Source organism: Streptomyces sp. NBC_01142, from assembly GCF_026341125.1.
Classification (GTDB): Bacteria; Actinomycetota; Actinomycetes; order Streptomycetales; family Streptomycetaceae; genus Streptomyces.
In genome coordinates this window covers 109,718-164,711 of sequence record NZ_JAPEOR010000003.1, presented here as the reverse complement: position 1 = coordinate 164,711, position 54,994 = coordinate 109,718, and the positions used below count along the sequence as shown (strand labels likewise).

The window sequence follows — 54,994 nt, the reverse complement described above, 5'->3', positions numbered from 1 at the left end:
GTGCGGGACGCAATGCTCTCGCAGGTCACGCCCCGGCTCCTCGGTGCGACCACGCGCGGCGCCCGGCCCGACGTCCTGGCGCGGGTGCTCGAAGATGCCAGGGCTGCGGACCCGGCCGCCCTGGCCTGGGCGCAGCGGGCCATCGCCGCGCGACCGGACGACACCGACACCCTGCGCGCCACCCGGGTGCCCGCCGTGGTCATCGCCGGGGACGAGGACGAACTCGTCTCTGCCGAGGAATCCCGGCACAGCGTGAACGCGCTGCCCCAGGGGGAGTTGGTCACCGTCGAAGGCGCCGGTCATCTGCAGCCGCTGGAAGCCCCCGGCGCTGTCACCGCGGCGCTGTGCGCGCTCCTGGACAGGATCGAGGTCCCCGCTTGCTGACCGACGACCACGAGGCCTGGGGTTACACCTCGTCGACCGGGCTGGGTTTCACTCACCACACCATCGTCGACTCGCACTTCAGGGCATGCGAGAAGCCCTATCTGCACCTCCTCGAACAGGCCGGTGTCGAGCGCGGGCAGCATGTTCTGGACGCCGGCTGCGGCGCCGGCGACTTCATTCCCCGTCTGGCCGCACTCGTCGGCCCGACGGGCCGCGTCACAGCTGTCGATCTCGCCGAGGAGAACGCGGCGCTCGCCGCTCGGCGCGTCCAGGAGCAGCAGCCCGTCTGCCCGGTGGACGTCCAGCAGGGGACCGTGCTCGCTCTCCCCCACCCGGACGACTCCTTTGACACCGTCTGGTGTTCCAACACCGTGCAGTATCTCGACGACTGCGAACTCGATGCCGCACTCGCGGAGATGATGCGGGTCACCCGGCCCGGCGGTACGGTCGCCGTCAAGGACCTCGACGCCCATCTCATCACCGCCCGGCCCGGGGACCCGTACCTGTTCACGGATTTCTTCCGCGCCGCGGGATCCGCGCCGGGCTACGCCCGCCAGCTGCTGCGCTCCCGTGAGCTGTACCGCCGGATGAAGCGGGCGGGGTTCACCGGCGTACGGCAGCAGACACTCCTGATCGAGCACCACGCCCCGCTGTCCCCGGCCGCGCAGGAGTTCTACAAGTCCGCGTGCGCCCAGCTGGCCGGGCAGGCGCTGCAGTTGGGCCTGAGCGCGCAGTGGCAGCGCTATCTGGACCCCGGCAGCTCCGCGCATCCTCTCGACGACCCCGACGGATACATCAGCGAGGGCAATGTCCTGGCGGTCGGGTCGGTGCCGCACACGGGCGTACGGCAATGAGCCGTGCCCGGAAGCCGGCCGGACCGCACCTCTTCGCCTGAGCACCGTCCCTCCGGCAACCACCGTGCTCTTTCGGCCACCGTTCGCCGCCGTGTGCCGGTGGGCGCGGGCTGCATCCGCGCCCGCCTGCCCGGGGCGGCGGCGCGGCGTGCGGGGGTGGTGGGCCGACGACCATGTCTGCGTCGATCATGGTGGCTGGTGCACCTCGTGTGGCGACCGCTCCCCCGGCGACGGTGAACAGGCAGCCGACTTGGGCTGCCTGATCGTGAGCGAGGGTAGCGGTGAAGGGACCTGATCTGTCATCTGTGCCGGTGGACCCCGACATGGGGCTTCCGGGAATCCGGCGCCGTCCGGAACGCTCCGTCCCGCATCCGCCGGTGGGCGACGACATCGTCGGCGAGCTGTGCTCGCTGATGTTCGCCTCGTTGCCCAGGAAGGACCAGCGGCTCCGGGGCGAGCAGTACGTCCGCGGGCTGCTGACCGCCCAGGGCCGTAAGTCGGTCCGCAATATCGCCGCGCAGTCCGGCGGCGGGTCGGTGGTGCAGAGCCTGCATCACTTCGTCTCCAGCTCCACGTGGGACTGGCTGCCGATGCGGGCGGCGCTCGCCTCCCACGTGGAGCAGACCGCCCCGCCGATGGTGTGGGTGGTGCAGGCACTGGCGATACCCAAGTCGGGTGAGCATTCGGTGGGTGTGGGGCGGCGGTTCGTGCCGCAGCTGGGCCAGGTGATGCGCGGACAGCACGCGCTCGGTGTGTGGTTCGCCGCGCCGCAGATGAGTTTTCCGGTCAACTGGCGGCTGCTGCTGCCCGAGCAGTGGACACGCGACGCGGAGCTGCGGCGCCGTGCCGAGGTGCCGGAGAGCGCGTCGGCCGAGTCGGTGGAGGACGGCGCCGTGGCCGCGGTGCTGGAGACCCTGCGGTACGGGGGAGTCAAGCGGCGGCCCGTGGTGCTGGACATCCCCGGAACCTGGGCGAACTCGGTGGTGCTGCGCCACTTCGCGAGATGCGGGCTTCCGGTCGTGGCACGCACCGGGCCGGGCACCCGGCTGCTGGTGGCCGATCCGGCGATGCCCGGGTACGGCGCCGGGCCGCTGTCCGCCGAGAAGATCCTGATGTCGGTGCGGGGACTGCGCCGGGCCGTGGAGTGGGAGGACCCGGCGAGCGGTGCGAGCCGGACCTCGTCGGCCGCCATGATCCGGGTCACGCCGGCCGACGGCACGGCGACGGCCACGCAGCGGCCGCTGTATCTGCTCGGCGACTGGGAGGACCAGTGGCGGCCCCCGGCCAAGCTGTGGCTGACCGATGTCGCCGCGCCCGTCGGTGGCCTGCTGCGGCTGACCAGGGTGACGCACCGGGTCTCGCGGGACCTCGCCGTGGTGGGTGACCGGGTGGGGCTGAGGGACTTCGAGGGGCGCTCGTTCCGCGGCTGGCATCGTCACACCACGCTGGCATCGGTGGCGCATACGGCGTCCCTGCTGGCGGGCATCGCGGACGAGTCCGCCTCGTACACCGGCCGGCAGGGCCGGCTGTCCGCCTGACGGCCGGGGTGAGCCGGCCACCGGCGGACACGCGGACGGTGTCCGCGGAGCACCTGCCCCGGGCCGGGCGCGCCGGGGCGTCACCGGCCCCGCGAAGCTCTGCCCCGGTTCCCCGGGCGACTTGACGCACTGCGGTCGGGGCAGTGGCCGTTTCCCCGGGAAATCTGCATTCTTTCATTCATCCTGCGAGCCTCGGCGGATGCATTCGCGTTCATTTTCCGATTCGCCCGATCCATCTCGTCGGCCCATGCGTTCGCGATGCACAGCATTCCGATCGACGGCATCGATCCCGCGCTCTTCGGCCTCCTCCACAGCACCCTTGAGCTGCGACGAAGCCGAAGCGCGACGATGCGATATCCCCGCACATCCTCCCGAGGCCCATGCCCTGTCCCGCCACTTCTTCCCCACTTGACGAATTAGAACCCACGCCATTGCACCGGGACTTCCTCCGCGTCGATAGTCGCATTCGCACGATCGCGAATCCCAAGCGAATCACCACGAAGAGGAGCGCTCGTCATGCGCGGCCCGGTCCAGCCGGGCGCGTCACGAACGTGACCGGCGCATCGAGGTGCACTGCGACAGCCGTGACCCGGCCCCATCACTCCGACGGGGGCACCGACACTCCATCCCCCGTATGCCGGTCGTCCCCGTCGGACACCCCGCTCCCCCACGTGTCTTCCGAGAACCAGCCGTCCGCCAGCCTTGTTCCGTACGCCCTGCCTAGGGGTTTTTCATGATCGACACAGTTTCCCGTCTCCGTACGCTTCCTGCCTCGCAACAGCCCGGATGGGGCGACGACCCGAGCCTCGACGACGTCCGGCTCGACCTGAGCCGGATGCCGACTCTGGTCGACGTCGACGCCGTACGCCGGCTGCGCGCCCTGCTCATGGAGGCCGCGGCGGGCCATCTGCAGGTCCTCCAGACCGGCGACTGCGCGGAGGATCCCGCCGAGTCCACCCCGGACGATGTCACCCGCAAGGTCGCCCTTCTCGATGTGCTCGCCGGGACCATGAAGCTCGCGTCGGCCAAGCCCGTGCTGCGGGTGGGCCGGATCGCCGGACAGTACGGCAAGCCCCGCTCCTCCCCCACCGAGACCGTGGGCGGCACCGAACTGCCCGTCTACCGCGGTCATATGGTCAACCGGCCGGAGCCGGACCCGGAGCTGCGCCGCCCCGACCCGCGCCACCTGCTCACGGGCTACCGGGCCGCCAGCGACACCATGCACTTCCTCGGCTGGCGCGGCGCGTCCCTGCGCCCCGAGCTCGAGGTCCCCGTCTGGACCAGCCACGAGGCGCTCCTGCTGGACTACGAACTCCCCCTGCTGCGCCGCGAACCGGACGGCTCGCTGCTGCTGACCTCGACCCACTGGCCCTGGGTCGGCGAGCGCACCCGTCAGCTGGACGGCGCACACATCGCGCTGCTCGCCGCGATCTCCAACCCCGTCGCCGTCAAGGTCGGTCCGACCATGACGCCCGACGAACTGCTGGCCCTGTGCGAGCGTCTGGACCCCCAGCGCAGCCCCGGCCGCCTCACTCTGATCGCCCGCATGGGCGTGCAGAACGCGGCCGCCAAACTGCCCGCGCTGGTCAAGGCTGCCGCGGCCGGCGGGCACCCGGTCCTGTGGCTGTCCGACCCGATGCACGGCAATACGGTCACCGGCCCGGACGGTCTGAAGACCCGTTACGTCGAGACCGTCGTCCGCGAGGTCGAGGACTTCCAGTGCGCGGTCGCCGGGAACGGCGGCAACGCCGCCGGGCTCCATCTGGAGACCACCCCCGAGGCCGTCACCGAGTGCGTCCGCGACGCGGCGGGCCTGGACCGCCTCGGTGACAAGTACCTCAGCTTCTGCGATCCCCGTCTGAACCCGCAGCAGGCCATCGACGTCGTCTCGGCGTGGCGCGGCTGACGGACGCCCCTTCCCCCTCTCGCCGATACGGCAGTTATGGAGACAGCACACATGGAAGGCACATTCGCCCTGGTGACCGGGGCGGCCGGCGGTATCGGCGAGGCAGTCGCCCGGCTGCTCGCCGAGCGGGAGGTCACTGTCGCCGCCGTGGATCTGGATCCCGTACGGCTGGCCACGACCGTCGAGAAGCTCGTGGCCGACGGACTGCCGGTACGGGCCTATCCCGCCGATGTCACATCGAGCACCGAGGTCGAGGCGCTGATGGACAGGGTCGAACGGGAACTGGGCCCGATCGACTGTCTGGTGAACGCGGCGGGTGTGCTGCGGCTGGCAGAGGCCCGCGACCTGACCGACGAGGACTGGATCGCCACTCTCGCCGTCAACACCAACGGCGTCTTCTTCACCTCCCGCGCCGCCGTCAACCGGATGATCCCGCGCAATCGGGGGGCCATCGTCACCGTGGCGTCCAACGCCGCCGGTACCGCTCGTACGGCGATGGCCGCCTACGCCGCGTCCAAGGCGGCGGCGACGGCCTTCACCAAGTGCCTGGGCCTCGAGGTCGCCAAGCACAACATCCGCTGCAACCTGGTTGCCCCCGGCTCCACGGACACCCCGATGCTGCGCGGCATGCACACGGCACAGACCGCCGCCACCGCGTCCGTCGCCGGCGACCCCGCCGCGTACCGCGTCGGGATCCCGCTGGGCAAGGTCGCCCGTCCCGAGGACGTCGCGCACGCCGTTGCGTTCCTGCTGTCGGACCAGGCCGGCCACATCACCATGCACGACCTCACCGTCGACGGCGGAGCAGCCCTCGGGGTCTAGGGCGTGTGGGAGAACCCCGCCCGCACCGCCCCCTGGCACGCACTCCCCCGGCTACGGCTGGGAGGTGCCCCCACGCGATGTCGCCGGCGGCGCCCACGTACGTCCCGTACGAGGGCGATCCTCCGCCTTGTGCTCGCACGCCCCGGACCCGCTCCCGGATCCGGCCCGACCGACCGGACAGGACCTGGCCCAGAAAGGACCGCCCGCAGCATGGCCGGCATACCTCCCATCGAGCCCTACGACCTGCCCGAGCCGGGCGAACTGCCGCCGACCGCCGTCGACTGGCAGGCCGATCCACAACGCGCCGTCCTGCTCGTCCACGACATGCAGGAGTACTTCCTCAAGCCCTTCCCGCAGGACGCCTCGCCGGGCGAGGCCCTGGTCCGCAACGCGGCGCTCCTGCGCCGGCGGTGTGCCGGACTGGGTGTTCCGGTGGCCTACACCGCTCAGCCGGGCGGGATGACGCCCGAGCAACGCGGCCTGCTGGCCGACTTCTGGGGCCCGGGCATGCGCACCTCCCCCGAACACCGCCGGGTCGTCGAGCCCCTGGAGCCGGCCGAAGGCGACTGGGTGTTCACCAAGTGGCGCTACAGCGCCTTCTTCCAGTCCGACCTCCTGGAGCGGATGCGGGCGCACGGTCGTGACCAGCTGATCATCTGCGGTGTCTACGCCCATGTCGGCGTGCTGATGACCGCGGTGGACGCCTTCACCCACGACATCCAGCCCTTCGTGGTCGCCGATGCCGTAGCGGACTTCTCGGCCGCCTACCACCGGCTCGCCCTTCAGTACGCGGCCCAGCGCTGTGCCCGCGTCGCCGCCACCAAGTCGGTGCTCGACGAACTCGGTACGGCCGAGGCACTCCGTTGACCGCGAAAGGAACCCCCATGGCAAGGCAGACCGGCACGCCCGACCTCCTGACGCGGATCCTGGACGGCTCCGCGCCCACGTTCGCGCTGCTCCACCGCCCCGAGGCCACGGGCTGGGAAACCCTTGAAGTACTGCTGACCGACGCCGCGCCCTGCGCGTCGCTCGCCGAGCTGCCGCTGCCGGCCAGCACCGGGACCGGCGCCGGTCACGAGGTGCTCGCCCTCATTCCGTACCGGCAGATCGCGGAGCGGGGCTTCGCCTCGCACGACGACGGCGAGCCGCTGATCGCGATGAGCGTGCGCGCACAGCAGACACTGCCGGTCTCCGAGACTCTGCTGCGGCTGCCGAACGAGCCGGTGAAACTGACCGACGGCCATTTCGATGTGGCCGACGAGGAGTACGCCGACATCGTCCGCCGGGTCATCACGGACGAGATAGGCACCGGTGAGGGCGCCAACTTCGTGATCAAACGGTCCTTCACCGCGCAGCTGCCCGGTTTCTCGCCGAGCGCCGCGCTGTCCTTCTTCCGCCGGCTGATGGAACGCGAGTCAGGCGCGTACTGGACCTTCCTGGTCCACACCGGTGAGCGCACCTTCGTGGGCGCCACCCCCGAGCGACACATCAGCGTCCACGACGGCATGGCCGTGATGAACCCGATCAGCGGCACCTACCGCTATCCGTCGGGCGGCCCGACCCTCGATGGAGTGATGTCCTTCCTCGCCGACAACAAGGAGGCCGACGAGCTGTACATGGTCGTCGACGAGGAGCTGAAGATGATGGCCCGGATCTGCCCCTCGGGCGGCCGGGTGATCGGTCCGTACCTCAAGGAGATGGCGCGTCTCGCGCACACCGAGTACTTCATCGAGGGGCACACCCGACGCGATGTCCGCGACATCCTGCGCGAGACACTGTTCGCGCCGACGGTGACCGGTTCGCCGCTGGAGAACGCCGCAAAGGTGATCAGCCGCTACGAGCCCGCCGGGCGCGGCTACTACAGCGGCGTCGCCGCCCTGATCGGCAAGGACGCCTCGGGCAACCGGACCCTGGACTCCTCGATTCTGATCCGTACCGCCGACATCGCGGCGGACGGCCGGCTGCGGATCGGCGTCGGCGCGACGCTGGTGCGCCACTCCGACCCGGACTCCGAGGTGCACGAGACACGCGCCAAGGCCTCCGGGCTGCTGGCCGCGCTCGGCGAGCAGGAGCCCACCCGGTTCTCCGCACACCCCGACGTACGCGCGGCGCTGTCGGCACGCAACGACGGCATCGCCGGCTTCTGGCTCGAGGAGCCGGGCGGCCAGGACCGGGCCGTCGAGGAGCTCACCGGGCGCAAGGTGCTGGTGATCGACGCCGAGGACACCTTCACCGCGATGATCGCCCACCAGCTTCGGGCCCTGGGCCCGCAGGTGACGGTGCGCAGGTTCGACGAGAGGTACGACTTCGACGCCCACGACCTGGTCGTCATGGGGCCCGGCCCCGGCGATCCCCGTGACGCGCGGCACCCGAAGATCGCCCATCTGCGCGCTGCGGTGTCCCAACTGCTCGAGGAGCGGCGCCCGTTCATGGCGGAGTGCCTGAGCCATCAGGTGCTCAGCACGCTGCTCGGTCTGGATCTGGTCCGCCGTACCGTGCCGAACCAGGGCACGCAGCGCACCATCGATCTGTTCGGCCGGAGCGAGCGGGTGGGCTTCTACAACACCTTCGCCGCGCGCAGCGACACGGACACCTTCGAGCACCCCGTGATCGGTGCGGTCGAGGTCAGCCGCGACCCGGCGACGGGCGAGGTGCACGGCCTGCGAGGCCGGGGCTTCGCCTCGATGCAGTTCCACGCCGAGTCCGTACTGACCCAGGACGGCCCGCGGATCCTCGGTTCCCTTCTCAACGAGGTGGTTTCATGCACGCGGTAGTCGTCTGGTGGGACCTGGCAGGATCCGGGCAGACCATCGAGTCGCTGCGCGGCTTTCTGCGGGACGAGGCCGTGGACCGCTTCTCCCGGATCGAAGGGCTGCGGCTGAAGTTCTGGATCTCGGACGCCGCGACCGACCGCTGGGGCGCGGTGCTCCTGTGGGAGTCCGCCGAAGCCGCCGCGGCGCCGCTGCCCTCCCGGGCCGCCGAACTGATCGGGCGTCCGCCGGTCGTACGGTTCTCCTTCGATGTGGAGGCCACGGTCGAGGGTGTCCACGACATCACCGCGCTGGCCGGGCGCGGCGCGGCACTCGAAGCACCGGCGGGCTGACCGGCCGGCCGGGGTCCACCGGGGACCACGCTGCCCGGCGCGGCGAGGCGGGGCCCGCGCCGCCACCTCATCCGCCCTGGCCGCCCCCGTGGCGGTGTGCCCCGTCGGGGCGGCGCACTTCGAGAGCCCGGCGTGTGCGCTGAAGCTTCAGCGCGAGCTGCACCTCCAGGGCCTGCTGGGGCTTCTGCCAGTCGGGCCCCAGAAGTTCGGTGATCCGCTCCAGACGACGCGAGACGGTGTTGGGGTGGACGTGCAGTGCCTCGGCCGCGTACGTGGGGCTGCGGTCCGAGTCGAAGTACGCCTGCAGGGTCTTGGTGAGTTCGGTGAGGCGCTGGGCGTCGTAGTCCAGCACCGGGCCGATGGCCGAGGCGACGAAACCGTCGATGTCATGGTCGTCCGAGAGCAGCAGTCCGAGGAAGCCCAGATCACTGGTGGCCGCGGTGGCCCCGATGCCGCGCAGCAGGGTCAGCGCGTCCAGGGTGCGCATCGCCTCCCGGTACACGCGGGCCATGGCGGCGGGCCCGTACCCGGGCCCGGATGCGGCGACCGAGACGGGGTGGCCGAGCAGCGGCGATAACTCGGCCGATACGCGCCAGGCGCCGTCGGAGGCGTCCGAACCCGGCAGCATCAGCATCACACAGCCCGCACGCACCCCTTTGAGGCCGCCCATGCGGTGGGCGTACGAGGAGGCCCAGACGCCGGCCCGGCCCTGCTCCCCTCCCTCGGGGCGCGCCACCACCACGACATGCGGTTCGTCCAGGTCGATGCCGAGGCGGCGAGCGCGGTCGGCGAGCTGATGCTGCGGGCGCGGCGGGTCGGCCAGCAGGTCGTCGAGGAGTTCGTCCCGCACCGGGCCTTCGGCGATGACCGTGCTGCGCTGCAGCAGCATCACCATCGTGACCGCCTGCGCGGCGAGCTGGAGCATCTGTTCGTCCTCCGGCGTCAACTCCGCGGCCGGGCGCAGGAACAGCGCGCCGAGGTTCTCGCCGCTCGCGTCCAGGGGGACTATCCAGATGCCGTTGCTGAGCCCTACGGGTCTGCGCCGGGCGTGGGCGTCCAGGACGGCCTCGGCGACGGTCGGCTCGTCCACGCCGGGCAGCTCCCCGGTGGCCGTCAGGGTCCGGCCGCCGGGATCGCGCACCACGAGGGTGCCGTCCAGCGCATGGCCGGCCGCGACGGTGATCGCGGTCAGATCGCTGCCGCCCAGTGCCAGGCCGATCAGTTTGCTGTGGGTGTCGACCAGGCCCCGCACCCGCGTCAGCGACAACTGGGCCCGGTAGGAGTCGTGTTCGAGATCGTTGACGTCGGCGTGTGCCTGGTCGAGGACGCTGGACTTGTCGATGGCGACGGCGGCGAGGTCGGCGAGGGTGCGCATCAGCCCGACCTCGTCGGGCGTGAAATGACGCACCGTACGGTCGGAGCCGTACAGCGCGCCGAACGGGGCGCCGCCACGGTGCAGCGGTACGGCGAGGATCGCGCGCTGGCCCTCGGCGCGCACCACGTCGTCGATGCGCTCGCTGTGCTGTATGCGCTCGTCCTTGAGATAGTCGGCGGTCCAGAACGCGGCGTTCTTGGTGGTGACCGCGTCACCGAAGCCGTAGCCGGGCTCCACCCGCAGCCCCACGTTGAGCGCGGTGGTCTCCCCCTCGGAGGTGCGGATGGACCAGCCGCCGTCGTCGTCGAGCAGGCTGATGTAGGCCATGTCGAAGCCGAGCAGCCGACGTGCCTGACGGATGATCACCCGCAGCAGACTGTCGAGTCCGTGGGGGAACGTCAGATCGCGAGCCGTGTCGACGAGCGCCGCGAGATCCGCCTCGCGTTTTTGCCGGTGACCGAACAGCGCCAGTACGCACAGCCCCAGTTGGGTGGCCTGCTCCATCCGGGCCAGCTCGACCGGATCGACGGCAGCACGGCGGGCCGCGTCGAGGAGGCCCTCCAACTCCCCCGCGGGCGCTTCCCGCGCCAGCAATTCCAATACTTTGAACGCAAATGCGTCAGAAGACGCCCCGTCCGTCACAGTACCGACCCCCCAGACGGTTGCCGCGGCCCCGGGCCGCAATCCACCGTGAACCTATTTTCAGTCAGATGCCTCAGTCAACCCTGATCGGACGCAGTGACCGGATCACCACCGCGAAGCGTCCGGAAGGTGGTCCGACCACCAGCCGTCACGCCCGTACGCTGCGGAAACGTGGGTCACCGGGGCGGCAGTGCGCCCCACCACAGTCCAAGTGGTGTGAGGGCAGAGCAGATTGTCCACATGCACCGGCAGCCAAAATTCCCATATCGCCGAGACACCTGCCGCACCGGGCGGTGCACCGCATCAGTGCTGGGCAGACGGTGAAATCCGCTCGTCGGCGCGACAGTTCGTCCGGCCGTCGGCACGTACGCCTCACCTGCCTCCCTGGCCTCGGCAATTCGCGCCGGTTCGGTCTCAAGAATGTCAAGTCTGCCGTCCTGCGGGGTCGGACAGGTGAGGCGAGAACTCACGCGTCGTGCCACGGACGGCCGGTGCACCGCCGGTTGCTGTCCGCGCACGGTGTGGCCCGGCACCCGGTGCGCGGGCCAAAGCGGTGGCGGGTCGACCTCGTGGCGGACGGGGGTGCACGGAGACCGTGAGAAGGCAGTCGCACACACTGCCGAAGAACCGGGAGAGCCATGGATGTGTCCGCCCGCACCAGCCCGCCCCCACACGGCCCCAGAAGCGGAGAGGTACTCGGAGAGCTGAGCCATGAGCTCTTCGCCTCCCTGCGCCGTCGCGACCAGCGGCAGCGGGGCGAGCAGTACGTACGAGGGCTGCTCACCGCCCGAGGGCGCAAATCGGTGCGCAACATAGCAGCCGCCGTGGGGCATCCCGAAGCGGAACAGAATCTGCACCACTTCATCGCCGACTCGACCTGGGACTGGCAGCCGATCCGGGCGGCACTGGCGCTCCAGCTGGAACAGATGGCGCCGTCCATGGCCTGGGTGGTGGAGCCACTGCCCATTCCGAAGGCCGGTCAGCACTCGGTGGGCGTGGGCCGCAGGCTCCACCCTCAGCTGGGCCATATGTTCCGCGGGCAGGAGGCGTTCGGGCTGTGGTTCGCCACGCCCCATATGAGCATGCCCGTCAACTGGCGTCTGTTCCTGCCCGACACATGGGTACGGGACCCCGAGCGCCGCGACCGGGCTTCGGTACCCGACGAGATCCGTCCAGAGACGCGCGACGAGTGCGCGGCCGCCGTGGTGCTCGAAGCCGTACGCCAATGGCAACTGCCGCCCCGACCCGTGGTGATCGACGGGCGCGGGGCCGGCTTACAGGCCGTCGTGCAGCGCTTCGCCGCGGCACAGGTGCCGGTGCTGGTACGGGTCACCCCGTCCGCCCTGTTCTCCGTCGCCGACGCGGCCCTGCCCGGATACGGGGCCGGGGCGCTCCCGGCGCAGCGCATCCTGCAGTCGGTGCAGGGACTGCGGCGGCCGGTCCAGTACGCGGATCCGGACCCGGTGCCCGTCGCGCGCTCCGTGCTGGCCGCTGCCGTACCGGTGGAGCTGCCGGCACAGCACGGCGGGCGGGCACGGCCGTTGCGGCCGTTGCGGCTGCTGGGAGAGTGGCACGATCCGCAGCGCCCGCCGGCCCGGCTGTGGCTGACCGACGCCCATCGCGTGCCGGTGCCGACTCTGCTGCGGATGACGAAGCTGCCGCGCAGGGTGGCCGCGGATCTGGCGGTCGCCGGGGAGGCGTCGGGGCTGCGGGACTACGCGGGCCGTTCGTTCGACGGCTGGCACCGCCACATCACCCTCGCATCGGTGGCGCACTCGGTCGCGGTGCTCGCCGCGCTCGGCTACGAGGAACCCTTCTCCGCACCGGAGCTGTCGGCCTGAGAACCCGGAGCGCGGATGAGGCCGCAACCCGGTGCATGCCTGCTCATCCGGGTCGCGGCAGAGGGCAGCGGCGCGGCGGGCCGTGGACACCCGGCCCATCTGACCAACTGCGTACCGTTGTGACGAAGTGGGACGGACCGTGTTGTCCACCGCCCCCTCGGAAGGCCACTGTCTGTTCCACCAGTGTCGGCCGCACTCGACAAGGACAGGCATGACCACTTCCCTGCCGCCCGGGACGACAGCCACCACCGAGGCCCGCACCCCCGGTTGCAAGTTCCCTCACCGACCGGGCTCTGCTACGGCGAACTGCACCGGCTCTTCGCGCAGTACACCCTGCCGCGCGCCGCTCCCGATGAGCGCGGTGACGTGACGTCGCCACCCTGGGAACGCCACGGGAAGGTCACGAGAAGGCCACGAGAAGAGAAGGGACCTGAGGAACGACATGGCTCAGACAGTCATCGCGGGCGGCGGCATCGGCGGACTCGCCACTGCCCTGTCCCTCGCACGGCGAGGACACCGGGTCACCGTGCTGGAGCGCAGTGACGTGTTCGCCGAGATCGGCGCGGGCATCCAGCTCGGACCGAACGCCTTCCACGCACTGGATCTGCTGGGCGCGGGGCAAGCGGTGCGCGACCGGGCCGTGTTCATCGACGAGCTGCGCTTCATGGACGGCACCACCAGCCAGAAGGTCGTCTCCATGCCGCTCACCGACGACTATCGCCGGCGGTTCGGCAATCCGTACGCCGTGGTGCACCGGGGCGACCTGTTCCAGCCGCTACTGACCGCCTGCCAGGCCTCCGAAGCCATTGAGCTCGTACCCGGCGCCGCCGTCGAGCGCTACGAGCAGAACGCCGGCGGCGTCACCGTGCACACCGCCGACGGCCGGACGCTCACGGCGGACGCGCTCGTCGGCGCCGACGGCATCCGCTCCGCCGTACGCGGACAGCTCCTCGGCGACGGCGATCCGCGCGTTTCCGGCCACACCATCTACCGCTCGGTGATCCCGATCGAGAAGGTCCCCGAGGAGCTGCGCTGGAACGCCGTGACCCTGTGGGCCGGACCCAAGTGGCACTTCGTCCACTACATGATCGGCGGCGGTGAGTATCTGAACCTCGCCGCGACCCGCGACGACGGCGCCCGGGAAGCCGTGGCCGGCCGGCCCGCCGAACGCGACCATGTGCTCGGCCGGTTCCCGGGCCTGGGCGAGACGGCTCGGCGGCTGCTGGAACTGGGCGAGGGCTGGCGCGAGTGGGTGCTGTGCGACCGTGACCCGGTGGACAACTGGACCGACGGCCGTGTCGTTCTGATGGGCGACGCCGCCCACCCGATGCTGCAGTACGCCGCCCAGGGCGCGTGCCAGGCCCTGGAGGACGCCGTCGTCCTGGGCGACCTCCTCGAGGACAGCACCGGCGACGACATCGTGCAGCGCTTGGAGAAGTTCAACGCCGAGCGCCGTGAGCGCACCGGCAGGGCACAGCTGGTCGCGCGTGAGATGGGCACCCAGCTGTACCACCGCGCGGGCGAGGCCGCGAAGGAGCGCAACGAGATGCTGCGGTCCCTGACGGTCGACGATCTCTACGCGAAGGTGGCCTGGCTGCACGGCGCCCGTGACTTCACCCGGAGCGGACTCGACGCGCCGAAGGAGGAGCACCGTTGAGCAGGTTGCGTTGGCTGACGGCGGGGGAGTCGCACGGACCCGCACTGGTGGCGACGCTGGAGGGTCTTCCCGCCGGTGTGCCCATCACCACGGAGATGGTGGCGGACCACCTTGCCCGGCGGCGGCTCGGCTATGGACGCGGTGCGCGGATGAAGTTCGAGCGGGACGAGGTCACCTTCCTGGGTGGCGTGCGGCACGGGCTGACCATGGGTTCGCCGGTGGCGGTCATGGTGGGTAATACGGAGTGGCCGAAGTGGGAGCAGGTCATGTCGGCCGATCCGGTCGATCCGGATGAGCTTGCGAAGCTGGCGCGTAATGCGCCGCTGACCCGGCCGCGGCCCGGCCACGCGGATCTGGCGGGTATGCAGAAGTATGCGCTGGATGAGGCGCGGCCGATCCTGGAGCGGGCCAGTGCCCGTGAGACGGCGGCGCGGGTTGCGCTCGGCGCGGTCGCCCGTTCCTACCTGAGGGAGACGGCGGGCATCGAGATCGTCTCGCATGTGGTCGAGCTGGCTGCCGCGAAGGCTCCGTACGGTGTGGTTCCGGTCCCTGCCGACGAGGCGAGGCTGGATGCGGATCCGGTGCGCTGTCTGGATGCGGATGCGTCGAAGGCGATGGTCGCGGAGATCGACCAGGCCCACAAGGACGGTGACACTCTGGGCGGCGTGGTCGAGGTGCTGGCGTACGGTGTGCCGGTCGGTCTGGGTTCGCATGTGCACTGGGACCGGCGTCTGGATGCGCGTCTGGCGGCGGCGTTGATGGGGATCCAGGCCATCAAGGGTGTCGAGGTCGGTGACGGGTTCGAGCTGGCGCGGGTGCCGGGGTCGAAGGCGCATGACGAGATCGTGCCGACCGGGGAGGGTATCCGTCGTACTTCGGGTCGCTCCGGTGGTACGGAGGGTGGTATGTCGACGGGTGAACTGCTGCGTGTGCGGGCGGCGATGAAGCCGATCGCGACGGTGCCGCGTGCGCTGGCGACTGTTGATGTCGCCACCGGTGAGGTGGCGGCGGCCCACCATCAGCGTTCCGATGTCTGTGCGGTGCCGGCGGCCGGGATCGTGGCCGAGGCGATGGTGGCGCTGGTTCTGGCGGACGCGGTCGGGGAGAAGTTCGGCGGCGACAGCGTCTCCGAGACCCGCCGCAACGTGCAGTCCTACCTCGGGCACCTCGCGATTCGCTGACCGTGGGCACAAGGCACGGATCCCGGACCCGCCCCAGTGCCCTACTGCACCTCCCGGCTCCCGGCCGACAACATCCGCGCCGACGCGGGCGCACCCTCCGGCAGACGCCTTCGGAGGCGGGCGCCGGCCGGGGCAGCCGTTCGATAGGTCTTCTCGGCGCCGGGCGGCACCAGAAGCGGAAGCAGGAACACCCACAGCGCGGTGACGCCGGCGCGCATGTCCTTGTCCCTCATCGAGGTGCTGTGCATCACCTCGAGACCCACGACGGCCGCGGCGATCAGTGTCTCCTGCCCCAGCTCTGTTTCCTGCGAGCTCAGTTCACCCGCCTGCCCCGCCTGGCGCAGCAGGGTGCGGGCCAGCGTCAGCCACGCGCGGTAGAAGTCGCTCGGCACCGGGCCGACCGGCTCCCGGGTGAGACGGAAACTGGCCCGAATCTCCGGGCTGACATGGAACCAGTGCACCAGCCAGTGGGTGCTGTCGATGAGGTTCTGCAGCGGCGAGGGGTGCTGCGCTCCGAGGTCCCGCAGCAGCTCGCTGAGCATCTCGTTGCCGCGGTGGAGTACGGCGCTGCACAGTTCGGTCTTGGACGCGAAGTGGAAGTACAGGGCGCCCTTGGTCACTCCCGCCGCGGCACTGATGTCGTCGACGGAGGTAGCCGCATGACCCTTGTGTGCGATGAGTTCGGCAGCCGCGTGTACGAGTTTGCGGCGCGTGTGCGCCGACCTTTCCTGCATGGTCTCCCATTCCGGTGAGGCGCGTGCGTACGTCCGAAGGGTCAGCCTGTCGTGGCCAGCCGCGGTCTGCAGATCTCCTTGGCCGTGCAGCCGGGCCCGGTCGGTACGGCGAGGATCCGGCGGCGCAGTCTGAGCAGTTGCAGGGACGGTCCCGGGCCGCCCTCGCGCGCCAGGGTGTCGGTGAGACGCTCATAGACCCGCAGCGCTTCGGCGGGTCTCCCGCAGAGGTGCAGGGCGGTCATGTAGTGGCGGTGGAGCCCCTGGTGCGTACGGTGACGGGCAGTCAGTTCGCCCAGTTCGGCGAGGCGTTCACGATGGTGGCCCAGTTGGAGTTCGACCGCGGCCCACTGCTCCAGCGCGGCCATCCTGGCTTCCTGGAGCCGTGACGTCTGGACCCGCAGGGGGCCCGTCTGCTCGAGCTCGGCCAGGGCGTCACCGGTCCACAGCGACAAGGCGTCGCGCAGCCGCACGGCTGCCCGCCGCAGATATCCCCCGGCCAATGCCCGGTATCCGGCACCGGTGTCACGCTCGAACTGGCGGGCGTCCAGCGGGCCGCCGCGGCTGTCCAGCCGATAGCCGCCGGGGGTCGAGATCAGCAGATCCGCTCCGGTGGCCTGCGCGCCTCCGCCTCCGGTTCGCAGCGCGTCACTCAACAGCCCGCGCACCGCGTCGACATGGGATCGCAGCCGGGAGTCCGCGCTGCGCGGCGGGCCCTCGGGCCACAGCTCCTGGATGATGGATGAAGTCGGTACGACCTGGTCGGCGCTGAGCGCGAGGAGGGCCAGTACCCGACGGGACTCACCGTCCTGCGGAACCACCGACCTGCCGCGCACGCTCACGCTCAACTGCCCCAGAACCTTGATCTCCACGACGCCCCCCGCTCTGAATCAAACATCAGTGCTGCGCTGGGCACGATTCAAAAACATACTTTCGGGTCTGTCAATATAATACCGCGAGGTCGGTATGTTTTCACCGGCAGTCCACCTGCGCATCGGGGCCTTCCAGCACGCCGAAAAGCCCGGTCGCCCCCCGACGACCGGGCTGTTGACCGCCCCATGGCTCAGGCCAGCGGGGCACCCTCGGCCGGCTCCGGCGCCAGAACCGCTTCGGCCAGCACTCGGCCACCACGCCCGGGGCGGACGTTCAGCTCGGCCAGCACCGCGGGGACGGTGATGCTGGGCAGCAAGTGCCGGTAGAGCGCCAGTATTTCGTGCTCCAGATCCAGTTTCGGGGCCAACGCGGAGACCATGGCGTTCATGCCGCCGTACGCACCCACCGTGATCCGGGCGGTCTCCGCCGGGTCGACATGAAGGAGCAGCTCACCACGCTCCTTCGCCTCGGTCAGCATCTCGGTGTTGCGCTCCACCCATTCCGTGTAGGGAGAGCTGCGGTTGAGTCCCGGTATCTGCTCCAGCGAGAGCCGGGCGCTGGCGCGCAGCAGCGAGTCGTTGGCCAGAAGATGCGTGAACATCATGCCCATATCCACATATTCCTGAACCTTGTACACCTGCGGTGCGGGCACGGGAGTCTCTTTGACCTGCGCGTCCAGAACCGCCAGGGCCAGCGCTTCCTTGCCGGCGAAGTGGAAGTAGAGGGCGCCCTTTGTCAGCTTGACCCGGTCCAGAATGTCCGTGAGTTTGGCCGCTTCGTATCCTTTTTCGTCGAAAACGGCTGCTGCCGCCTCGAGGATCGCCCGACGGGTGCGGATCGCGCGGTCTTGCTTCGCCACTGGACGTACCCGTCCTTCCACGCCCGCTTCTTGTCGCGGACGTTCCTTGTTGAACTTCTGTGCACAGCAGATTAAACCGCCGAGTATGTATGTCATCAAGACTGCATCGGAAAAGTCCAGCCAATCGCACACTTGCCTGCTCGGCCCGAATGTGCATCGGGGCAGCACGGAGCCGAACGGCCCAGCCGGGACGGGGAGTTGACCATGACATGCCGAAGTCAAACGGTTGCAAACGAAACCTGCCAGTAGGTATCTTTCTCGTCTGCAGGACGATTCGAACTGGTTAATGCATTACAGGGGGTATCATGATCCAGTCGCTGTTAGCCGATGACTGCACACGAAGAGGCGTGACCGCCCACGGTAGTCGTTCGACAGCCACTGCTCAGCAGTTGACCTCGACCGTTCCTCGACAACTGGTACACAGGGCCGCCGTCGCCGAGGTCTTCCTCACCGGCTGGACCGTGTCCGACGACGACCGCATACGTGTCTTTGCCCAATGGCCCAGGGCTCACAGCTTCTACACGCCGATTCTCGGCCACTACGATTCCATGCTCGCCGGCGAGACCGTCCGGCAGGCGGGCGTACTGGTGGCACACGCCGTACACGACGTCCCTCTCGGACACCGCTTCCTGATGTGGGACCTGCACTTCGCGGTACATCCCGAGAACCTGACCATTGGCAACAGGCCCGCCGATCTGGAACTCGACGTGGTCTACACCGAGATACGCCGCTCGGGCAGCAGGCTCTCGGGCTCCTACACCGTGACAGCCCGCCACGAGGGCCGCATCGTCGCCACCGGGGGTGCACGCTTCACCTGCACCTCGCCCGCCGTGTACCAAAGGCTGCGCAACGCGCGGACGTCCACGCCCGCCGCGGCAGCACCGCAGGCCGGCGCCGCCTTCGCCACCGCTCCGACGCCCCTCCCCCCGGCCACCGTCGGCCGTACGTCCGAGTTCGACGTGGTCCTGGCTCCGAGTGAGACGCCGCAGCGCTGGCAGCTGCACGCCAACACCGGCCACCCCATCCTCTTCGACCACCTCGACGACCACATCCCCGGGATGGTCCTGCTGGAGGCGGCCCGCCAGGCGGCCGTAGCCATGTCCCCGCCCGGCAGGACGCTGGTCCCCGTCTCCATGGACAGCACCTTCCACCGGTATGTGGAATTCGACAGCCCTTGCTGGATCGACGCGGAGCCCGTGGCCGAAGGCCCCGACCACCCCGCGGGCGGCATACGGCTCGTCGGACACCAGGACGGCGAGACCGTCTTCGGCTGCCTGCTGACCACTGCCGAGCTCACCACCGCGGCGAACGGCTGACACCGCATCAGCCGCATTCGCAGCCATGGCCGTGACCCGGTGGATCACCACCGGGTCACGGCCATGCGGCGTGAGCGGACGCCCTCACCGTGCGTGCACCAACGAACAGGAGCAACCCATGATCCTGGTGACCGGAGCCACCGGCACCGTCGGCCGGCATGTCGTCGACCGGCTGGCGGGGGTCCATGCCGTGCGGGTCCTGGCTCGCCATCCCGAACGCCTGACCCGAACCGGCCCGCAGGTTCAGGCCGCGGCCGTCGACTACACGGACGCGGCCGGCCTCACCGCCGCCATGACCGGCGTACGCGCGGCCCTGCTCATCACTGCCGATCCCCTGCGCCCCGAGCACGACGCCCACCTCGTCACGGCCGCCCGTGCCGCGGGGGTACGGCACCTGGTGAAACTCTCGGCTCTCGCCGTCGCCGATCCGGAAGCCAACGATCTGATCACCTGCTGGCAGCGCGACGCCGAGGACCGCATCCGCACCTCGGGCATCGCCTGGACCTTCCTGCGCCCGAGATCCTTCATGTCCAACACTCTCGGCTGGGCCCGCTCCGTCCGTCAGGAGGGCGTCGTCCGTGCCCCGCACGGCTCGGCCCCCAACGCCACCGTCGACCCGCGCGACATCGCCGACGCCGCCGTACAGGCTCTCACCGAACCGGGCCACGAGGGGCAGGCCCATGCCCTCACCGGCCCCGAGCCGCTCACCCCCGCGCAGCAGACGGACATCCTCTCCGACGTGCAGGGCCGCCGTCTGCGCTTCGAGGAGCTCAGCCGCGAAGAGAACCGCGGGCAGCTCCTCGCCCGCTACCCCCAGGCCATCGCCGACGCCCTGCTGGAGAGCGCGGACCGTCAGCGGGGCGGCGCCAAGGCGGGCACCGACGACACCCTCCCGCGCCTTCTCGGCCGTCCCGCGCGCACCTACCGCGGCTGGGCCACCGACCACAGCGCCGCCTTCCGGACCGGGACGACGACCGAGGGCAGCTGACATAGCATCAGCAATGTCGGCATCGAGTCAGCGCCTGTCTGATCGCAGACGCTTACACACGGCGACAGCTGCACCTACACTGATCTCCCCAGCACACCTGATGACCTGGCACAACGCAGCCCTGGAGCCGGTCCCACGGAGTGAGGAGCGCCCCCGTTGTTCTACTACGTGCTCAAATACGTCATCCTGGGTCCGCTGTTGCGGCTGCTGTTCCGGCCCAGGATCGAAGGACTCGAGCACATCCCTGCGGAGGGCGCGGCGATCGTCGCGGGCAATCATCTGTCGTTCTCGGACCACTTCCTGATGCCCGCGATCATCAAACGGCGTATCACCTTCCTCGCCAAGGCCGAGTACTTCACGGGCCCGGGACTCAAGGGCCGGCTGACGGCGGCGTTCTTCCGCAGCGCCGGGCAGATCCCGGTGGACCGCTCGGGCAAGGAGGCCGGCAAGGCGGCGATCCGCGAAGGCCTCGGCGTGCTGAGCAAGGGTGAGCTGCTGGGGATCTATCCCGAGGGCACGCGCTCGCACGACGGCCGCCTCTACAAGGGCAAGGTCGGAGTCGCCGTGATGGCGCTGAGGGCGCATGTGCCGGTGGTGCCGTGCGCGATGGTGGGGACGTTCGAGATCCAGCCACCCGGTCAGGTCGTACCGAAGATCAAACGGGTCACCGTCCGCTTCGGCGAGCCGCTGGACTTCTCGCGGTACACAGGCATGGAGAACGAGAAGGCCGCGATCCGCGCGGTCACCGACGAAATCATGTACGCGATCCTCGAACTGTCCGGTCAGGAGTACGTGGACCGGTACGCCGCCGAGGTGAAGGACGAGCAGGAGCAGCCGAAGAGGTTCCCGCGGCGCAGAAGCTGAGAGTGAGTCCGCGCTCGGCGAACCGGCCGGGGCCGGCGGCCGTCACCGGGTACGAGCAGTCGCTGCCGACGATCGTCGAGTGGCTCTCTGCGCAGCCGCACGGCACGGAGCGGACTGAGGCCTTCCCGGAAATGGCCGCGCAGTACGCTCCGCAGGGCGATCTCTTCGGCCACGCCGTGGAGGACGCCCGGCTGGAGCAACACGGACGGGGAGCGAAATGAGCGAGGAAAGCACAGTGGGCGAACAGCACGACACCTACGCCAAGTTGACCGGGCTGCTGGACGAGCACGGTGCGGCGTACCGGATCATCGAGCACGAGGAGCAGGGGGCGACCGAGGCGGTCAGTGCGCTGCGCGGCAACACCCTTGCGCAGGCCGCCAAGTGCATCGTCGTGATGGTGAAGATCGGCAAGAAGGAGAAGCGGTACGTCCTGGCCGTGGTCCCCGGCGACCGGCGGGTGGACCTGGGCGCGGTGAAGGCCCTGCTGGGCGGTTCGTACGCCGGATTCGCGACTCCCGAGGCGGCCGAGCGGCTGGCGCGGAGCGTCAGCGGCACCATCCTGCCGTTCTCGTTCGACCCCGAGCTCGAACTCGTCGTGGATCCCGGCCTGTTGGTCCATGAGGAGATCTTCTTCAATGCGGCGCGACTGGACCGTTCGCTGGCGCTGCGGACGGCGGACTACGTCGCGATCGCGGAGCCCCGTACGGCGGACATCGCCGGCTGAGAGCCGCGGGCCGACAGCAGGGAGGGGCGGCCGTGACCGGCCGCCCCTCCCCCGTAGAGCTGAGCCTTACGGCTTCGGCGTGGCGTGCGGGGAGCACGACACATCGCGGCTGTCGACCTTGCCGCTGAGCAGGTAGGCGTCCACCCGGTCGTTGATGCACGGGTTGACCTGGCCGGTCACACCGTGCGAACCGGCGCCCTTCTCGATGATCAGACGCGAGCCCTTGAGCCGCTTGTGCAGCTCGACGGCGCCGTCGAACGGAGTGGCGGCGTCACGCGTGGCCTGCACGATGAGCACCGGCGGCAGGCCCTTGCCCGACTTTACGTTCACGGGCGTGTGCTGCTTGGACGACCAGGTGGCGCACGGGAGGTTCATCCAGGCGTTGGCCCAGGTCATGAAGGGGTGGTCCCGGTGGAGCCGGGTGTTGTCCCGGTCCCACTTCTTCCAGCTGGTCGGCCACTTGGCGTCCGCGCACTCGACGGCCGTGTAGACGGCGTTGCCGTTCTCGGAGGCGATGTTGCCCGCGGTGTCGGACAGGTCGGGAGCCGCGGCGTCGACCAGTGCCTGGGTGTCACCGGCGATGTACTTGCTCCACGTCTGGGCGACGGGCACCCAGGCGGAGTCGTAGTAGGGAGCGCTCTGGAAGAATCCGATGAGCTCGGCCGGCCCGACGACTCCGCCGAGTGGCTTCTTCTTGGCGGTGGCCCGCAGCTTCACCCACTGCTGCTCGACCTTCTCGGGGGTGTTCCCGATGTGGAGGACCGCGTCGTTCTTGGCGATCCAGGCCTTCCAGTCGTCCCAGCGCGTCTGGAAGGCGACGTCCTGGTCGAGGTTGGCCTGGTACCAGATCTTCTCCCGCGACGGGTTGACCACGCTGTCGACGATCATCCGCCGGACGTGGCCGGGGAAGAGCGTCGCGTAGACCGCGCCGAGGTAGGTGCCGTAGGAGACACCCAGGTAGTTGAGCTTCTTCTCACCGAGGGCGGCCCGGACGACGTCGAGGTCGCGTGCGGTGTTCGGCGTGGTCATGTGCGGCAGCATCCAGCCGCTGCGCTCGGCGCACCCGTCCGCGTACTCCGCGGCGAGCTTGCGCTGCGCGCGCTTGTCGGCCTCACTGTCGGGCACCGGGTCGGGCTTCGGCGCCTTGACGAACTCCTGCGGGTCGACACAGGAGATGGGGGTCGAGTGGCCGACGCCACGCGGGTCGAAGCCGACGAAGTCGTATGCCTTCGCCATGTTCGCGTAGATCGGGTTCTTGTTGGTGACCCGCGTCGGGAAGCGCATGCCCGAGCCGCCGGGACCGCCCGGGTTGTAGACGAGGGCGCCCTGGCGGTCCGCCTTGGTGCCGGTGTTGCCGATGCGGTCGACGGCTATCTTGATCTGCTTGCCGTTGGGCCGGGCGTAGTCGAGCGGAACGCTCACCGAGCCGCACGTGATCGGCTTGGCGAGACCCCAGTCCGCCGGACAGTCCGCCCAGTCGATGCCCTTCTTGGCGGCCCGCTCCGCGGCGATCTGAACTCCACGCGCCTCGGACGAGCCTTGATGGCGGCCGTCGGCACTGGCCACCGGGGCCGCGATCGCCCCCGCCACGAGGGTTCCCGCCATCAGAGTGCCGGCCGCGCCGAGCACTGCTGTGCGTCTCACGAAAAATCTCCCCCTGCAGTAGTCGAACTCTCCGGGGGATCCTTTCGTCTGTGGGGTCACCGGGAACAGGGCGCACAGGCGTTTCTTTACCGAACCAATAACCGGTGCGCACTGTCCCGCTGAGCGGTGCGTCCGTATGCGGGAGGCATGGACCGGGGCTTGCGGGTAACCCGGAGGTTCTCAAGTCCCTCTGGTTCAGGGAGTTCTGATGTCCGGTCACAGCACCAGTGGCATGCACAGCCACGCTCGGTCCGGTACGAACGGCCTCGCCATCGCCGGCCTCGTCTGCGGCATCATCGGCCTGCTTTTCTTCAACGTCGTGCTCGGGCCGCTCGCGATCATCTTCGGAGTGGTGGGCCGCCGGCAGGCTGCCGCCAAGGGCGGCGCCGGTATGGCGAAGGCCGCGATCGTGCTCGGTATCGTCGACCTCGTCGTCTTCGCCGTCCTGCTCGCCGTCGCGGCATCGTCGGGCGGCTTCACCTGGTACATCGGCGGCTGATGCTTCACCAGCCTTCGGTGCTGAGTACCCGGTCGAGCAGACGCCGCAGTTCCCGGGCGTCCGGCGCGACGGCGGTGACCAGCACGGCGGGACCGGCGAGCGGAGTGAGCACCGCCGTCTCCCCCAGCAGCCGGGGTTCGAGGGGCTTCTCCTCGAACCCCGGATCCACGAGCAGGAGCTGCCCCGTGGCCCGGTGCCCGGCCAGTACGGCACCGCCGTCCCAGCCGCCGGGCGCGCCTGGACCGTAACGGAGCTCCTGGTCCAGCAGCGGACGTCCCGCGCGGTGGACGGTGAGGCGGGTGGCGAGGGTGCCGGGCTGCTCGCCGTGCCTTCCCAGGATCTGCTCCTCGCGCAGCACCAGCCGTGCGGTGGCGGCCAGTTCGACACGGGTACGCATCCGGAGATCACTTCCGCACGCGGAGATGAGCTGTTCCGGCAGCCAGCGCAGCTCGGCATCGTCTCCCACCGTCAACCGCACGTCGTACTGGGCGGGTTCCAGGGCGCGTCCGGGCAGAGCGATGGTTGCGGCGGCCGAGTCGACGGTGAGCCGTGCGCCTTGTCGCACCTCGGCCTCGATGGCGAGCCGGTCGCCGCCGAGCGGTGCGCTCATGGCACCCACGACGGTGACCCGGCTGGTGTGCCGTGCGCCGGCGTACGGACCGGTGGCGCGGGTGCGGCGCAGCGCGAGCGGCCCGTCGCTCTCCAGCACCGGCAGGCCCTCGCGGGTGGCGACGATGCGGGCCGTTGCCCGGATGCTCATGCGGTCCAGGCGGCGAGCTGTGCGCGCACCCAGTCGGCCACCGGCCCCACCCCCTCCTCCCCCTTCAACGAAGTGAAGGCGACCGGTAGTTCACCGCGCTGCTCCTTGGCGTCCCGCGCCATCCGGCCGAGGTCGGAGCCGACGTGGGGCGCGAGGTCGGTCTTGTTGATCACGAGCAGGTCGGCGGTGGTGACGCCGGGACCGCCCTTGCGCGGAATGTCGTCACCGCCCGCGACATCGATGACGAACACCTGGGCGTCGACGAGGCCCTTGGAGAAGGTCGCGGTGAGATTGTCGCCGCCGGATTCGACAAGGATCAGGTCCAGCGGACCCACGCTCTCCTCGAGGTCCTCGACGGCCTCGAGGTTGGCGGAGATGTCGTCGCGGATCGCGGTGTGCGGGCAGGCTCCGGTCTCGACCGCCTGGATGCGCTCCGGCGGCAGTACGGCGTTACGGAGCAGGAATTCGGCGTCCTCGCGGGTGTAGATGTCGTTGGTGACGACGGCGATGGACAGCCGGTCCCGCAGGACGCGGCAGAGCGCGGCGACGGTCGCGGTCTTGCCGGAGCCGACGGGTCCGCCGAGTCCGATGCGCAGGGCCCGCCGGGTGCCGTCGGGGCGAACGGCGTCGGCGCTGACAGCCATGGCGGTGTCGTGGCCGTGGTCGAGGTGCATGGTGCGGCTCCAGTGGTTTCAGGATGCGAAGAGACGTACGGGCCAGGCGGCATGGGCCTCCGCCGTGATGTCGAGCAGCGGGGCCGAGGCGGCGGGCAGCGCGTCGATGCCCCGGTGCGCGGCGCGTGCGGCCCGCTCGGCGACCTGGTCGAGCTCGGGGGCGAGGCGGGCGAGGACGGCGGTGGCCTCGAAGGGGTCCAGGCTGAGGAGCCGTACGGCGGCGGTGGCCGGGCCACTGACCGTCTCGTACACGACACAGTGCGCGGCGTCCTCGGGTCCCAGCCCGGCCGAGCGGGCGGCGAGCCCGAGCACGATCGGCTGATGTGCGCCGCGTGGGCGGGCGGCGGCGAGCGCGTCGAGCTCCGGACCCGGCCAGGTGGAGCGGGCGGCGCGCATCATCTGCCGGCCGAGTCTGCGGGCGGTGGCCCGCAGGGCGGGTGAGGGGGTACGGGCGTCGGCTGCCTCGTCGAGCGCCAACGGGTCGAGCCCCAGGGCGGCAGCGGCGGCGAGCGCAGCAGAGGTGAGCCCGGTGGTGTGCAGCCGGCCCCGGCAGAAGTCCGCCAGGTCCCGGGCGTCGCGGATCCGTCCTGACTTGACGGCCGGTTCGGCTCCGCCGGAGTGGGCGTGGCCACCGGCGGGGAAGCGGCCGTCGGCGAGGATGAGCAGGGCCGCGCGTGCCGCCGGAGCGGGAGAGCCGGTGGTTCGGCTTCCCGGGCCGGACGGCTCGGAGTCTTCGCGCGGGTGCACGTCGGCGCCGGCCCTGGCCGCCTCCTGGGCGGACCGGGACTCTCGCCGGCGTACGGGGGAGGAATCGTCCATGGTCAGAACAGGAAGTAGCGCTGCGCCATGGGCAGTTCCACCGCCGGGGCGGGCTCGACCGGCTCGCCGTCGATCGTCACCGTGAAGGTGTCGGCGTCGACCTCGACGCGGGGCAGCGCGTCGTTCTCCCTCATATCTGCCTTGGTGACCCGCCGGGTGTTCTTGATCGGTACGAACTTCTTGTCCAGGCCGAGGCGTTCGGGCAGGCCGTCCTCGATGGCCGCTTCGGCGACGAAGTTGAACGAGCCCGCCGACGCGGCCTTGCCGAGCGCGCCGAACATCGGCCGCGGCAGCACCGGTTGCGGGGTGGGGATGGAGGCGTTGGCGTCGCCCATCTGCGCGTACGCTATCTGCCCGGCTTTGATGACGAGCTGCGGCTTGACCCCGAAGAAGGCCGGCTCCCACAGCACCAGGTCGGCGAGCTTTCCGGTCTCGACCGAGCCGACCTCGTGGTCGAGACCTTGGGCCACCGCCGGGTTGATCGAGTATTTGGCGACATAGCGACGGGCGCGGTGGTTGTCGGCGCGGCCGTCGCCGGGGAGTGCGCCGCGGCGCTTCTTCATCACATGCGCGGTCTGCCAGGTGCGCATGACCACCTCACCGATCCGGCCCATGGCCTGGGAGTCGGAGGAGATGATCGAGATGGCGCCGAGGTCGTGCAGGATGTCCTCGGCCGCGATGGTGGAGGGCCGGATACGGGACTCGGCGAAGGCGAGATCCTCGGGCACGGCCGGGTTGAGGTGGTGGCAGACCATCAGCATGTCGAGGTGTTCCTCGATGGTGTTGACGGTGTGCGGCCGGGTCGGGTTGGTGGAGCTGGGCAGTATGTGCGGCTCGGAGACCACGGTGATGATGTCCGGAGCGTGCCCGCCGCCCGCGCCCTCGGTGTGATAGGCGTGGATGGTGCGGCCGGCGATGGCGGCGAGGGTGTCCCCGACGAACCCGGCCTCGTTCAGTGTGTCCGTGTGGATGGCGAGCTGGGCGCCGGTCTCCTCGCAGACGCCGAGGCAGGCGTCGATGACGGCGGGGGTGGCCCCCCAGTCCTCGTGGATCTTGAACCCGAGTGCTCCGCCGCGCAGTTGGGAGTACATGGCGTCGCGGGACATCGTGTTGCCCTTGCCGAGCAGCCCGACGTTGACCGGGAAGGTCTCCAGCGCCTCGAACATCCGGGCAAGGTGCCAGGGGCCCGGGGTGATGGTGGTGGCCTTGGTGCCCTCGGCCGGGCCGGTGCCGCCGCCGACGAGGGTGGTGACACCGGTCGCGAGTGCCTGGTCGACGATGGTCGGCGAGATGAAGTGGACATGGGCGTCGATGGCGCCCGCGGTGACGATCTTCCCGTTGCCCGCGATGACTTCGGTCTCGGGGCCGATGACGAGACCGGGATGGACCCCGTCCATGGTGTCGGGGTTGCCGGCCTTGCCGATACCGGTGATCCGGCCGTCGCGGATGCCGATGTCGGCCTTGACGATGCCCCAGTGGTCGATGACGACCGCGCCGGTGACCACGGTGTCGGGTGCGCCTTCGGCCCGTGTCGTACGGGACTGGCCCATCGACTCGCGGATCACCTTGCCGCCGCCGAACACGGCCTCGTCGCCGGCGAGTCCGGGGCCGCCCGAGCGGTCCTCCTCGATCTCGACGAGCAGGTCGGTGTCGGCGAGCCGGATCCGGTCGCCGGTGGTGGGGCCGAAGAGATCGGCGTAGACCGCGCGGTCCAGATCAGGCATCGAGAGCACCTCCGGTCTCTCCCCGCAGACCGGCGATGACACGCAGACCGGCGAAGGGGACGAGTTCGACGTCGACGGGGATGCCGGGTTCGAAACGTACGGCGGTCCCCGCTGCGATGTGCAGCCGCTTGCCGCGCGCGGCCGCGCGGTCGAAGTCCAGGCCGGGGTTGGCCTCGGCGAAGTGGTAGTGGGAGCCGACCTGGACAGGCCGGTCGGCAGCGTTGACGACGGCGAGGCGGGTGACCTCACGGCCCTCGTTGAGAGCAACGGGGCCGTCGGCGAAAAGGATCTCTCCGGGGATCATCTGCGGCGCTCCTCCTCAGACGATCGGGTCGTGGACGGTGACCAGCTTGGTGCCGTCCGGGAAGGTCGCCTCGACCTGGACGTCGTGGATCATCTCGGGGATGCCCTCCATGACGTCCGAGCGGTTGAGCACTTTGCGGCCCGACGCCATGAGTTCGGCGACGGTGCGGCCGTCGCGCGCGCCTTCGAGGATGTGCGAGGTGATCAGGGCGACGGATTCGGGGTGGTTCAGCATCACCCCGCGTGCCCGGCGCTTCTCCGCCACATCGGCGGCCACATGGATGAGCAGCCTTTCCTGTTCGTGCGGGGAGAGTTGCACGTGTCCACCTCACTGTCTTCCGGCCCAGTCCCGCCTGGGCGCAGCGGGACACTAGCTGGCGCCACCACCTTGTTGACCAATACACGGGTGTGTCACGACCAGCAGTTGAACGTTAGGGCGCAAGTTTTTCCTCCGCGTTAACTGATCTTGGGATCCTTCATGGACATCAGCGCCCGCAGCCCGTCCTCCAGCGCCTCGACCTGTACGTCGCCGAAGAGCGCCTCCTGGGCGATGAAGCCCTGGGCGGTGGCGATGAGCGTGCGGGCCACATGGTCGGCGGGTACGTCCGAACTCATCAGGCCGTTGTCGCGGTAGGCGTCCACGAGCCTCGCCCAGGCCAGGCGCATTCCGCCGTATCCCTCGGCCAGCGTGGCGGCGAGCTGCTCGTTGCGCAGGGTCTCGGTCCACACCTGCACGATGAGCCGGGCGAACGCCTGCCGGTCACCGCCGGGGACCTGGTCCTCCAGCATGCTGCGCAGCACCCGCCCGAGAAGGACGTCGGGGGTGGGCGGCGGGGTGGTCCTGGCGGCGGCCTCGAAGGCGCCGCGGATCCCGGCGAACGCCTCGTCGGCGATGGCTGCGATCAGCTCCTCCTTGCTGCGGAAGTAGCGGTAGACCGCGCCGGCCGACAGGCCCGCCTCGCGCAGGATGTCCTGCATCGATGTGGCATGGAAGCCGTTGCGGGCAAAGCAGCGGGCGGCGCCGTCGAGGATCTGGCGGCGGCGGGCGTCGAGGTGTTCCTGGGATACACGGGCCATGCCGCCAACTTAAAACGAACATTCATTCTTGACAAGGACACAAGCCGGCGGGACAGTGGGGCCACCGACAAAAACGAACGATCCTTCTCTTTGAATCGAGGGTCATCATGTCCGCCACACCAACCCACCGCATGATCGCGGTCATGGTCCTGGCCCCCATGGTGGTAGCGCTCGCCCTGTGGGCCTTCGCCTGGCCAGCCGCCCGCACCGCACCGCGCGACGTACCCATCGGCATCGCGGGACCGGCGACCGCGGTCACCCAGCTGGAGCAACACCTCGAGCAGCGGGAGGGCACCTTCGACATTCACCGCTACGCCGACGGGGCCGCCGCCCGCGCCGCGATCGAGGACCGGGTCGTATACGGAGCGGTCGTCGTCGCCGACGGGGCGCCGCAGCTGCTGACCGCCTCGGCGGCGAGCCCGGTCGCCGCCCAGCTCCTGAAGGAGGCCGTCACCTCGCAGGCGCCGTCCGGGACCCAGGTGCAGGTGACCGATGTCGTGCCGACACCCCCGGGCGACCCGCGCGGCAGCGCGCTGGCGGCGAGCATCCTGCCGCTCGCACTGGCCGGTGTGGCCGTCGGCGCTGTCGTGACCTTCATGCGGCTGCGCGGGACCCGGGCGGCGACCTCCCTGGTCGGCGCATCCGTCCTGGTCGGCCTTACCGCGACCGCCCTCGCCCACAGCTGGCTCGGCGTCCTCACCGGCCCCTGGTGGACCGAGGCGGGCGTGCTCGGCCTGACCGTCCTGGCCATCGGCGCGGCGGTTGCCGGACTCGGCGCCCTGCTCCGCACGCCGGGAATCGCGCTCGGAGCCTTGCTGGTGGTGCTCCTCGGGAACCCCTTCTCGGGGGCCGCGAGCGCACCCGAACTGCTGCCGGAGCCGGTCGGCGTGATCGGCCAGTGGCTGCCGCCGGGCGCGGGTGCGACACTGCTCCGCTCGGTGACGTACTTCGACGGCAGCGGCGCAGCCGCATCTGTCCTCACCCTGTCGATCTGGGCCGCGCTCGGACTTGCAGCGATGCTGATCACCGGCAGCCGCGGCGGACGGACCCCCGCTGTAGCGGCGGAGCACCGCGAAGCCGCACCGGCGCCCGTCGGCTGACCGACCCCTCCGACCGGCCGTGCGCCCCCGCTGTAGCGGACGGGGGCGCGCGGCCCTTTGCGTGGGCCTTTTGCGTGGGCTCTTAGCGCGGGAGCGCAAGCCCGCCCCCGGCGGGCGCCGTCAGTCGCGCCGGTCGGGGCGGCGGTGCTCGGCGGCCAGACCGAAGCGACCCCGTTCGCCGGAAGCGGACGCGGACGAGCCGAGCGAGGAGACGGAGCTGATCACCTGCTCCTCGGCCGCCTCCTGATCGCGCTCGAGTCGCTCCAGGTCAGCGGCGGAAACCAGCGCCACGAGCGGCTTCCCGTGCCGGGTCACGACAACGCGCTCCCCGCCGTAGACGACGCGGTTGATCAGTTCGGCGAGCTCTGCGCGGGCTTGCGTCACCGGAATCTCGTAGGCCATGCTCCCCATCATAACGGTCTGTACGTCCTGTACATTTTTTACAGAGGTCCGTACATGAGGAGAGGTACGTCATGAACCGCCCCGCCGCCCGCTATGTCCTGCCCCAGTTCACGGAGCGCACCACCTCGGGAACCCGCACACTCGATCCGTACTCGAAGCTGCTCGACGAGCGGATCATCTTCCTCGGGACCGCCGTCGACGACACCGCGGCCAACGATGTGATCGCGCAGTTCCTGCATCTTGAGTACGCCGCACCGGACCGGGACATCTGTCTGTACATCAACTCCCCCGGCGGCTCGATCAGCGCCATGTCCGCGATCTACGACACGATGCAAGTCGTCACCTGCGACGTGGAGACGACCTGCCTGGGCCAGGCCGCTTCGACCGCGGCGGTTCTCCTCGCCGCCGGCGCCCCGGGCAAGCGGATGGCTCTGCCCGGCGCCCGGGTCGTCGTCCAGCAGCCCGCCATCGAGGAACCATTGCGGGGCCAGCCGTCCGATCTGGAGATCCATGCGCAGGAATTGCTGCGGCTGCGCGCCCAACTCGCCCAGATGCTCGTACGCCACACCGGACAGGACGCCGGGCGGATCGCCGCCGACCTGGAACGGGACAAGATCTTCGACGCCGAGGACGCCAAGGCCTACGGTCTGGTCGATCACGTCATCAGGAACCGCAAGTCATCGCTCGCCTCCCCCGGTTCACGGTGAGCCCCCGATGCTCCCACCCGAACTCCCGCCGCTGCCCGCACTGACCCGCGCCGAGTGCGAGTTCATCGACAGCTATCTCGAAGTCGTCGATCTCCTGGGGCGGATCAATCCCTCCCGCTCCACTCACACCTATGGCGCGCTCCGCGCGGCGCAGGCGCTGGTCGGCCGGGCCGCCGCCCTCAAGGAGGCGCTGACGCTGATGCATCTGCGCGGCGAGAGCGAGGTGCACTCGGCTACCCTCGCCGAAGCCCTCCGGGTCCTCGGCGGTGAACGCAGGGCGGGCCGGGTGACCATGCCGCCCTCTTCGGAGAGTTGACGCACCATCTGCTCCCGTCAACCGCCATACGGGTACCAGGAGAGCTACCCCATTCGGTGGAGCCACTGCCGCTGCCGCAGGTACCGCAAAAGTTGCACACCATGACTACCGATCTGACGGAATGTGCTGTTCCGCTGCTGGTGCGGCGGTCCTCGGGTGTCGCGGACCGTACTCCAAATGCACCCTGTCCACCCGAACAGGTCAGTCGTGATCAGCCTCACAAACCGACGTTTCGCTCGGAAATCCGGCCCGGTGTGGGTCAAGATCCCTGAGACGACAAGCCCCCGCCACCTCGGCGGGGCGGTCCGGGCGGACGCCGAGTCCTGCCGCCGCCCCGGATGTCTGGTCGACAGAAGTGCATCGGCAGGAGTGGAGGACCCAAGCACGTCGGGGTGGCCGGAAAGTCTGGCCGTCCCTCGGGGTGAAGCCGCATCCGCGGCCGGGCATCTTCGTCCGTCCGAACCCGACAGGTCATCCTTCAGAGGCGGCTGACGAAGGGTTGCGCATGACTGCGCAGATTCATGTCCCCTCTCTGGTCTCCCGGGCGGGCGCCGTATCGGCCCTGACCGTTGCCGCGTTCGGCGCCTCCATGCTGGCGCCCGGAGCCGCCTCCGAGGCACACGCGGCGACGACCCACGCGAGCAAGGCACTGCTGGTGGCCGCCTCGAAGAAGGGATCGCCGTACGGATACGGCGCCACGGGCCCATCCCGGTTCGACTGCTCCGGGCTGACGCTCTACTCGTACAAGAAGGCAGGCAAGAAGCTGCCCCGAACGGCCCAGCAGCAGTACAACAAGACCCGCCGGGTCTCGGCCGGCGGCCGGAAACAGGGGGATCTGGTCTTCTTCCACTCCGGTGGCAGCGTCTACCACGTGGGGATCTACGCCGGCGGCGGCAAGATCTGGCACTCCCCCAAGTCCGGCTCCTGGGTGAAGCTGGAAAAGATCTGGACGAGGAGCGTCTGGTACGGCCGGGTGGGCTGACCGTCGCGGGACACGGGTGCGCCGGTCAGCCCGGCCGGCGCACCGGGTCGTGCGGTGCGCCCCTGCCTGTCGCGGGATGCGTTCGCGGGGTGACGTCAGTGCGCCAGCGGCTCGGCCAGCAGGGTCACGCCCAGCGCCGTGAGGGCACCGCCGGTGACTCCTTCCACTGCACGCGTCGTACGGGGCCGGCGCAGCCACTTCCCCAGCCGGTCGACCAGCAGTGCCACCGCGGGGAACCAGATCAGCGCCATGACGACGACGATCGTGGCGAGCAGCAGGGTGCGCGACAGCACCGGCACCCCGTCCGGCACGAACTGCGGGAGCAGACTGAGGAAGAGCACCGGCGCCTTCGGATTGAGCACGTTGGTGAGAAAACCCTGCCGCAGACTGCGTCCCACGCCGCCGGCCGGCTGCCCCCCGACCTCCCGCCCGGCGTCCGTCCCTGCGTCCGTCGCGGTGTCTGTCCCTGCGACCTGCCCGGCACCGCGCACCGCGAGCGGCCGACGCAACGCGGCACGCACGGCCCGTAGGCCGAGATAGAGCACATAGACCCCGCCCAGGATCTGCAGCGTACGGAACAGCACCGGCACGGCGACCAGTACGGCGGCGAGTCCGGCGACCGCGAGTGCGGTGTGCACCAGCAGTCCCCCGGCGACGCCGACCGCGCAGGCCACGCCCGCGCGCCGGGAGGCGAGTGCGTTGCGTACGACGACGGTGAAATCCGCGCCCGGCATGGCGATCATGCCTGCGGCGACGCCGAGAAAGGCGGCCAGTTGTGCATCCATGGCAGCCAGCCTGGACCGTGGCAGCCTTTAACATGTACTTGCAATCTTCTGGGTCTGCCTAAAGCGATGCTTAAGGGGTGGCATGTACGACCCGACACGGCTGGCGGCGCTGGTGGCGGTCGCCGAGGCAGGTTCCATCACCCGCGCCGCGGCTCGTCTGGGCTACACGGCGCCCGCGCTCTCCCAGCAACTGGCCAAGCTGGAGCGGGAGGCGGGGGCCACCCTGCTGGTGCGGCACCACCGTGGGGCGCGGCTGACGGCGGCGGGCGAGCTGCTGGCTGCACGGGCCCGCCGGGTGCTGGACGAGATGGACCGGGCACGGCACGAGCTCGCGCGGCTGGCGGGCCTGTCCGGCGGACGGCTTCGGGTGGGCACCTTCACCACGGTCGGCATTCATCTGCTGCCGCCGGTGCTCAGCGCGTTCCGCCGCGCGCACCCCGATGTGGAGCTGGCGGTCGCCGAGTACGAGCCGCCCGGCGGGGTCCTGGCGGTGGCGGCAGGCGAGGTGGACCTGGCGCTCACGCATGCGTACGAACCGGCCGAGGCGGCGCCGCCGCCCGCCGGGGTGGTCCTGGAGGCACTGCTGGTGGAGGAGCTCGTGCTGGTGACAGCGCCAGGCCATGCGCTGGCGGGCGGCTCGGGGAGACTGCCGGTGGCGGAGCTGGCCGGGCAGCCGCTGATCAGCAGCGCGCCGTCGCATCCGCCGCGCAAGGGGGTGGAGGGGGCGCTGGCGCGGGCCGGGGCGACCCCTGCCGTGGTGTGCGAGTCACCGGGCTATGCACTGGTGTGCGCGCTGGTCAGCGCGGGGCTCGGGGTGGCGGTGGTGCCGGAGATGGTCGCCGCGATGGCCGCGACACCGCTCGGCGTACGGCAGTTGGAGCCGGCTGCCTTCCGGCGGACGATCTCGGTGGCGCACCGGGGTGAGGAGTCGAGTCCCGCGGCCGAATCCCTGCGAGCGCTGCTGCGTGGCGCGTTCGGCCGCGTCGCAACCGCCTAGACCGAAGCGCCGACCGGACCGGAGCGCCGACCGGACCGGAGCGGGCACCAGCCGGAGCGGGCACCAGCCGGAGCGGGCGCAAGGGCGGGGGTAGGTGGCGGGCCTCGCGGGGTGTCATACGGGAGCAGGGTGACCGGACGGGGGCGGCGGCCCGTCGGGAGCAGACGCAAGGGCGGGGTGGCGGGCGGGGCGGTGGCTCACTTCCGTACCGGCGCGGTCCAGGGCAGCGCGATCCAGACGGTCTTGCCGCCCTCGGGGGTGGGTGTGACCGAGAGCCGGCCGCCGCACTCCGCCATCAGGCTGCGGATGATGACCATGCCGCGTCCGTTGTCCTGACGGACGGCCGCGGGTAGCCGCTGCGGCCAGCGGGGGTGGCTGTCGGTGACGCCGATGCACAGCTGCTCGTCCCGGTCGAGCCGGAGATCCACGGTGAAGGTGGGCGACTGGCCGAAGGTGTGCTGGACGGCATTGGTGGCGAGTTCCGAAACGATCAGCCGCACCGTGTCGGCAGCCTCCGTCTCGAGGGACAGTCCCCATGCGGACACGATGTGTGTGGCGTATCTGCGGGCCTCGGCGACCGAGGCTGGATCGCTCGGCAGAGTGACGGATGCTTCCTGATGGTCTGCCATGGCGACGCTGCCTCTCCCACCGGGGCCGGGCTCCGACTCGTAGCGGATGACATGCGAGGACGGCCACGGATTGTGCTTCGCGCCAGAGTGCCACTGATCGTGCCGCCAAGGACGGCGATCCACCAAGATATGCATATATCTGTCGCTCAAAGCGGTGAACTCGGCTACACGAGACCGCATTTGGGCGAGACTCCCAGTTTCGTCATAGCTTGATCACGCGACGGAAGGGCGGCGAGGAGGGGAAATGCGGCACGGTCCGGCGGTGCGACGCCGCAAGCTCGGCGAGGAGCTGCGGCAGTTGCGGCTGACTGCGGGCCTCACCAGCCGGGATGCCGCGCGGCTCGCCGGCTGGCACCAGTCGAAGGTCAGCCGGATAGAGACGGGCATCAGTGGGGCCAAGGCCGCCGATGTGACCCTGCTGCTGGATGCGTACCAGGTCGCCGATCCCCAACTGCGCGTGCTGCTGGAGATGCTGACGGGGGCGGCCGACGGTCCCGGACGGGGCTGGTGGCATGCGTACCGCGGACTGATCCCCTCGGAGTACAGGGACTTCATCAGTCTGGAGGCCCAGGCGTGCACGGCACGCACTCTGGAGACCTCGGTGGTGCCGGGGCTGCTGCAGACGCCCGACTACGCGCGGGCGGTGACGGGCGCGGTGCTGGAGCAGCTGCCGGCGGCGACGGTGGACGCTCTGGTGGAGGTACGGCTCGCCCGCCAGGCGGTGCTGCGCACGCATGCGCCGCTGACCCTGAGCGCGGTCGTCGACGAGGCGGTGCTGCGGCGCGAGGTGGGCGGCGTCCGGGTGATGCGGGAGCAATTGCGGAGATTAGCCGAGATGGCCCAAATGCCCCATGTGCGGCTTCAGGTACTGCCGTTCTCGGTCGGAGGCTACGTCGGCCTCACGGGGCCTTTCGTTATTTTCTCCTTTCCGAACACTACTGATCTGGACGTGGTTGTTCTCGACCACTTGACGAGTAGCCTCTATCTCGAGCGGAAAGAAGACCTCGAGGTGTACTGCGCCGCGTTCCACACGATGCAGGCGCGGGCCCTCTCGCCCGAGGACACATTGGACCTCATCGCCCGGATCAGTGACGGCGCATAAGGGAGGCACCCCCCATGTCCGACCGCCTCGCACAGCACGGCTTACGGTGGCGGCGCAGCAGCCGCAGCACAGGGATGAACAACTGCGTCGAGGCCGCCCGGCTGCCCGACGACTCACTCGCGGTCCGCGACTCCAAGAGCATCGCGCGACAGGCTCTGCGCTTCTCACCGCAGGCCTGGACCCGTTTCCTGACAGCGCTCCACGAGGACCACGAGGAGAGGGTCAACTGACCGGCGCGGCACCGGTGATGGTGGCAATCGCCGTCTCGACCTGCTGCTCCGTCAGATCCGCCCGGGCCGTGAGCCTGATCCGGGAGATGCCGTCCGGCACGGACGGCGGACGGAAACAGCCCACGACGAGCCCGGCGGTACGGCAGTCGGCGGCCCAGCGCAGGGCGGCTTCCGGTGACGGCGCCTGCACGGAGACGACGGCCGCATCGGGACGCGCGGCAGTCAGACCGGCATCGGTCAGCCGGCGGTGCAGGGTCGCGGCGACCGTGCGCGCCCGCCCGGCCAGCCCGGGTTCCCGGCCCAGCAGCCGCAGGCTCGCCAGAGCCGCCCCGGCCGCGGCGGGTGCGAGACCCGTGTCGAAGATGAACGTACGGGCGGTGTTGATCAGGTGGTCGATGACCCGGGCGGGGCCGAGGACGGCGCCGCCCTGGCTGCCCAGGGACTTGGACAGGGTGAGCGTGGCGACGACACCGCCGTGACCGGCGATTCCCGCGGCGTCGAGTGCTCCGCGGCCGCCTGCGCCGAGTACCCCGAGACCGTGCGCGTCGTCGACGAGCAGAGCGGCACCGTACTCCCGGCAGGCATCCGCCAGGCCGGGCAGCGGCGCGGCATCGCCGTCCACCGAGAAGACCGAGTCGGTGACCATGAGGGCGCGCCGCCCGGGGTGCGCGTCGAGCGTCTTGCGTACGGCGTCGACATCCGTGTGCGGGACGATCGCGGTCTCCGCTCGGGACAGCCGGCAGCCGTCGACGATCGAGGCGTGGTTGCCCGCGTCGGAGACGATCAGCGAGCCGCGGCCGCTCAGCGCCGTCACGGCGGCGAGGTTCGCGGCATAGCCCGAGGACAGCACCAGGGCCGCCTCGAATCCGCAGAAGGCGGCCAGTTCGCGCTCGAGCTCGGCGTGGAGCGCAGTGGTGCCCGTGACCAGCCGGGACCCGGTGGCCCCCGCTCCCCAGCGGCGGGCCGCCCCTGCCGCCGCCTCGGTGATCTCCGGGCGGCGGGTGAGGCCCAGATAGTCGTTGCTGGCAAGATCCAGCAGTTCGGAGTCGGCGGCGCGCGGCCGGAGCGTACGGACGAGGCCCGCGCGCTCACGGCGGCGCGACTCGTCGTCGATCCAGTCGAAAGGATCCTGGGGCATGGTGGTCCGGTCCTTTTGTAGGCAGCGCACAGACCCTAACCGGGCGCGCTCGAGGAACGGATGTGGTCATGCACACACCTCAAAGATGCTCTGTTGTGGGGTTCCTCCTTGGCCCCGACGTGTGCCGTACGTCAGGATCTGAGCCATGGACCTGCTGAACACGCTGGTGGAGAAGGGGTTGCGGCGGGAGCTGCCGACCCGTGAAGAAGCGCTCGCCGTACTGGCGACCTCCGACGACGACCTGCTCGAAGTGGTGGCCGCGGCCGGCAAGGTACGCCGCCAGTGGTTCGGACGGCGGGTGAAGCTCAACTATCTCGTCAACCTGAAGTCCGGGCTGTGCCCCGAAGACTGCTCGTACTGCTCCCAGCGGCTCGGCTCGAAGGCCGAGATCCTCAAGTACACGTGGCTGAAGCCCGACGAGGCCTCGCAGGCCGCCGCCGCGGGTGTGGCGGGCGGCGCGAAGCGGGTCTGCCTGGTCGCGAGCGGCCGCGGACCGACGGACCGAGACGTCGACCGCGTCTCGAAGACGATCGAGGCGATCAAGGAGCAGAACGAGGGCGTCGAGGTCTGCGCGTGCCTCGGGCTGCTCTCGAACGGACAGGCAGAGCGACTGAGGGCCGCGGGCGCCGACGCGTACAACCACAACCTCAACACGTCCGAAGGGACGTATGGGGACATCACGACTACGCACACCTATGCCGACCGGGTGGACACGGTGCACCAGGCGCAGGCCGCGGGCCTGTCGGCGTGCTCCGGGCTGATCGCGGGCATGGGCGAGAGCGACGAGGACCTCGTCGACGTCGTCTACTCGCTGCGCGAGCTCGACCCCGACTCGGTGCCGGTGAACTTCCTCATCCCCTTCGAGGGCACGCCGCTGGCCAAGGAGTGGAACCTCTCCCCGCAGCGCTGCCTGCGGATTCTGGCGATGGTGCGGTTCGTCTGCCCGGACGTGGAGGTACGGCTCGCGGGCGGCCGCGAAGTGCACCTGCGCTCGATGCAGCCGCTCGCCCTGAACCTGGTCAACTCGATCTTCCTCGGTGACTACCTCACCAGTGAGGGCCAGGCGGGGCAGGCGGACCTGGACATGATCACGGACGCCGGCTTCGAGGTGGAGGGCACGGACACGACGACGCTGCCGGAGCACCGCGCGGACGCGGCGGCAGCGGCCGGGGGCGGCTGCGGTTCGCACTCCGGCGGGTGCGCGCCGTGCGGTGACGGCGAGGAAGCCGCCGTCCCAGCCGACGAGGCCGTCGACGACGTTGCCCGGAAAACACCCGTCGCCGGAGCTCCGGCGGCCCGTACGGACCTGGTCGCCGTACGCCGTCGTGGTGCAGGCACGGATCTCGCGCCCAATGCCTGAGCCCGCGTACACCTCCGCCGAGCTGCTCGCCCTGGACCGGGCCCACGTCTGGCACCCGTACAGCCCCATGCCGGGCCGTACGGACCCGCTGGTTGTGGAGTCCGCGTCCGGTGTACGGCTGCGGCTCGCCGAACCCGTCCACGGCCGGCGCGAGTTGATCGACGGCATGTCGTCGTGGTGGTCCGTCATCCACGGCCACAACCACCCGGTCCTCAATGCGGCGGTACACAGCCAGCTCGGGCGGATGAGCCATGTGATGTTCGGCGGGCTCACCCATGAGCCCGCCGTGCGCCTCGCCACCCGGCTGGTCGAGATCACGCCGGAACCACTGCAGCATGTCTTCCTCACCGACTCGGGCTCGGTGTCCGTCGAGGTCGCGGTGAAGATGTGCCTGCAGCACTGGCGCTCGGTGGGCCGCCCGGCCAAGCAGCGGCTGCTGACCTGGCGCGGCGGCTACCACGGGGACACCTGGCAGCCGATGTCCGTGTGCGACCCCGAGGGCGGGATGCACGGGCTGTGGTCGGGAGCGCTGCCGCGCCAGATCTTCGCGGAGGCGCCGCCGGCCGAGTTCGAGGAGTCGTACGCGGCGGGCCTTCGCGATCTTGTCGCGCGGCACGCGGACGAACTGGCCGCGGTGATCGTGGAGCCGGTGGTGCAGGGCGCGGGCGGGATGCGGTTCCACTCCCCCGCGTATCTGCGGGTGCTGCGCGAGGCCTGCGACGAGCACGGGGTGCTGCTGATCTTCGACGAGATCGCCACGGGGTTCGGGCGTACGGGCGCACTGTTCGCGGCGGAGCACGCCGGCGTCTCGCCGGATGTGATGTGCGTGGGCAAGGCGATGACCGGCGGCTATCTCTCGATGGCCGCGACGCTGTGCACCTCGCGGGTCGCGGAGGGCATCTCGCGCGGCGAGGTCCCGGTGCTGGCGCACGGTCCGACGTTCATGGGCAATCCGCTGGCCTCGGCGGTGGCATGCGCCTCCCTCGATCTGCTGCTCGGCCAGGACTGGAAGCAAGAGGTCAAACGGCTCGAGACGGGTCTGCGGGAGGGGCTCGCGGGTGCGGAGAGTCTGCCGGGAGTGAAGGACGTACGGGTGCTGGGAGCGATCGGCGTCGTACAGCTGGACCACCAGGTGGACATGGCGGCGGCGACGGAGGCGGCGGTGCGGGAGGGTGTGTGGCTGCGGCCGTTCCGCGACCTCGTGTACGTGATGCCGCCGTATGTGACGAACGAGGAGGATGTGGCGCGGGTGTGCCGTGCGGTGTGCGCGGCGGCGGCTGCGGGCTGAGGGGCACACCTCCAACACGGGCGCGTCCGCTTCGCGCCGCGGGCGCGGCTGCACGGCCACGCAGCCGCGCAGCCGCACGTAAGCAGAAAGGGCAGTGAACAGCCATGGCAGTGATCATCGTCAGCGGGACCGGGACCGAGATCGGGAAGACCGTCGTCACCGCCGCCGTCGCCTCGGCATTTCGGGCGAAGGGGCAGTCCGTCGCCGTCGTGAAACCCGCGCAGACCGGGGTTGCTCCCCGGGAGCCGGGGGACGTGGACGAGGTCGCCCGGTTGGCGGGGGCGGTCACCGGGGTGGAACTCGCCCGGTTTCCCGAGCCGTTGTCACCCGCGACCGCTGCGCAGCGGGCCGGGATGGACCCGGTGCGGCCCCGGCAGGTGGCCGACGCGGTCGAGAAGCTGACCGCCTCTCACGACCTCGTGCTGGTCGAGGGCGCGGGTGGGCTGCTCGTGCGGTTCGACGACGCGGGGGCGACGCTCGCCGATGTCGCCGTGCTGCTGGGCGCGCCGGTGCTGGTGGTCACGCCCGCCGGGCTCGGGACGCTCAATACGACCGCGCTGACCGCGGAGGCTCTGCGCGCGCGGGAGTTGGAGATGCTCGGTGTGGTCGTCGGGAGCTGGCCCGATGAACCGGATCTGGCGGCGCGGTGCAATCTCGCGGACCTGCCCGAGTCCGCGGGCGCGCCGCTGCTCGGTGTCGTACCGGAGCGTGTGGGCACCCTGGAGCCCGGCCGGTTCCGTGCGCGGGCCGGGAGTTGGCTCGCGCCACGCCTCGGTGGCTCCTGGGACGCGGAGGCCTTCACCGCCGCCGTAAGCTGATCATCATGCGCGCACGCATCGACGAGATCGTCTTCGACTGCCACGATCCCGCCCGCCTGGTGCGGTTCTGGGCCGATCTGCTGGGCGGCGACCCGGTGGACCGCAGCGCCGACTGGTCGTACATCGATCCGCCCGGTTTCGTACGGGTCGCCTTCCAGCGCGTGCCCGAGGGCAAGTCCGCCAAGAACCGCCTCCATCTGGATCTCGACGCGGGCGACGTCGACACGGCGGCCGCCGAGGCGGTACGGCTCGGTGCCGTACGCGTGGGTGCGGTCGTCACCGACGAGCACGGCCGGTTCCAGGTCATGACGGATCCCGAGGGGAACGAGTTCTGCTTCGTCGGTCCAGGGGGACAATGGCGGTGACCGCACCCGCCCTCCCAAGGAGGTCCGCGATGCCGCTGCGCAGCACGAAGATGCCCCGGGACGCCGTCCACCATCCGCTGTTCGCGCGCTTCTACGCCCGGATGAGCGTGCTGGCCGACCTCAAGGGGGGTGTGGCCGCCCACCGCGAGGAGCTGCTGGCCGGTCTCTCCGGCCGGGTGATCGAGGTCGGCGCGGGCAACGGCCTGAACTTCCCGCACTATCCCGCCGCCGTCTCCGAAGTCGTGGCGCTGGAACCGGAGCGCAGGCTGCGGCACTTGGCGGCACAGGCGGCGCGGCGCACCGACGTTCCGGTGGATGTGGTGCCGGGCGCGGCCGAGGCGCTGCCGGTCAAGAGCGAGGCCTTCGACGCGGCCGTGGCGTCCCTGGTGCTCTGTTCCGTACGGGATCTGCCGCGGGCGCTCTCCGAGATCAGACGCGTACTGCGGCCCGGCGGTGAGCTGCGGTTCTTCGAGCACGGGCTGGCCGAGGGCAAGGGCCTGGCAAGGACCCAGCGCGCCGTGGACCGTACGGTGTGGCCGCTGCTCTTCGGCGGCTGCCACACCGCGCGGGACACCATCGCCGCGATCGAGGCCGCGGGCTTCGAGCTGGGGGTGTACCGCAGGCTGCGGGTGCCGGAGCGCGGGATGCAGTTCCCGAGCTCCCCCTGCGTCCTGGGTGTGGCACGCCGCCCCTTCGGTACCGACGCATCAGACTGAGCCGGCTGCCGGTCAGGGGCTCACCGGCTCCACTGGCGCAGCTCGCCGGCGATGGTCCTGACGTCCGCCTTGCCCTCCTTGACCAGCCGCGCCAGGTCCCGTACCTGCTCGGGCGAGGTGACCACCTTCAGTCCGCAGGCGACGAGATAGCCGTATGCGACGGCGGAGGCGAACATGGCGTTGGAGTGTTCGAGCGCGGGCACATGGAGCAGCAGCTGGAGCAGGGCCGCGGCCCGGGCATGCGGATCGCTGTAGACGGGGATGCCGAATATCTCCGCCTCATGGCGGCTGACGGCGGCGACGAGCGCGCCCCAGTCGGTGACCTGTGGATCTCCGGGCGTCTTGTGCTCGGCGACCATGAGGAGCCAGGCAAGATCGATCTGAAGATTCAACGCTCGGCCGTGCCGTGTTCCGCGCCGAACTCCTCCGCGAACACGGACTCGTACTGCTTCATGAAGTCGGCCGCCGCGTCCACGAAGGTGCGTCCCACCTCGCCCGCGTCCTGTTTGACGAGTTCCTCGATATAGCGGTTCACGCTCATCCCGCGCTGCAGGGCCCGCTGGCGCGCGGCCTCGGCGGTGGTCTCGTCCACCCTCACGTTCAACTGTGTCTTCGCCACCCCACTACGCTAGCGCGAATACGCTAGCACCGACAAGCGCTGCGTCGAGTGCCCCTTACATCCACACCGAGGACCAACCCCACGAGGGATACCGGCGCGTACGTACCCGCTCTACTCTCGCCTCCTGTAAGGGAGTTGGAGCGGCCACGACCCGGGAGGCGGCCTTGTCCACACCTGCCACTGCATTCAGCCACGACCGGGCTCCGGATGTGCCGCTCGCCGCCCGGGCACGGGCCCTGACCAAGGCATACGGCACCGGCGAGACGACCGTACGCGCCCTGGACGCCGTCGATGTCGACATCGCGCGCGGCCGGTTCACCGCGGTCATGGGCCCTTCCGGCTCGGGCAAGTCCACCCTGATGCACTGCCTCGCGGGCCTGGACACGGTCTCCGCCGGGCAGATCTGGCTGGGCGACACGGAGATCACCGGCCTGAAGGAGCGTGAACTCACTCGGCTGCGCCGGGACCGGATCGGCTTCATGTTCCAGGCCTTCAATCTGCTGCCGACGCTGAGCGCCGCAGAGAACATCACGCTGCCGATGGACATCGCCGGGCGCAAACCCGACCAGCAGTGGGTGGAGCAGGTCATCGACACCCTCGGGCTGCGCGACCGGCTCACACACCGGCCCGCACAGCTCTCCGGCGGGCAGCAGCAGCGCGTGGCCTGCGCCCGGGCGCTGGCCTCCCGCCCCGAGCTGATCTTCGCCGACGAGCCGACCGGCAACCTCGACTCACGCGCGGGCGCGGAGGTGCTCGCGTTCCTGCGCGAAGCCGTCGACCGGCTGGAACAGACGGTGGTGATGGTGACGCACGATCCGGGCGCGGCCGGCCACGCCGACCTGGTGCTGTTCCTCGCGGACGGACGGATCGTCGATGTCATGCCGGACCCGACGGCGGAGGCGGTTCTGGAGCGTATGCGCCTCTTCTCCGCAGGACCATCCGCAGCACCGTCCGCAGCACCGTCGGGGATGCCACCCCGGACACCCGGCTCCGACGCCCCGAGCGAGAGCTGAGGCCCCGGTGCTCAAAGCGACCCTGCGAAGCTTCTTCGCACACAAGGGACGGCTGCTGCTGTCGGCGCTCGCGGTGCTGCTGTCCGTGGCCTTCGTCAGCGGCAGCCTGATCTTCTCGGACACCGTGTCACGTACCTTCGACCGGCTCTTCGCCTCCACCTCGGCGGATGTGACGGTCGGGCCGAAGGAGGGCATCGGCGAGAGCCTGCCGACGGGTGTCGTGCGTACGGTGCCCGCCGGGCTCGCCGACCGGGTGGGCTCGGTCGACGGGGTGGCAGCCACACACATCGAAGCCGCCGTGGAGAACATCACCGTCGTCGACGACGCGAACGAGCCGGTCGGGCCGACGACCGGCGCCCCCACCATCGCCACCAACTGGTATGTCACCGAACGCAGTCCGGTGAAGCTGACCAGTGGGCGCGAGCCGAACGGCCCGGGTGAGGCGCTGCTCGACAAGGACACCGCCGACAACAGGAAGGTACGCATCGGGGACACCCTCACCGTTCTCGCTCAGCCCGGCTCGTTCAAGGTCGAGATCGTCGGCATCGCGACGTTCACCACCACCAACCCCGGTGCCGCACTGGTCTTCCTGGACACCCCGACCGCCCAGACCAGGCTGCTGGGCAGACCCGGGGTCGCCACCTCGGTCTCGGTGGACGCCGCGGACGGGGTCTCCGACGCCACGCTCAAGCAGCGGATCGCGGCCGAGCTGGGTGATGCGTACGAGCTCAGGACCGCCGACGAGCAGGCCGAGTCGGCCGCCGCCCAGCTGGGCGGATTCCTCGATGTCATCAAGTGGGTGATGCTCGGCTTCGCCGGGGTCGCCGTTCTGGTCGGCATCTTCCTGATCGTCAACACCTTCTCGATGCTCATCGCCCAGCGCACCCGGGAGTTGGGGCTGCTGCGGGCACTCGGCGCGGACCGGCGCCAGGTGCGCCGGTCCGTTCTCACCGAGGCGCTGCTGCTGGGCCTTGTCGGCTCGACGCTCGGACTCGCCGCCGGTGTCGCTCTCGCGGCCGGGCTGATCGAGCTGATGGGTCTGCTGGGGATGAATCTGAGCGCCGCCGAGATGGTGGTGGGGGTGGCGACGCCGGTATCCGCGTACGCGGTCGGCGTGGGCGTCACCTTCGTGGCCGCGTATCTGCCGGCCCGGCGGGCAGCCCGGGTCTCCCCCATGGCCGCGCTCTCCGACGCCGAAGTCGCTGGTGTGGGACGGCCGTTGAGGATCCGGGCGATCGTGGGGGCGGTGGTCGGTGCGGCGGGTGCCGCGGCGCTGGCCGGCTGCATGGTGAGCGAGCAGACCGGCACCGCCTCGTCTTTGCTGGGTCTGGGCGTGGTGCTCTCGCTGATCGCCACGGTGGTGGCCGGGCCGCTGCTGGTACGGCCGGTGATCCGGGTGCTGGGCGGGGCGTTCCCCCCGATATTCGGCCCGGTCGGGCGGATGAGCCAGCGCAACGCGCTGCGCAATCCGCGGCGTACGGGCGCCACCGCGGCCGCCCTGATGGTGGGCCTGGCGCTGGTGGGCGGGCTCTCGATCGCCAGCGCCTCGATGACCAAGTCCTTCGACGACCAGATCGACCGCACGCTGGGCGCCGACTTCGTCGTACAGAACAGCAACTTCATGCCGTTCCCGCAGGAGATCACCGAGAAGGTGAAGGGGGTCGAGAGCGCCGGGACGGTCGTACGACAGCGCTTCGCGCCGCTCGCGCTGACGTTGCCGGACGGGAAACGGGTGGAGTCGACGGCTTCGGGCTACGACCCCCAGCTGGACGAGGCCGCGCGGATCACCTATGCGGGCGGGGACACCGGGGCGGCCCTTGCGCCGGACAGCATCGCGATGGACCGGAAGTACGCCGCCGAGCACAAGGTACGGATCGGGTCGGTGCTGTCGGCCGAGTTCGCGGGCGGGCAGCGGGCCCGGCTGACGGTGGGGGCGCTCACCGACATGGACCAGAGCGGCGGCCCCGGGATGGAGGGCGGGATGTTCCTGGGGCTCGCCACCGTGGAGAAGTATCTGCCGGGCGGGCAGGAGGCCGCGCTGTACGTCAACGCCGCGAGCGGTAGCGATGCGCAGGAGCTGCGCCGGGGCCTGGAGAGGGCACTCGACCCCTACCCGCAGGTGCAGGTGAGGGATCAGGCCGACTACAAGGAGCTGATCCGCCAGCAGATAGCCGTGATGCTGTATCTGGTGTACGCGCTGCTGGGGCTGGCGATCGTCATTGCCGTGCTGGGTGTGGTCAACACCCTTGCGCTGTCGGTGGTGGAGCGGACCCGGGAGATCGGGCTGCTGCGGGCCATCGGTCTCTCCCGGGTCCAGCTGCGGCGCATGATCCGGCTGGAATCCGTTGTGATCGCGGTCTTCGGCGCACTGCTGGGGCTGGCCCTGGGCGTGGTGTGGGGAGTGGCGGTGCAACAGGTGCTGGCGCTGGAGGGGCTGACGGCGTTCGCCGTGCCGTGGGGCACGCTCGTCGCGGTCGTGGTGGGCTCGGTGGTCGTGGGGCTCGGCGCTGCGGTGCTTCCGGCGCTGCGCGCCTCACGGATGAACGTGCTGGCCGCCATCGCACACGAATAGGCGCCTGCCCGAGGAGAGTTCCGGCTCCGCGCGGCAGCTGAACGCGGTGCGCCACAAGGTCCGTCCCGCACGCTGGAAGCCGGTGGCGGACCGGCAGCCGGGCATGCTTGGCTCGCGCCCATGATCGACCTGCACATACGCACCGCCGGGACGGCCGAGGCGGAGACCGTCCTCCGCTTCTGGCAGGAAGCCGCCGAGGGCACGAGCATCACGGACGACGTGGACGGGGTGACCCGGCTCATCGCGCGCGACCCCGACGCGCTGATTCTGGCCGAGTCCGACGGCCGGGTGGTGGGCACCGTGATCGCCGGATACGACGGCTGGCGATGCTCCCTGTACCGGCTCGCCGTGCTCCCCTCCCATCGCCGCCAGGGGATCGGAGCAGCGCTTCTCGAAGCGGCCGAGAAGCGGTTCCGGGCCGTGGGCGGCAGGCGCGGCGACGCGATGGTGCTGGAGGCCAACGGGCGGGCTCAGCAGGCGTGGGCCGCCGCCGGCTACCACCGCGAGGACCACTGGCGCCGCTGGGTGAAGCCGTTCGCCTAGGCTGCCACCCGGCAATCGGCTGCGGATGCCACCGCACACCGAGCCACTTTGCCCGTCCTTTACCATGGGTGCATCATTCGCCCCCCGTACGAAAGGTGTGAGCGTCCGCCCATGGGCGAGCCTCCCAGTAGCAGACATCGCGCAATCCTCCTCCCCCTGCCCGATCATGGGACGGAGGTGAACCGATGACCGAAGTGCTCCTGCTCCTTGTGGCAGTGCTGCTGTCGATCGCCTGCGGTGCCTTCGTCGCGGCGGAGTTCTCCCTCACCACGGTCGAGCGCAGCGATCTCGAGCGGGCCGTCGAGCGTGGCGAGCGCGGGGCGGCGGGCGCACTCAAGGCCGTACGGAGCCTCACCTTCCAGCTCTCCGGCGCCCAGCTCGGCATCACCGTCACCAACCTCGTCGTCGGCATGCTGGCCGAGCCCTCGATCGCCAAGCTGATCCGCGGACCGCTCGAGGCACTCGGCCTCTCCTCCTCCGTGGCCTCCTCGGCGGCCCTGGTCATCGGTACCGCGCTGTCCACCGTCGTGCTGATGGTCGTCGGCGAGCTGGTCCCGAAGAACTGGGCCATCTCGTCCCCGCTGGCCGTGGCGAAGGTGGTGGCCACCCCGCAGCGGGTCTTCACCGCCGCCTTCAAGCCACTGATCAGCCATCTCAACAACGCCGCCAACCGCATCCTGCGCCGGATCGGCATGGAGCCGACCGAGGAGCTGGCCTCGGCCCGCAGCCCGCAGGAACTGGTCGCGCTGGCCCGCCACTCCGCGAAGGCGGGCGCGCTGGAGGCGGACACCGCCGAGCTGTTCGTACGCACCCTGCATCTGGCCGAGCTGACCGCTGAGAACGTCATGACCCCCCGGGTCCAGGTCACGGCCCTCGAAGTGCAGGCCACTGCCGAGGACGTCGCCAACGCCACGCGCGCGACCGGCCTGTCCCGCTTCCCCGTCTACCGGGGCAGCCTCGACTCCATCGTCGGCATCGCACACATCAAGGACGTGCTCGCGGTCCCGGCCGAACGTCGCGCCCGCCATCGGGTCTCCGAGCTGCTGCGCGAGCCGCTGCTCGTCCCCGAGACGCTGACCGTGGACCGTCTCCTCGACCGGCTGTCCGGCAAGTCCACGATGGCCGTCGTCATCGACGAGTACGGCGGCACGGCCGGAGTGGTGACGATGGAGGACATCGTCGAAGAGGTCGTCGGCGAGGTGCGCGACGAGCACGATCCGCACGAGACGCCGGACCTGGCTCCGGCGGGCACCGACGCGGACGGCCGTGCCCTGTGGTCGGCGGACGGTGCGGCACGGACCGACCAACTGGAGCGGGTCGGGCTGCGGGTGCCGGAGGGACCGTACGAGACGCTCGCCGGGCTGATCGCCCACGAGCTGGGGCGTATCCCGGCCGAGGGCGACCGGATCGAGATGGCGGGCTGGCGGCTCGATGTGGTGGACGCCTCGGGGCGCCGCGCGGCACGGGTGCTGATGCATGCGCCTCTTGAGCAGGACGACGAGACCGAAGAGGCCCGACGATGATCGCGATTCAGCTCACCGTGGGCCTGCTGACGCTGGTCGTCAACGCCTTCTTCGTCGGCGCGGAGTTCGCGCTGATCTCCGTACGCCGCAGCCAGATCGAGCCCGAGGCGGAGGCCGGGAACCGGCGGGCGCGCAGCGTCATCTGGGGCCTGGAGCATGTCTCGGCGCTGCTGGCGGCGGCCCAGCTGGGCATCACGCTGTGCACCCTGGTGCTCGGCATCGTCGCCGAGCCGGCCATCGCGCACCTGCTGGAGCCCGTCTTCGACGCGGTCGGTGTGCCGCACGGCCTGGTTCACCCGATCTCGTTCGTGATCGCGCTGGCCGTGGCGACGTATCTGCACATGCTGCTCGGCGAGATGGTGCCGAAGAACATCGCACTGGCCGAGCCCTCGCGGACCGCGCTGCTGCTCGGCCCGCCGCTGGTCGCGCTGGCCCGGGCGCTGCGCCCGGTGATCTTCACCATCAACGCCTGCGCCAACGGCCTGCTGAAGCTGCTGCGGGTCGAGGCCAAGGACGAGGTCGCCGCGACCTACTCGGACGACGAGCTGGCGCGGATGGTGCGCGACGCCGGGGATGCCGGGCTGCTCGACGACCGGGCGGCCGAGCGGCTGCGCGACGCGCTGGAGCTGGGGCGCCGACCCGTGCGCGAGGTGGTGAGGCCGGTGGAACAGGTGGTGTACGCAGAGGCCGGAACCACCCCCGAGCAGCTGGAGCGGCTGGCGGCCGAGTCCGGGTTCTCTCGTTTCCCGGTGGTGGATGCCGGCCTCCACATCCTGGGCTATCTCCATGTGAAGGACGCGCTGGACGCCACTCCACGCGATCAGCCGTTCCCGGTCACGGCGATGCGTCCGATCGCACGGGTACGGGCCGCGACACCGCTCGACGACGTACTGACCGCGATGCGGCGCAGCCGTACACACCTGGCGGTGGTCCTCGAGGAGGACGGCACACCCGAGGGACTGGTGACGATGGAGGACGTACTGCGCCAGCTGGTCGGCCGGCCCGACTAGCTCGAACCGGCCCGCCTGACCCGCCTGACCCCGACAGGTTCCGGGGCGGGCTCCCCTCGGCGGTGGCGGCCCGGCCCCGTGGTCTCGGTGAGACCCGGGCCGGGCCGTCCGGCTCCTGCCGCGGCGATCGCGATGAGTACGGCGCCGAGGGCCTGGGCGAGGTGCGGACGGGATCCTCTGGTCCTACAGCGCGGTCGCCGCCAGCCAGGCGTCCAGGACCGCGCCGTCCCCCGAAAGGCGCACGCGCTCGTCGCCCGGCCGGAGGCGGCCGTGGACGAGCAGCAGCAGATCACCGCTCGTGGCCTCGACGCGCGCGGCGGCCGCCGCCGCGCTCTTCGTCCAGGTGAAACCGGACTCCCCGAAGGTGATCGTCCAGGCGGCGCCGGTGTCCGTGGCCCGCAGCCGGACCGAGCCGTCCTGCAGTCCGCCGACGGACTCGGCGATCCAGGAGTGGTGCGGCAGGTTCTCGAGGAATTCCTCGATCCCGTCGGCGCCCGTGCCGGCCGTGATGCGGGGCTCGATACCGAGGGCGAGTTCGGCGTCGGCGAGATGGACGACGGACTCGAAGAGCAGCCGGCGGGGGAAGAACCGTACGCGCTGGTCGGCGCCGTGGGACCACATCGGCGTCTCGGGGTCGACGCCGCGCAGGGTGCGCAGCGTGGCGGCGGCGCTTTCGGCCAGCCAGCCCGGGTAGGCCCGCGGATCGTCGGGGAGGTCGAGCGGAACGTCCCGGGACCAGACGCGCTCGGCTGCTCGTATCCGTACGAGATGTTCGATCCAGCGGTGGGTGGTGCCGTGGTGCTTGACGAGGTCGGCGAAGGTCCAGCCGGGGCAGGTCGGCACGGGCGTGGCCGGGTCCACGTCCCGTACGGTCTCGACGAACTGCCGCGCCAGGTGCTCGACCGCGTCGCAGTACAGCTCGTGCTGGTCGTCGTCGAGGCCGAAGCCCTCGGGGATCCGCAGCAGATCGTCCCGCCAGGCTCCGTCTGGCTCGCGATCGGCAGCTTTCCGGAAGAGTCCGGCGAGGTCACGGCGGTCGGCGGGCGAGAGCCGGTCGAGCAGATGCCCGGTGGTCTCCATCCACTTCACCGCGATGTCCGGGTCGAGCACATCGTCGTCGCAGGTGTCGATCAAGGTCACCACATCGGCCAGCGCCTCGGCCAGTGCGTTCAGCAGCGCGTCACTCACAGAGCTCCCCTCCCGGTACGGAACCGGGGGACCTTACCGCGCGGTACGATCTCTGCGCCATGGAGATGAATGCCAACTACACCAGTTTTGTCGCGGTAGGCGATTCCTTTACCGAGGGCATGTCCGATCTTCTTCCGGACGGCTCGTACCGCGGCTGGGCCGATCTGCTCGCCGGCCGGCTGGCCGCCCGTACACCGGGATTCCGGTACGCGAATCTCGCCGTACGCGGAAAGCTCATCGGACAGATCGTGGACGAGCAGGTCGATGTCGCGGCCGCCATGAAGCCGGATGTGATCACTCTGGTCGGCGGGCTCAATGACACGCTGCGGCCCAAGTGCGACATGGTGCGTGTGCGCGGGCTCCTGGAGGAAGCGGTGGAGCGGCTGGCGCCGTCCTGCGGGCAGCTGGTGCTGATGCGCAGCCCCGGCCGCAACGGACCGGTGATGGAACGATTCCGCCCCCGCATGGAGGAGCTGTTCACGTACGTCGACGAGCTGGCAGCCCGGCACGGCGCGCTGGTGGTGGATCTGTACGGCGCGAAGACCCTCGCCGATCAGCGGATGTGGGACCTGGACCGGCTGCATCTGACGGCCGAGGGACACCGGAGGGTCGCCGAGGCCGTGTGGCAGGTGCTGGGCCTGCAGACGCAGGACGACTGGCAGGCGCTGCTGCCGCCCGCCGTGCAGCCCGCGTGGGCCACACGGCGCGTCAACGATCTGCGGTTCGCGCGGCGGCACTTGGGGCCATGGATCGGGCGACGGCTGACGGGGCGCTCGTCCGGGGACGGCCGGCCGGCGAAGCGGCCCGAGCTGCTGCCGTACGAGCCGCCGCTCTCGTAGCAACGTACAACCGAGGGCGCGGCGCTGGCCTGCAGAAACCGCCAGTAGAATCTACTCACTGTTCTACGGTGCAGGCCGAACACGCAGGTCAGTGGGCACTTAGCCCGTCAACCGGACGATGAAATCTCACAATTTCTCACGTGAGCTCTCTGGGGGCACCGTGGAAGACGTCCAGAGCAAGGGCTGCCGCCCGCATGTCCTCGGCCTCAATGGAGACGTACTTCCGCTTGGTGAAGGCTGCGTTCGTGTGGCCAGCCCACGCCGCGAGGATGACGTCCGGGACGCCGCTCACCGCCAGCGCCTTCAGCACGGAGTGCCGCGCGTCGTACAGCCGCACCTGACGCAAGCCCAGCTCGCGCATGAGGCGGTAGGCGTACTCCCGTAGCTGCCGAGTGTTGAGCGGGATGCCGAGTTCGTTGACGACGATGTAACCCGTCTCCGTGTACGCATCGCCTGCTGCCACCCGCTCCGCGGCCTGCTGGTCCCGGAATCGACGTAGCGCCTCCCATGGGCCCTGCGGCAGCGGTAGGGCGCGCTCACCGGATGCTGTCTTCGTATCCTTCTCCAGCACCCTGTGATTGCCGATCATCGTCCGCGTGGTCGTGATCTCGAGAATGCCCACACTCAGGTCGACGTCAGTCCATCGCTGCCCGCAGACCTCAGCCGGCCGAAGGCCCATCAGGGACAGAAGCAGCGGGGCGAACAATCGATCCTGCTCCATGCCGCGGACGAACGTCTGTACCTCGGCGACCGTCCAGGGCTTGACCTTGTCGCGGTCCCGCTTGTCGGTCTTCTTGTCAACGAGCGCCACCCGCACGTACTGAGCTGGACTCGTTGCGATCAGCTTGCGGGCGACCGCCCTCCCCAGCGCTTCCCGCAGCCGCGTAAGGATGCCCTCGACCGTCGAGACGGCAAGTCGTGTTCCCGGCTCTCCGCCGCGGCGCCGACCGTTGGTCACCACCTCGTCCACGAACTCTTGGATGTGGTCCTCAGTCAACTCCTGCAGCCGCAGGTGGCCGAGCCGGTCGACGACGTGCACCAGGGCCAGGCGATAGGTGCGGATCGTCGTCTCCTCGACGTCGCGCCGCTTGTACTCCAGCCACTGCTCCAGCCACTCCCCCAGCGTCATCTTGCTGGGGGCGATGAAAGTGCCGGCCGAGCGCTGATGCAAGATGCGGTCGCGCTCCGCCTTCACCTCCGTCTTCGTGTCTTTCGTGATGGTGAGCTGGATCCGCTTGCCGTTCTCGTCGCGGCCGGCGTCGACGACCGTCCGGTATCTCACCGTGCCGTTCCGTAGCGTGATCTTCCTGATCGGATCAGCCACTTCCCCGCCCCTCTTCCGGTGCTGCGTGTCAATCGTCCAGCTCGAGCTCGATCTGCTCGACCTCGTTCTGTAGCTGAGCGAGCCGGTTCTTTGTGATGGCTAGCTGGCGCTCCATGGCGTCCTTCTTGCCGCCCTGAATGGCGCGGACGAGTCGGCCCACCATGGCGCTGACCGAGTCAGCTGCGTTGTTCGCGGGGTGCTGGGCGGCCCGACGGCGGCCCGCAGGATGCGAGAGAGCCTCGTACTCCTGGCGCATCCGCCAGTAGGCGTCGGACGCCTCGTCCGTGTCGTCATCGCTATCGGGCTCGACGGCAATGGCTGAGGGGCTCACTCCGTAGTTGCTAGCTGGCGCGCGGCCTTCGGCCCAGAGCCACGCCGTCCGCGCCTCAAGGTCGAAATCTGGAGTCAGCGGAATCCTGACGTCGCTCCATTCCGGCGGCAGGAGAAGGGCGAGCGGGGAGACATTGAGCGCCAGCGCCAGGGCGACCAGGTCGTCAGCGTCCACCCGGCGGGTTCCGCTTTCGATGCGGGAAACCCCCAGAGGAGGGATCGGTCGCCCGAACTCGCCGGCCCGGTCGGATAGATCCTTCTTGGTCATGCCGCGGGCGGTACGGATCCGCTCGACATTGCCTTTGACCTGCTCGCCGGTCGGTCCGAGTGGGTTCTTCTTGTCGTCTGCCACACGCACAGGTTCGCATCGAAATGATGCGCGGACAATCGCTCTTGCTTCCCGGACATTCCCGCATTACTCTTCGATGTGTCAACACATCAAAATGATGTGCATGACCATCGAAAGGGTTGATCATGCCTGCAAGCTTGATCTCCGCGCACTCGCACGTCGATGACGACTGGCTGACCGCGCGTGAGGCTAGCGGGGTGGCGCGGGTCGCGGAGAAGACGCTCGCCAACTGGCGCTCCCGAGGTGTCGGGCCGCCGTACAAGAAGCTCAGCGCCGGCCGCGGCGGACGCATCCGGTACCGGCGCGGCGACGTCATCGCCTGGCTGAACGGCGAGCGGATCGAGAGCGCCGCCTGATGGGCGCCCCGACGCTCGCCGAGATCCGCAGTTGGCCCGCCACCGTCGGCGTACCCGACGCAGCCAGGGCCATCGGCGTTTCGAAGTCGCACCTGTACGAGCTGATCCGCAAGGGCGAAGCCCCGGTCCGGACGCTCGCCCTGGGCAGCAGCCGACATCGTGTCGTGACCGCGAGCCTGATCCAGCTGCTCGAAGCCGCCTGAGCCACGGCGAGCAACACACCCCATCCGCCCACGCGAGGACGACCCACCGGGCACCCGCATCGCCTCGCCCCGCGTGACAGGACCACCAGCGTGAGCACAAGCGAAAGGGCCCGGACATCACCCGGGCCCCTCCACACACCAGCATCGCCAACTCCGAGTGTATCCGCCGACGTCGACCGGCTGCGAGCCCAGCGGCAGCGTGAACAGGACCGCCGCGAGACCGCCCTCAGCGCGATCAGAAGCCACCTCGAAGAGCAGCCCAGCCCCCAGGCCGTGCGCTCATGTGCCCGCCGCTGGTGCACCGACATCGGCGCCCTCGCCGAAGCCGTCATCAAGGGGGCATCATGAACGACGACACCCGCCCGGCGGACACCACCTCGGAGCAGCTGCAGCGGCGACGTGAAGCGTCGTACCGCCTCGAGCCGTTCGGCTGCGGCCACCGCGATCCGCTCGACTGCCGCGACGACTGCGTCGACGACGAGACCGTACCCACAGCCGCGGACACCCCTGGCGTACAGGCAGAGTTCGACCCGGGCGACATCGCCGGCCTGTGGGCCGACGCCAAATCGATGTTCCTCGCGAAGGACTTCCCCGAGTACGCCTCGGCCGCATGGTGCGACCTCCACCCCGACGATCCGCGCCGCCTGGCCGCGGTACTCGAAGCCGCCGAATGCTGGCGCAAGTACGGCGACCCCGTCGTCGATTGGCTGCGGGAAGCGAGCAGTGCCACGCCCTCACTTGCCAGCCTCAAGACGGCCGCCGAGCTTGCCGAAGCCCGCAAGCCAAAGCCGCCCCACCAGCTGCGCGCCACACCCGGATGGCCACCCATCGCCATCCCCGGACAGCCCGGCCGCTACCTCTACGCACGTCAGGAGATGGCGGCTTGACCACCCAAGAGGAAGCCTCACGGTTCTGCGCCCACCTGGTGGACGGCAGGCCCTGCGACAACATGGCTGCCACACACGACGGCGGGCAGCTCGGCCACCCCTTTCGGGGCGAGCTGCCCCGACCGGGCCCCATGCTCGGGCCGTT

Annotated in this window: 60 protein-coding genes and 1 riboswitch (2 of these 61 cut by a window edge); of the genes, 39 read left to right on the top strand and 21 right to left on the bottom strand. The window is 70.2% G+C overall.

The features are described from left to right. The 8 genes from OG883_RS34865 to OG883_RS34830 all read left to right on the top strand — a co-directional run. Positions 1-384, top strand: partial view of an alpha/beta fold hydrolase gene (locus OG883_RS34865; RefSeq protein WP_266550209.1) — the 3' portion only. The gene continues 372 nt to the left of window position 1, outside the view; 384 of the gene's 756 nt are visible here — the last part of the coding sequence; the start codon falls outside the window, past its left edge; the stop codon is at positions 382-384. After that, positions 378-1,238: a class I SAM-dependent methyltransferase gene (locus tag OG883_RS34860; RefSeq protein WP_266550206.1), complete on the top strand. Its 861-nt coding sequence runs from the start codon at positions 378-380 to the stop codon at positions 1,236-1,238. Before OG883_RS34865 ends, OG883_RS34860 begins: the two co-directional genes overlap by 7 nt. 323 nt (positions 1,239-1,561) lie before the next feature. Beyond that, positions 1,562-2,776, top strand: a complete 1,215-nt coding sequence (locus OG883_RS34855) for a transposase (protein ID WP_266550203.1) — start codon at positions 1,562-1,564, stop codon at positions 2,774-2,776. A gap of 733 nt (positions 2,777-3,509) precedes the next feature. Then, positions 3,510-4,682, top strand: a complete 1,173-nt coding sequence (locus OG883_RS34850) for a 3-deoxy-7-phosphoheptulonate synthase (RefSeq protein ID WP_266550200.1) — start codon at positions 3,510-3,512, stop codon at positions 4,680-4,682. A 51-nt stretch (positions 4,683-4,733) separates the two neighbouring features. After that, positions 4,734-5,504: a 2,3-dihydro-2,3-dihydroxybenzoate dehydrogenase gene (locus OG883_RS34845; protein WP_266550198.1), complete on the top strand. Its 771-nt coding sequence runs from the start codon at positions 4,734-4,736 to the stop codon at positions 5,502-5,504. 210 nt (positions 5,505-5,714) lie between these two features. After that, a complete protein-coding gene (locus OG883_RS34840; protein WP_266550195.1) occupies positions 5,715-6,371 on the top strand; it encodes an isochorismatase family protein in 657 nt (218 codons plus the stop codon). A gap of 17 nt (positions 6,372-6,388) precedes the next feature. Next, complete coding sequence (locus OG883_RS34835; RefSeq protein WP_266550193.1) at positions 6,389-8,278, top strand: anthranilate synthase family protein; 1,890 nt, start codon at positions 6,389-6,391, stop codon at positions 8,276-8,278. Beyond that, on the top strand, positions 8,266-8,607 hold the full coding sequence (locus OG883_RS34830; RefSeq protein ID WP_266550191.1) for a hypothetical protein: 342 nt from the start codon (positions 8,266-8,268) through the stop codon (positions 8,605-8,607). Before OG883_RS34835 ends, OG883_RS34830 begins: the two co-directional genes overlap by 13 nt. 67 nt (positions 8,608-8,674) lie before the next feature. Here the strand turns inward: OG883_RS34830 and OG883_RS34825 are convergent, their stop codons facing one another. Next, positions 8,675-10,576: a GAF domain-containing protein gene (locus OG883_RS34825; RefSeq protein ID WP_266550189.1), complete on the bottom strand. Its 1,902-nt coding sequence runs from the start codon at positions 10,574-10,576 to the stop codon at positions 8,675-8,677. Positions 10,577-11,262: 686 nt separating this feature from the next. On the opposite strand from OG883_RS34825, the gene OG883_RS34820 reads away from it, so the two are divergent. From OG883_RS34820 to aroC, 3 genes are all read left to right on the top strand, one after another. Beyond that, positions 11,263-12,465, top strand: coding sequence for a transposase (locus OG883_RS34820; protein ID WP_266550187.1), 1,203 nt, complete (start codon positions 11,263-11,265; stop codon positions 12,463-12,465). A gap of 442 nt (positions 12,466-12,907) precedes the next feature. After that, positions 12,908-14,122, top strand: coding sequence for a 3-hydroxybenzoate 6-monooxygenase (locus tag OG883_RS34815; protein ID WP_266550185.1), 1,215 nt, complete (start codon positions 12,908-12,910; stop codon positions 14,120-14,122). Beyond that, positions 14,119-15,303, top strand: a complete 1,185-nt coding sequence (gene aroC / locus OG883_RS34810) for a chorismate synthase (RefSeq protein ID WP_266550183.1) — start codon at positions 14,119-14,121, stop codon at positions 15,301-15,303. The genes OG883_RS34815 and aroC overlap by 4 nt, the downstream gene beginning before the upstream one ends. A 41-nt stretch (positions 15,304-15,344) precedes the next feature. On the opposite strand, the gene OG883_RS34805 is transcribed toward aroC, so the two are convergent. The 3 genes from OG883_RS34805 to OG883_RS34795 all read right to left on the bottom strand — a co-directional run bounded on the left by OG883_RS34805 (position 15,345) and on the right by OG883_RS34795 (position 17,862). Beyond that, positions 15,345-16,037, bottom strand: coding sequence for a ScbR family autoregulator-binding transcription factor (locus tag OG883_RS34805; RefSeq protein ID WP_266550180.1), 693 nt, complete (start codon positions 16,035-16,037; stop codon positions 15,345-15,347). 41 nt (positions 16,038-16,078) lie between these two features. Further along, positions 16,079-16,906 (bottom strand): AfsR/SARP family transcriptional regulator, encoded by an 828-nt coding sequence (locus OG883_RS34800; protein WP_266550178.1) that lies wholly within the window; start codon positions 16,904-16,906, stop codon positions 16,079-16,081. A gap of 191 nt (positions 16,907-17,097) precedes the next feature. Continuing rightward, positions 17,098-17,862, bottom strand: coding sequence for a ScbR family autoregulator-binding transcription factor (locus tag OG883_RS34795; protein WP_266550175.1), 765 nt, complete (start codon positions 17,860-17,862; stop codon positions 17,098-17,100). Positions 17,863-18,155: 293 nt separating this feature from the next. Here OG883_RS34795 and OG883_RS34790 point away from each other — a divergent pair, with 293 nt between their 5' ends. From OG883_RS34790 to OG883_RS34770, 5 genes are all read left to right on the top strand, one after another. After that, positions 18,156-19,082: a ScbA/BarX family gamma-butyrolactone biosynthesis protein gene (locus tag OG883_RS34790; protein WP_266550172.1), complete on the top strand. Its 927-nt coding sequence runs from the start codon at positions 18,156-18,158 to the stop codon at positions 19,080-19,082. Positions 19,083-19,200: 118 nt separating this feature from the next. Beyond that, positions 19,201-20,070 carry an NAD(P)H-binding protein gene (locus tag OG883_RS34785; RefSeq protein ID WP_266550169.1) on the top strand — a complete coding sequence of 290 codons (870 nt, stop codon included), beginning with the start codon at positions 19,201-19,203 and terminating at the stop codon, positions 20,068-20,070. Positions 20,071-20,226: 156 nt separating this feature from the next. After that, positions 20,227-20,934 (top strand): 1-acyl-sn-glycerol-3-phosphate acyltransferase, encoded by a 708-nt coding sequence (locus tag OG883_RS34780; protein WP_266550167.1) that lies wholly within the window; start codon positions 20,227-20,229, stop codon positions 20,932-20,934. 2 nt (positions 20,935-20,936) lie between these two features. After that, a complete protein-coding gene (locus OG883_RS34775) occupies positions 20,937-21,155 on the top strand; it encodes a hypothetical protein (protein WP_266550164.1) in 219 nt (72 codons plus the stop codon). Then, positions 21,152-21,658, top strand: coding sequence for a YbaK/EbsC family protein (locus tag OG883_RS34770; RefSeq protein WP_266550162.1), 507 nt, complete (start codon positions 21,152-21,154; stop codon positions 21,656-21,658). Before OG883_RS34775 ends, OG883_RS34770 begins: the two co-directional genes overlap by 4 nt. 66 nt (positions 21,659-21,724) lie before the next feature. Here OG883_RS34770 and OG883_RS34765 read toward each other — a convergent pair whose 3' ends face one another. Beyond that, complete coding sequence (locus OG883_RS34765; RefSeq protein ID WP_266553081.1) at positions 21,725-23,263, bottom strand: alpha/beta hydrolase; 1,539 nt, start codon at positions 23,261-23,263, stop codon at positions 21,725-21,727. Between the two features lie 247 nt (positions 23,264-23,510). Here OG883_RS34765 and OG883_RS34760 point away from each other — a divergent pair, with 247 nt between their 5' ends. After that, positions 23,511-23,801 (top strand): DUF4190 domain-containing protein, encoded by a 291-nt coding sequence (locus tag OG883_RS34760; protein ID WP_266550160.1) that lies wholly within the window; start codon positions 23,511-23,513, stop codon positions 23,799-23,801. A gap of 4 nt (positions 23,802-23,805) precedes the next feature. Here the strand turns inward: OG883_RS34760 and OG883_RS34755 are convergent, their stop codons facing one another. The 7 genes from OG883_RS34755 to OG883_RS34725 form a co-directional block, all read right to left on the bottom strand. Then, positions 23,806-24,561: an urease accessory protein UreD gene (locus OG883_RS34755; protein WP_266550157.1), complete on the bottom strand. Its 756-nt coding sequence runs from the start codon at positions 24,559-24,561 to the stop codon at positions 23,806-23,808. Continuing rightward, on the bottom strand, positions 24,558-25,235 hold the full coding sequence (gene ureG / locus OG883_RS34750) for an urease accessory protein UreG (RefSeq protein WP_266550154.1): 678 nt from the start codon (positions 25,233-25,235) through the stop codon (positions 24,558-24,560). Before ureG ends, OG883_RS34755 begins: the two co-directional genes overlap by 4 nt. Before the next feature lie 18 nt (positions 25,236-25,253). Continuing rightward, positions 25,254-26,054 (bottom strand): urease accessory protein UreF, encoded by an 801-nt coding sequence (locus OG883_RS34745; protein WP_266550151.1) that lies wholly within the window; start codon positions 26,052-26,054, stop codon positions 25,254-25,256. Between the two features lie 2 nt (positions 26,055-26,056). Next, complete coding sequence (locus OG883_RS34740; RefSeq protein WP_266550148.1) at positions 26,057-27,778, bottom strand: urease subunit alpha; 1,722 nt, start codon at positions 27,776-27,778, stop codon at positions 26,057-26,059. After that, positions 27,771-28,082, bottom strand: coding sequence for an urease subunit beta (locus OG883_RS34735; protein ID WP_266550145.1), 312 nt, complete (start codon positions 28,080-28,082; stop codon positions 27,771-27,773). Before OG883_RS34735 ends, OG883_RS34740 begins: the two co-directional genes overlap by 8 nt. Positions 28,083-28,097: 15 nt before the next feature. Then, a complete protein-coding gene (locus OG883_RS34730; protein WP_266550124.1) occupies positions 28,098-28,400 on the bottom strand; it encodes an urease subunit gamma in 303 nt (100 codons plus the stop codon). A 137-nt stretch (positions 28,401-28,537) separates the two neighbouring features. Continuing rightward, entirely contained in the window at positions 28,538-29,158 is a 621-nt protein-coding gene (locus OG883_RS34725; RefSeq protein ID WP_266550118.1) for a TetR/AcrR family transcriptional regulator, read from the bottom strand. 107 nt (positions 29,159-29,265) lie between these two features. Between OG883_RS34725 and OG883_RS34720 the strand changes: the two genes are divergently transcribed. After that, a complete protein-coding gene (locus OG883_RS34720; RefSeq protein ID WP_266550117.1) occupies positions 29,266-30,258 on the top strand; it encodes an ABC transporter permease in 993 nt (330 codons plus the stop codon). Positions 30,259-30,378: 120 nt separating this feature from the next. Here OG883_RS34720 and OG883_RS34715 read toward each other — a convergent pair whose 3' ends face one another. After that, positions 30,379-30,660, bottom strand: coding sequence for a type II toxin-antitoxin system Phd/YefM family antitoxin (locus tag OG883_RS34715; protein ID WP_266550114.1), 282 nt, complete (start codon positions 30,658-30,660; stop codon positions 30,379-30,381). 71 nt (positions 30,661-30,731) lie between these two features. On the opposite strand from OG883_RS34715, the gene OG883_RS34710 reads away from it, so the two are divergent. From OG883_RS34710 to OG883_RS34700, 3 genes are all read left to right on the top strand, one after another. Next, positions 30,732-31,367, top strand: coding sequence for an ATP-dependent Clp protease proteolytic subunit (locus OG883_RS34710; RefSeq protein WP_266550111.1), 636 nt, complete (start codon positions 30,732-30,734; stop codon positions 31,365-31,367). 7 nt (positions 31,368-31,374) lie between these two features. Further along, positions 31,375-31,683, top strand: a complete 309-nt coding sequence (locus tag OG883_RS34705) for a hypothetical protein (protein ID WP_266550108.1) — start codon at positions 31,375-31,377, stop codon at positions 31,681-31,683. 314 nt (positions 31,684-31,997) lie between these two features. Then, a riboswitch (cyclic di-AMP (ydaO/yuaA leader) is annotated at positions 31,998-32,185 on the top strand. Between the two features lie 3 nt (positions 32,186-32,188). Continuing rightward, positions 32,189-32,665 carry a C40 family peptidase gene (locus tag OG883_RS34700; RefSeq protein ID WP_266550106.1) on the top strand — a complete coding sequence of 159 codons (477 nt, stop codon included), beginning with the start codon at positions 32,189-32,191 and terminating at the stop codon, positions 32,663-32,665. A gap of 95 nt (positions 32,666-32,760) precedes the next feature. Here the strand turns inward: OG883_RS34700 and OG883_RS34695 are convergent, their stop codons facing one another. Continuing rightward, positions 32,761-33,450, bottom strand: coding sequence for a LysE family translocator (locus OG883_RS34695; protein WP_266550104.1), 690 nt, complete (start codon positions 33,448-33,450; stop codon positions 32,761-32,763). Between the two features lie 82 nt (positions 33,451-33,532). On the opposite strand from OG883_RS34695, the gene OG883_RS34690 reads away from it, so the two are divergent. After that, entirely contained in the window at positions 33,533-34,447 is a 915-nt protein-coding gene (locus tag OG883_RS34690; RefSeq protein ID WP_266550102.1) for a LysR family transcriptional regulator, read from the top strand. Positions 34,448-34,644: 197 nt separating this feature from the next. Here the strand turns inward: OG883_RS34690 and OG883_RS34685 are convergent, their stop codons facing one another. Then, on the bottom strand, positions 34,645-35,076 hold the full coding sequence (locus OG883_RS34685; protein WP_266550100.1) for an ATP-binding protein: 432 nt from the start codon (positions 35,074-35,076) through the stop codon (positions 34,645-34,647). A 244-nt stretch (positions 35,077-35,320) separates the two neighbouring features. On the opposite strand from OG883_RS34685, the gene OG883_RS34680 reads away from it, so the two are divergent. Both OG883_RS34680 and OG883_RS34675 read left to right on the top strand, forming a co-directional pair. Continuing rightward, positions 35,321-36,178: a helix-turn-helix transcriptional regulator gene (locus OG883_RS34680; protein ID WP_266550099.1), complete on the top strand. Its 858-nt coding sequence runs from the start codon at positions 35,321-35,323 to the stop codon at positions 36,176-36,178. Between the two features lie 14 nt (positions 36,179-36,192). Further along, the gene (locus OG883_RS34675) at positions 36,193-36,408 is read left to right on the top strand and encodes a DUF397 domain-containing protein (protein WP_266550097.1); all 216 of its coding nucleotides are present in this window, start codon (positions 36,193-36,195) and stop codon (positions 36,406-36,408) included. On the opposite strand, the gene OG883_RS34670 is transcribed toward OG883_RS34675, so the two are convergent. Beyond that, positions 36,401-37,546 (bottom strand): 8-amino-7-oxononanoate synthase, encoded by a 1,146-nt coding sequence (locus OG883_RS34670; protein ID WP_266550096.1) that lies wholly within the window; start codon positions 37,544-37,546, stop codon positions 36,401-36,403. The genes OG883_RS34675 and OG883_RS34670 overlap by 8 nt on opposite strands. Positions 37,547-37,691: 145 nt before the next feature. Between OG883_RS34670 and bioB the strand changes: the two genes are divergently transcribed. From bioB to OG883_RS34645, 5 genes are all read left to right on the top strand, one after another. Continuing rightward, positions 37,692-38,906, top strand: coding sequence for a biotin synthase BioB (gene bioB / locus OG883_RS34665; protein ID WP_266550095.1), 1,215 nt, complete (start codon positions 37,692-37,694; stop codon positions 38,904-38,906). Next, positions 38,899-40,194 (top strand): adenosylmethionine--8-amino-7-oxononanoate transaminase, encoded by a 1,296-nt coding sequence (locus tag OG883_RS34660; protein WP_266550094.1) that lies wholly within the window; start codon positions 38,899-38,901, stop codon positions 40,192-40,194. Before bioB ends, OG883_RS34660 begins: the two co-directional genes overlap by 8 nt. 104 nt (positions 40,195-40,298) lie before the next feature. Then, positions 40,299-41,012 carry a dethiobiotin synthase gene (bioD, locus tag OG883_RS34655; RefSeq protein WP_266550091.1) on the top strand — a complete coding sequence of 238 codons (714 nt, stop codon included), beginning with the start codon at positions 40,299-40,301 and terminating at the stop codon, positions 41,010-41,012. Between the two features lie 5 nt (positions 41,013-41,017). Next, the gene (locus tag OG883_RS34650) at positions 41,018-41,377 is read left to right on the top strand and encodes a VOC family protein (RefSeq protein WP_266550089.1); all 360 of its coding nucleotides are present in this window, start codon (positions 41,018-41,020) and stop codon (positions 41,375-41,377) included. A 29-nt stretch (positions 41,378-41,406) separates the two neighbouring features. After that, on the top strand, positions 41,407-42,093 hold the full coding sequence (locus tag OG883_RS34645) for a class I SAM-dependent methyltransferase (protein ID WP_266550087.1): 687 nt from the start codon (positions 41,407-41,409) through the stop codon (positions 42,091-42,093). Positions 42,094-42,113: 20 nt separating this feature from the next. Here OG883_RS34645 and OG883_RS34640 read toward each other — a convergent pair whose 3' ends face one another. Together OG883_RS34640 and OG883_RS34635 are read right to left on the bottom strand one after the other, a co-directional pair. Next, positions 42,114-42,485 carry a fic family toxin-antitoxin system, toxin component gene (locus OG883_RS34640; RefSeq protein ID WP_266550085.1) on the bottom strand — a complete coding sequence of 124 codons (372 nt, stop codon included), beginning with the start codon at positions 42,483-42,485 and terminating at the stop codon, positions 42,114-42,116. Then, positions 42,482-42,712, bottom strand: a complete 231-nt coding sequence (locus OG883_RS34635; protein ID WP_266550080.1) for an antitoxin — start codon at positions 42,710-42,712, stop codon at positions 42,482-42,484. The genes OG883_RS34640 and OG883_RS34635 overlap by 4 nt, the downstream gene beginning before the upstream one ends. 164 nt (positions 42,713-42,876) lie before the next feature. On the opposite strand from OG883_RS34635, the gene OG883_RS34630 reads away from it, so the two are divergent. The 5 genes from OG883_RS34630 to OG883_RS34610 all read left to right on the top strand — a co-directional run bounded on the left by OG883_RS34630 (position 42,877) and on the right by OG883_RS34610 (position 49,373). Continuing rightward, positions 42,877-43,725 carry an ABC transporter ATP-binding protein gene (locus OG883_RS34630; protein ID WP_266550076.1) on the top strand — a complete coding sequence of 283 codons (849 nt, stop codon included), beginning with the start codon at positions 42,877-42,879 and terminating at the stop codon, positions 43,723-43,725. Between the two features lie 7 nt (positions 43,726-43,732). Then, on the top strand, positions 43,733-46,297 hold the full coding sequence (locus OG883_RS34625; protein WP_266550074.1) for an ABC transporter permease: 2,565 nt from the start codon (positions 43,733-43,735) through the stop codon (positions 46,295-46,297). A 120-nt stretch (positions 46,298-46,417) separates the two neighbouring features. Beyond that, positions 46,418-46,840, top strand: coding sequence for a GNAT family N-acetyltransferase (locus tag OG883_RS34620; protein WP_266550071.1), 423 nt, complete (start codon positions 46,418-46,420; stop codon positions 46,838-46,840). Positions 46,841-47,025: 185 nt separating this feature from the next. Then, positions 47,026-48,363, top strand: a complete 1,338-nt coding sequence (locus OG883_RS34615; RefSeq protein ID WP_266550069.1) for a hemolysin family protein — start codon at positions 47,026-47,028, stop codon at positions 48,361-48,363. Next, on the top strand, positions 48,360-49,373 hold the full coding sequence (locus OG883_RS34610; RefSeq protein ID WP_266550066.1) for a hemolysin family protein: 1,014 nt from the start codon (positions 48,360-48,362) through the stop codon (positions 49,371-49,373). Before OG883_RS34615 ends, OG883_RS34610 begins: the two co-directional genes overlap by 4 nt. Positions 49,374-49,556: 183 nt before the next feature. On the opposite strand, the gene OG883_RS34605 is transcribed toward OG883_RS34610, so the two are convergent. Then, positions 49,557-50,561, bottom strand: coding sequence for a maleylpyruvate isomerase family mycothiol-dependent enzyme (locus OG883_RS34605; protein WP_266550064.1), 1,005 nt, complete (start codon positions 50,559-50,561; stop codon positions 49,557-49,559). Positions 50,562-50,620: 59 nt separating this feature from the next. On the opposite strand from OG883_RS34605, the gene OG883_RS34600 reads away from it, so the two are divergent. Then, positions 50,621-51,400: an SGNH/GDSL hydrolase family protein gene (locus OG883_RS34600; RefSeq protein ID WP_266550062.1), complete on the top strand. Its 780-nt coding sequence runs from the start codon at positions 50,621-50,623 to the stop codon at positions 51,398-51,400. A gap of 136 nt (positions 51,401-51,536) precedes the next feature. Here OG883_RS34600 and xerC read toward each other — a convergent pair whose 3' ends face one another. Both xerC and OG883_RS34590 read right to left on the bottom strand, forming a co-directional pair. Further along, positions 51,537-52,724 (bottom strand): tyrosine recombinase XerC, encoded by a 1,188-nt coding sequence (gene xerC, locus OG883_RS34595; RefSeq protein ID WP_266550060.1) that lies wholly within the window; start codon positions 52,722-52,724, stop codon positions 51,537-51,539. Positions 52,725-52,752: 28 nt separating this feature from the next. After that, a complete protein-coding gene (locus OG883_RS34590; protein WP_266550057.1) occupies positions 52,753-53,406 on the bottom strand; it encodes a helix-turn-helix domain-containing protein in 654 nt (217 codons plus the stop codon). A gap of 122 nt (positions 53,407-53,528) precedes the next feature. Here OG883_RS34590 and OG883_RS34585 point away from each other — a divergent pair, with 122 nt between their 5' ends. From OG883_RS34585 to OG883_RS34570, 4 genes are all read left to right on the top strand, one after another. Then, positions 53,529-53,759 (top strand): helix-turn-helix domain-containing protein, encoded by a 231-nt coding sequence (locus tag OG883_RS34585; RefSeq protein WP_266550054.1) that lies wholly within the window; start codon positions 53,529-53,531, stop codon positions 53,757-53,759. Beyond that, on the top strand, positions 53,759-53,962 hold the full coding sequence (locus tag OG883_RS34580) for an AlpA family transcriptional regulator (RefSeq protein WP_266550052.1): 204 nt from the start codon (positions 53,759-53,761) through the stop codon (positions 53,960-53,962). The genes OG883_RS34585 and OG883_RS34580 overlap by 1 nt, the downstream gene beginning before the upstream one ends. A 344-nt stretch (positions 53,963-54,306) precedes the next feature. After that, positions 54,307-54,849, top strand: a complete 543-nt coding sequence (locus OG883_RS34575; protein WP_266550050.1) for a hypothetical protein — start codon at positions 54,307-54,309, stop codon at positions 54,847-54,849. Continuing rightward, positions 54,846-54,994 carry the 5' end (the start) of an AAA family ATPase gene (locus OG883_RS34570; RefSeq protein WP_266550048.1) on the top strand. 1,159 nt of this gene lie beyond the right edge of the window, so the window shows 149 of its 1,308 coding nt (coding positions 1-149); the start codon lies at positions 54,846-54,848; the stop codon falls past the right edge of the window. Before OG883_RS34575 ends, OG883_RS34570 begins: the two co-directional genes overlap by 4 nt.

Coding starts and splice junctions, on each gene's coding strand:
- OG883_RS34770 (WP_266550162.1), top strand. CDS start 21,152: ATGAGCGAGGAAAGCACAGTGGGCGAACAGCACGACACCTACGCCAAG.
- OG883_RS34695 (WP_266550104.1), bottom strand. CDS start 33,450: ATGGATGCACAACTGGCCGCCTTTCTCGGCGTCGCCGCAGGCATGATC.
- OG883_RS34670 (WP_266550096.1), bottom strand. CDS start 37,546: ATGCCCCAGGATCCTTTCGACTGGATCGACGACGAGTCGCGCCGCCGT.
- OG883_RS34830 (WP_266550191.1), top strand. CDS start 8,266: ATGCACGCGGTAGTCGTCTGGTGGGACCTGGCAGGATCCGGGCAGACC.
- OG883_RS34835 (WP_266550193.1), top strand. CDS start 6,389: ATGGCAAGGCAGACCGGCACGCCCGACCTCCTGACGCGGATCCTGGAC.
- OG883_RS34580 (WP_266550052.1), top strand. CDS start 53,759: ATGGGCGCCCCGACGCTCGCCGAGATCCGCAGTTGGCCCGCCACCGTC.
- OG883_RS34735 (WP_266550145.1), bottom strand. CDS start 28,082: ATGATCCCCGGAGAGATCCTTTTCGCCGACGGCCCCGTTGCTCTCAAC.
- OG883_RS34850 (WP_266550200.1), top strand. CDS start 3,510: ATGATCGACACAGTTTCCCGTCTCCGTACGCTTCCTGCCTCGCAACAG.
- OG883_RS34845 (WP_266550198.1), top strand. CDS start 4,734: ATGGAAGGCACATTCGCCCTGGTGACCGGGGCGGCCGGCGGTATCGGC.
- OG883_RS34785 (WP_266550169.1), top strand. CDS start 19,201: ATGATCCTGGTGACCGGAGCCACCGGCACCGTCGGCCGGCATGTCGTC.
- bioB (WP_266550095.1), top strand. CDS start 37,692: ATGGACCTGCTGAACACGCTGGTGGAGAAGGGGTTGCGGCGGGAGCTG.
- OG883_RS34855 (WP_266550203.1), top strand. CDS start 1,562: ATGGGGCTTCCGGGAATCCGGCGCCGTCCGGAACGCTCCGTCCCGCAT.
- OG883_RS34615 (WP_266550069.1), top strand. CDS start 47,026: ATGACCGAAGTGCTCCTGCTCCTTGTGGCAGTGCTGCTGTCGATCGCC.
- OG883_RS34685 (WP_266550100.1), bottom strand. CDS start 35,076: ATGGCAGACCATCAGGAAGCATCCGTCACTCTGCCGAGCGATCCAGCC.
- OG883_RS34610 (WP_266550066.1), top strand. CDS start 48,360: ATGATCGCGATTCAGCTCACCGTGGGCCTGCTGACGCTGGTCGTCAAC.
- OG883_RS34710 (WP_266550111.1), top strand. CDS start 30,732: ATGAACCGCCCCGCCGCCCGCTATGTCCTGCCCCAGTTCACGGAGCGC.
- bioD (WP_266550091.1), top strand. CDS start 40,299: ATGGCAGTGATCATCGTCAGCGGGACCGGGACCGAGATCGGGAAGACC.
- OG883_RS34815 (WP_266550185.1), top strand. CDS start 12,908: ATGGCTCAGACAGTCATCGCGGGCGGCGGCATCGGCGGACTCGCCACT.
- ureG (WP_266550154.1), bottom strand. CDS start 25,235: ATGCACCTCGACCACGGCCACGACACCGCCATGGCTGTCAGCGCCGAC.
- OG883_RS34840 (WP_266550195.1), top strand. CDS start 5,715: ATGGCCGGCATACCTCCCATCGAGCCCTACGACCTGCCCGAGCCGGGC.
- OG883_RS34680 (WP_266550099.1), top strand. CDS start 35,321: ATGCGGCACGGTCCGGCGGTGCGACGCCGCAAGCTCGGCGAGGAGCTG.
- OG883_RS34820 (WP_266550187.1), top strand. CDS start 11,263: ATGGATGTGTCCGCCCGCACCAGCCCGCCCCCACACGGCCCCAGAAGC.
- OG883_RS34650 (WP_266550089.1), top strand. CDS start 41,018: ATGCGCGCACGCATCGACGAGATCGTCTTCGACTGCCACGATCCCGCC.
- OG883_RS34660 (WP_266550094.1), top strand. CDS start 38,899: ATGCCTGAGCCCGCGTACACCTCCGCCGAGCTGCTCGCCCTGGACCGG.
- OG883_RS34740 (WP_266550148.1), bottom strand. CDS start 27,778: ATGCCTGATCTGGACCGCGCGGTCTACGCCGATCTCTTCGGCCCCACC.
- OG883_RS34765 (WP_266553081.1), bottom strand. CDS start 23,263: ATGGCGGGAACCCTCGTGGCGGGGGCGATCGCGGCCCCGGTGGCCAGT.
- OG883_RS34705 (WP_266550108.1), top strand. CDS start 31,375: ATGCTCCCACCCGAACTCCCGCCGCTGCCCGCACTGACCCGCGCCGAG.
- OG883_RS34645 (WP_266550087.1), top strand. CDS start 41,407: ATGCCGCTGCGCAGCACGAAGATGCCCCGGGACGCCGTCCACCATCCG.
- OG883_RS34690 (WP_266550102.1), top strand. CDS start 33,533: ATGTACGACCCGACACGGCTGGCGGCGCTGGTGGCGGTCGCCGAGGCA.
- OG883_RS34745 (WP_266550151.1), bottom strand. CDS start 26,054: ATGGACGATTCCTCCCCCGTACGCCGGCGAGAGTCCCGGTCCGCCCAG.
- OG883_RS34675 (WP_266550097.1), top strand. CDS start 36,193: ATGTCCGACCGCCTCGCACAGCACGGCTTACGGTGGCGGCGCAGCAGC.
- OG883_RS34760 (WP_266550160.1), top strand. CDS start 23,511: ATGTCCGGTCACAGCACCAGTGGCATGCACAGCCACGCTCGGTCCGGT.
- OG883_RS34720 (WP_266550117.1), top strand. CDS start 29,266: ATGTCCGCCACACCAACCCACCGCATGATCGCGGTCATGGTCCTGGCC.
- OG883_RS34725 (WP_266550118.1), bottom strand. CDS start 29,158: ATGGCCCGTGTATCCCAGGAACACCTCGACGCCCGCCGCCGCCAGATC.
- OG883_RS34795 (WP_266550175.1), bottom strand. CDS start 17,862: ATGACATACATACTCGGCGGTTTAATCTGCTGTGCACAGAAGTTCAAC.
- OG883_RS34755 (WP_266550157.1), bottom strand. CDS start 24,561: ATGAGCATCCGGGCAACGGCCCGCATCGTCGCCACCCGCGAGGGCCTG.
- OG883_RS34805 (WP_266550180.1), bottom strand. CDS start 16,037: ATGCAGGAAAGGTCGGCGCACACGCGCCGCAAACTCGTACACGCGGCT.
- OG883_RS34585 (WP_266550054.1), top strand. CDS start 53,529: ATGCCTGCAAGCTTGATCTCCGCGCACTCGCACGTCGATGACGACTGG.
- OG883_RS34715 (WP_266550114.1), bottom strand. CDS start 30,660: ATGGCCTACGAGATTCCGGTGACGCAAGCCCGCGCAGAGCTCGCCGAA.
- OG883_RS34620 (WP_266550071.1), top strand. CDS start 46,418: ATGATCGACCTGCACATACGCACCGCCGGGACGGCCGAGGCGGAGACC.
- OG883_RS34600 (WP_266550062.1), top strand. CDS start 50,621: ATGGAGATGAATGCCAACTACACCAGTTTTGTCGCGGTAGGCGATTCC.
- OG883_RS34575 (WP_266550050.1), top strand. CDS start 54,307: ATGAACGACGACACCCGCCCGGCGGACACCACCTCGGAGCAGCTGCAG.
- OG883_RS34700 (WP_266550106.1), top strand. CDS start 32,189: ATGACTGCGCAGATTCATGTCCCCTCTCTGGTCTCCCGGGCGGGCGCC.